This window comes from Streptomyces sp. OZ13, assembly GCF_052068155.1.
In the GTDB taxonomy this organism is placed as follows: Bacteria; Actinomycetota; Actinomycetes; order Streptomycetales; family Streptomycetaceae; genus Streptomyces.
This window is the reverse complement of the sequence record NZ_JBQHCZ010000019.1, coordinates 55,546-109,416: the sequence shown is the minus strand read 5'-3', so window position 1 is coordinate 109,416 and position 53,871 is coordinate 55,546. Positions and strand designations below refer to the sequence as shown.

Genomic DNA, 53,871 nt, shown 5'->3' with positions numbered 1-53,871 from the left:
GGGACCCGCGGTCATGAGACCGTACGGCTTGCCGAGGGCGGCACGGTCGAGGTGCTCCCGCCGTTCGCAGGAGGGTGAACCGCACAGCATGAGCAGCGACCAGCAGTATCCGTACGGGCAGCAGCCGCATCCGTCCTACGGGGACGCGTACGGGCAGCAGCAGCCGGCGGGGTACGACGACGCCTACCGACAGCAGCAGCCGGCGGGGTACGACGACCCGTACCGGCAGCAGCCGTACCGGGACCCGGGCGAGACGCAGACCTGGCAGGGCGAGACCTGGGACACCCAGTACCAGCCGGTCGTGCAGCCCGGCGCGTACCCGCCCGCCGGGGCCGACGGTGCCTGGGCCGGGCCCCGGCCCGAGCCGCAGCCGCAGCAGCATGCGTCCGCTCCGGGGGCGGCCGACACGGCGTACCTGCCGCCGGTGCCCGCCGCCGCGGGTCTGCCGCTGCCGCCCGAGGTGCCCGTTCCGCACGCTCCCGCCCACGCTTCGGCCGCGTACCCGAGCGCGCCCGCCCCCGTGGCGGAGCCGGCGCCCGAGGCCCCGGCCGGATACAGCTCGCCCACGGTCGGCGGCAATGCCCGGATCACGGACGCCCAGCGCGCCCGCGCCGAGGGGCGTTCGCCGATCATCGCGCCGGGCATGCAGCCCGCCGGCCTGACCGCAGTGCTCGCGCTGCTGCTCGCCGGCGGCGCGGCCGTCGGCCCGTACGCGCTGCTCGTGCCGCTGGTGCTGCTCCAGGCCGTCACCGCGGCCGGCTGGTTCCGCCTGAACGGCATGTGGCCGGCCAGGCAGGGCATCGCACTCGCGTTCCTCGGCGGCCTCGCGGCCGACGCCGCGCTCCTCGCCTCCGGCGACGGGAACGCGCCCGCCGCGATCATCGGCACCCTCGGTGTGTGGGTACTGCTGACGCTCGTGCTGCAACTGCGCAGTCATGCCGGGGCCGACGAGAGGATGTACGGCCTCATGGCGACGGTCGCCTCCGCGGCGTTCGCCGTCCTGGCCGCCGGGCATCTCGCCGCCGACGGCGACGCGGTGGTGGTCGGCGCGATCTCGGTCGCCGTCGCCACGACGGTCCGTGCGCTGCCGCTGGGCGGAGTGGTCTCCGTCGTGCTGTCGCTCGCGGCGGCGGCGGGCGCCGGCATCGCGGGCGGCGGCCTCACCGGCATGGGCTCCGGGGGCGTGCTGCTCGGTCTGGCCGCGGGCGGATGCGCCCTGATCGGTCTGCGGGTGGCGAGCTACGACTACCCCTCCCGCTTCGTCCACATGACCGCCGGTGTGGCGCTTCCGCTGACCGCGGCCGCCCCCGCCGTCTACCTGATCGGCCGCGCGCTCGCATAGCCGCCCGCACGGGGGGCAGGTTCGGAACCATCGGCGGCCGCCGGACGTCGATCACTGCGCAGGCGTCGTCCCGACCGGCTCGGGCGGGGCCGGCGTCCGTGGCCGGACAGGGGTGGGGGACACCGAACACATGCGTGCACTGCGAATACTGATCGTCATCGCCGTCGTCCTCGGCGGCCTGTTCGTCGCCGCGGACCGGATCGCGCTCAACATGGCCGAGTCGGAGGCGGCGGAGAGGATCAGGCTCCAGGAGGGGACGGCCGACTCGACTGCCGTGTCCATCAAGGGATTCCCCTTCCTGACGCAGGCGATGGACAGCGAGTTCGACGAGGTCGAGATCAAGCTCGACGGGATCCGGACCAGCGCGGCGGGCCGTCCGGTGCGGATCGAGGAGATGACCGCCGACCTGTTCGACGTCCGGGTCGCCGAGGGGTATTCGAGCGCCACGGCCGCCCGTGCCGAGGGCACCGCCCGCATCAGCTACGAGGACCTCACGGAGGCCGCCGACGACGGTGTCACCGTCGCGTACGGCGAGAACGGCAAGGTGAAGGTCACCGGCTCGGTGACGCTGCCGCTGTTCGGGAAGATCACGCGCAGCGTCGTGTCCACGGTGAGCATCGTCGACGGGGACACGATCAGGGTGCGCGCCGACAAGGTCCCGGGTGAGGGCATCCCCGGGCTCGAGGGCGAGATCCGCGAGAAGACGGACTTCGACCGGAAGCTGGGCGGGCTGCCGGCGGGGCTGAAGCTCCAGAAGGTCGAGGCAGGGCCGGACGGTGTCGTGATCACGGTCGCCGGCAAGGACGTCCGGCTCGCGGGCTGAGCCGGAAGGCCTGAGCCGAGGGGCCTGAGCCGAGTGGGCCGAGCCGGGAGGGCGCCGGACCCGGCCGCGCCTGGCCGGGGCGCGGCGGGCGTGGTCGCGCCGGACCGGGGGCGTGGCCGGACAAGGGTCGCATCGAATGGTGAGACGGCTGTGTCCGCTGTGCAGATGCCCGCGGGACGCTGCTCGCCTCCCGGACGCCCCCGACCGCCCGGAGCGCGGCACGCATACCAGATAGTGGACGATCGCGTCTCAACATACGACACACCGGTGACATGGCCACCGACTCGTCCCTACGATCGGTCCCATGAAGCAGCGACAGGCGGATCTCACGAAGCGGCGGGCAGTAGACCTGTGCCGCGTCGCCGCCATGCTCTGTCGCACTGTCTGAGCGGGAGCACTGCCCCGTATCCCCGGGCCCTTCGACCTCCATGTCAGGGCCGCCCCGTGCCGATCGACGCTCTTTCGCGTACCCGCACACCTCTCGCGCACAACCCCTCGCGCACCACCGCCGCACACTGCCCCGGAGGAGAACAACCATGAGCCGCAGCGACGTCCTTGTAGACGCCGACTGGGTCGAGGCCCACCTCGACGACCCGAAGGTCGTCATCGTCGAGGTCGACGAGGACACCTCGGCCTACGACAAGAACCACATCAGGAACGCGATCCGGATCGACTGGACCAAGGACCTCCAGGACCCGGTCCGCCGCGACTTCATCGACCAGGAGGGCTTCGAGAAGCTCCTGTCGGCGAAGGGCATCGCGAACGACTCCACCGTCGTGCTCTACGGCGGCAACAACAACTGGTTCGCCTCCTACGCCTTCTGGTACTTCAAGCTCTACGGCCACGGCGACGTCCGTCTGCTCGACGGCGGCCGCAAGAAGTGGGAGCTCGACTCCCGCGACCTGGTCGCCGAGGTCCCCGCGCGTCCGGCGACCGAGTACAAGGCCAAGGCCCAGGACACCTCCATCCGCGCCTTCCGCGACGACGTCGTGGCCGCGATCGGCAACCAGAACCTGGTCGACGTGCGTTCGCCCGACGAGTTCAGCGGCAAGCTGCTCGCCCCGGCGCACCTCCCGCAGGAGCAGTCGCAGCGTCCCGGCCACGTGCCCAGCGCCCGCAACATCCCCTGGTCGAAGAACGCCAACGACGACGGCACCTTCAAGTCCGACGAGGAGCTCAAGGCCCTCTACGAGGACGAGCAGGTCGACCTGTCGAAGGACACCATCGCGTACTGCCGCATCGGCGAGCGCTCCGCGCTGACCTGGTTCGTGCTGCACGAGCTGCTCGGTCAGGAGAACGTCAAGAACTACGACGGCTCGTGGACCGAGTACGGCTCCCTCGTCGGCGTGCCGATCGAGCTCGGCGCCAACAAGTAATCCGCCCCGACCTTTTCTGGAGAACAGCATGTGTGGAGCGCAGGCCGGCGGCCCCGACGCCTCGACGATCAAGCCCGGTGAGACCACGATCCAGGGTCAGGTGACCCGCGACGGCGAGCCGGTGACGGGCTACGTCCGTCTCCTGGACTCGACCGGCGAGTTCACCGCCGAGGTCCCGACCTCGGCGACCGGACAGTTCCGCTTCTACGCGGCCGAGGGCACGTGGACCGTGCGCGCGCTCGTGCCCGGCGGCACGGCGGACCGTACGGTCGTCGCCCAGACGGGTGGCCTCTCCGAGGTCGCCATCGCCGTCTGAGTCATTGACAGGCCGAAGGGCCGCACCTCCTGGGGGTTGGACGCTACCGGGACCGAGGTGCGGCCCTTCGGTCGTACGCTGGGGGTATGTACGCCAGGCGTCGGCACGTCTACTTCCTGCTGATGGGCGGCTGCCTGTTCCTCTTCGTCGCCGCCTGGGCCGTGGTGCGGCTGTGGTCCGTGCCCGCGGCGGTGGCCATGTGCGTCGTCGCCATGGTCATCCCGCCGGTCGCCGCCGTGATCGCCAACCGGCGCGGCCCCGAAGACCGCTGGTGGGACGACCCGTCGGGCGACCCGAAGTCCGACGAGTGGTGGGACGAGCTCGACGGCAGGCGCCGGCCGCACCAGTAGGCGGGGCCGGCGGGAAGCGGGGCGCGGTCAGTAGACCAGGGCCTGCACGCCCTCCGGCATGATCTCGCTGACGAACACCTGCGCGCCCGCGATCCGCACGCCCTCGAGCGTGTCCTTCTCCGTGATGTCCCGCCGTGCCGCGCACTGGGTGCACAGCGTGATCTTCCCGTTCGCCTGGATGGACCCGATCAGCTCGGGCAGCGGCGCGGCATGCGGCAGCTCGAACTCGGCCGCCCGCCCCGGCAGCGCGAACCAGGAGGACTCCCCGGTCAGCCAGAGCGAGACCTCCACCCCGCTGGCCGCGGCCACGGCCGCGACCGTGAAGGCCTGGGAGCAGCGCTCGGGTGCGTCGGCACCTGCGGTCACCTTGATCACGAGCTTGTTCGCCATATGCCGAACTGTAATGCGCGGCCGTACAACCCGGATCACCCGATGAGGGTCAGCTGTGTGCGCGGATACGGAATCCGTGCCTCAGGCCTCGTGGGGGGAGCCTCTTGGATACGCAGGGCGACAGGGTGCCGCAAGAGCCGGCGCCTGACACACCACCGGCGCAGGATCCGGCCGTTGAGCCGCGTCCGGTTGCGGTGCCGGCGGGTGCGGGAGAGCCGGCCCCGCCGGCACCGCCCGTCCGCCGACGCGGCCGGACCGCGTCGCTGATCGCGGCCGCCGCGGTGCTCGGCGTGGTGACGGGAGCGGCCACCGGCTACACCGTTCAGTACCACCGCGAGCCCACACCGCTGCCGGTGCTCTCGCAGCCGGAGATCAGAACCCCGAAACCTGTCCGGGCGGGCAGCGACACCACCGCGAGGTCGGTGTCCGTGAACCGCTGGGTGAAGACCGACGGCGATCTCCGTCAGCTGCTGCTCCCGCGGCCCAAGGGTGCGAAGAAGGAGCAGGAGGCCCAGCTGGAGGACCTCTTCTCCTTCGCGACCTGGTTCGAGGACGAGGACCACATGTTCGAGGACCTGGCGGAGCACGACTTCCGCCGGGCCGCGACGGTCAGCTGGTCGCAGGGCGGGAAGGTCTACGTCGACATCAGTCTGGTGCAGTTCCGGGAGATCACGGAGATCAACGCCGAGCGGTTCGGCGAGGGTCAGCAGGCGTACATGAGCGACGACGACTGGGCGGGCAACGAGGGAGAGCCCGTGCCCGGCAGCAGCAACGCCCGTACGTACGTCTTCGACGAACCCCTGCGCGAGGCGGGATACGAACCTCTGTACCAGGGCCGGGCGGTGGCCTGGCGCGGTGATGTCGTGATGATCATCGAGTACGCGAACAACTCGGGACCGGTCGACGAGAAGGACCTGAAGTCGCTCGCCAAGCGTCAGTTGGAGCGACTGTGACCGAGCAGACCGAGCAGACCGAGCAGACCGAGCACGCAGAGCCGCAGCAGCCCGAGTCCGAGCGGACCGCCCCCGGCAGCCCCCGCCGCCGACCGCCGGTGGCACTCGTCGCCACGGCCGTGAGCCTGGCCCTTCTCGCCGGCGCGGGCGCCTGGGGCTGGTCGGCCCTGAAGCGCGCCGACCGCAGTGCGCCCACCGTCATCTGGGCGGAGCCCGCCGAGCATCCGGAGCTGGACTTCCCGGCGGCGGAGCCCACCGGACTGGCCGCCCAGCTGCTGCCCCTGTCGGTCCGGTACGTGGCGGGTCCGGACATCGACGAGTACGGCAACGACAGTTCGCTCGGCGCCGAGCGCGCCGTCGCACTGCTCAAGCAAGGATCGCGCGGCCTGCCGAGCGCGCAGCGCAAACGGCACGACAAGGCCGTCGAGAGGCTCCGCGTCAAGGGCCTCGCCGCACGCAGCTACCGCGACATCGACGGAACGTACATCGTGGAGACCCGGCTGGCGCAGATGGAGAACAGCAAGGCGGTCCGGGACATGGCGGACATCCGGAAGGAGATGGCCGACGCGCTCGGGGTGTTCCGGAAGGGCCCGAAGGTCAAGGGGCATCCGAAGGCCGTGTGCCATCTGCTGCCGGAGAACGACGACCTGGAGCTGGACGCCATGGTCTGCACCGCCCACGTGGGCGAGATCCTGGTGACCACCTACGCGTACGGCTCCGAGTCGCTGCCCACGGGGACCATCGCGGAGATGTTCCGCGACCAGCTCGACCACATCGCTTCGCCCGGGGAGTCCGTGTGACCGACCAGACCGCCGTTACGACGGCACCCGAGCCCGCGTCCGCGCCCGAGTCCGAAGCGGTGCTCCCGGCGCCCGCCGTGTCCCCCGCCCCGCGGAACCGGCGGAAGGTACGGGCTGTGCTGCGCTGGACGGCCGCCGTGCTCGTCTTCGCCGCGGCCGGAACCGGCACGGCCTTCGGTATCGCCTCCCAGGAGCGCACCGAGGTGCCAGGCCTGTCCACGCTGGGCGACGGACGCTGGGACTACCCGAAGCTCACCAAGCCGGTGCTGCCGCCCGGCGCCCCGCTCCCCTTCGTCCAGGAGAACCCGGGCGAGATCCACTACGCGGACCTGGAGCAGCTGCTGCTTCCGGCGCCGACGGGCGCCACGGCGGATCCGACCCTGCGGGGCGAGCGCGGCAGGGTGCCGGTCGAGCGGTATCTGCAGGAGTACGCCGAGGACGGCAGGGAAGACCTGCGCGAGCACCTCACCGAGGGCGGCCTGCGCCACATCGCGGCGCGCGGCTGGTCGATGCCCGACGGCACATCGGTGCGGATCTTCCTGCTTCGCTTCCACACCTCGGCACTCGCCGGGAACTACTTCCGCGCTCAGCTCGGCGGTGCGCCGGACACGATGGTCCGACTCGTGGACGTCGAGGAGATGGCCTCGTACGACCAGGGGTACGGCAACGACGCCAAGGTGGCCTCCACGGAGCGCTACGTATACGACGAGGCCACGCCCCGCGGGCCCGTCCACGTCAGGCACGCGGACATGACAGCCGGCGACATCGTCGCACTGGTCGTGGTCTCCCGTAAGGGTGAGGCCCCGCTCGTGCCCTTCCACCAGACCGTCGTCCTGCAGAACCAGCTGCTCGGCTGACGCGGACCTCACAGAACGGGCGGGGCCCCCGCCCACTAAGCTGGGGCCCGGCCCGCTTTCGCCTCCACGCTCATTCGAGGAGCACCCCGTGATCGTTTTCTTCGAAGCTCTGCTGGTTCTGGTCTGCGTCGGCGTCCTCGCCTTCGCCGGTCTGACCGTGAAGAAGCTGTACCAGGGCCAGCGGTAGTCACCCGTACCCTCGGGACCCGTACCACTCGACACCCTAGAGATCGACAGAGCTGCTCATGATCGAGATCCCGTCCGACCTGAACCCGGACCTCGTCCCCCTCGCGTTCCTGCTGGGCACGTGGGAGGGCGCGGGCGTCGCCGACTTCCCCGGCGCCGAGAAGTGCAACTTCGGACAGTCAGTGACCTTCAGCCACGACGGCCGGGACTTCATCGAGTACGTCTCGCACTCCTGGGTCCTCGACACCGAGGGCAACAAGGTCAAGCCGCTGGAGAGCGAGTCCGGCTACTGGCGCATCGACAAGGAGCGCAAGGTCGAGGTCGTCATGGTCCGCGACCAGGGCATCGTGGAGATCTGGTACGGCGAGCTCGCCCACCAGAAGCCGCAGATCGACCTGGCGACGGACGCCGTCGCCCGCACCGCGGCCTCCGGCCCGTACAGCGGCGGCAAGCGGCTGTACGGCTACGTGAAGAGCGACCTGATGTGGGTGGGCGAGAAGGCCACCCCCGAGGTGTCGCTGCGCCCGTACATGTCGGCGCACCTGAAGAAGGTCGTCACCCCCGAGCAGGTCGAGTCGTGGGCGAAGGACCTCGGTGACCTGCCCGACGACGGCATCGCCTTCTTCAAGTAGGGCTCTTTCTCGGACACGGCACTCCGCCGGCAGGACGTCCTCTTCGCACCGGACGGCCGCCGGACGGTGCGCGCTGCCTACACTGGGGGCGTGGTGAGCACCGACTGGAAGAGCGATCTGCGGCAGCGCGGCTACCGGCTGACTCCGCAGCGCCAGCTTGTCCTCGAGGCCGTCGACTCCCTTGAGCACGCCACGCCGGACGAGATCCTCGGCGAGGTGCGCAAGACCGCGTCCGGAGTGAACATCTCCACGGTGTACCGGACGCTGGAGCTGCTCGAGGAACTGGGCCTCGTCTCGCACGCCCATCTCGGGCACGGCGCGCCCACCTACCATCTCGCCGACCGGCACCACCACCTCCATCTGGTGTGCCGGGACTGTACGGAGGTGATCGAGGCGGACGTCTCGGTCGCCGCGGAGTTCACCGCCAAGCTGCGTGAGACGTTCGGCTTCGAGACGGACATGAAGCACTTCGCCATCTTCGGGCGCTGCAAGGACTGCACGGCGAAGGCCGCGGGAGCCGAGTCGTAGGCTGGGGTCATGTCATCGACCAGCCCACTGTTGTCCCTGCCCGGCGCGGTCCCCGCCGAAGGGCGCGACGAAGGGGTCGCCGCGCACTACGGCGACCTGTTCCGTGAGCAGCGTTCCCTCGCCGACGGCAAGGGTTTCGTCGACCTGTCGCACCGCGGGGTCGTCACCGTCACCGGCGAGGAACGGCTGAGCTGGCTGCATCTGCTGCTCACCCAGCACGTGAGCGAGCTGTCCCCCGGGCAGGCCACGGAGGCGCTGATCCTCTCCGCGCACGGACACATCGAGCACGCCCTGTATCTCGTCGACGACGGCGAGACGGTCTGGGCGCACGTCGAACCGGGCACGCGCGAGGCGCTCATCGCCTACCTGGAGTCGATGAAGTTCTTCTACAAGGCCGAAGTCGCCGACCGCACCGACGAATTCGCGGTCGTCCACCTGCCGGCGGGGTCCATCGCCGAGGTGCCAGAAGGCGTCGTCGTACGGGAGACGGCACACGGCCGCGACCTGTTCCTGCCGCGCGCCGGCCTCGAGGCGTTCGCCGGGGAGGCAGGACCGGCCGTGGGGATCCTCGCGTACGAGGCGCTGCGGGTGGAGAGCCACCGTCCGCGTCTCGGGTTCGAGACCGACCACCGCACGATCCCGCACGAGCTGGGCTGGATCGGCAGCGCCGTGCACCTCCAGAAGGGCTGCTACCGCGGGCAGGAGACCGTCGCACGTGTCCACAACCTGGGGAAGCCGCCGCGCCGCCTGGTCTTCCTCCACCTGGACGGCAGCGAGGTGCACCTGCCCCCGCCCGGTACCCCCGTCCGCCTCGCCTCCGACGGGGCCGAGGGCCGCCAGGTCGGCTTCGTGACGACGTCCGCCCGCCACTACGAGCTGGGGCCGATCGCGCTCGCGCTGGTGAAGCGGAACGTGCCGGTGGACGCCGAGCTGCTGGCCGGCGACACGGCGGCCGCGCAGGAGACGGTCGTCGAGCCGTAGCGCCGACGACCGCCGCCAGGGCCGGTCCGAACGAGAGCCCTAGACCTCGATCAGCACGGTGAACGGGCCGTCGTTGGTGAGCGAGACCCGCATCTTCGCTCCGAACCGGCCCGTTTCCACGTGCGCGCCGAGCGCCCGCAGCTGCGCCACCACCTCGTCGACGAGCGGCTCGGCCACCGGGCCCGGGGCCGCCGCGTTCCATGTGGGGCGGCGACCCTTGCGGGCGTCCCCGTAGAGGGTGAACTGCGAGATCACCAGCAGGGGGGCGCCCACGTCCGAGCAGGACTTCTCGTCCTCGAGCATACGAACCGACCATAGCTTTCTGGCCAGTTGCGCCGCCTTCTCCTCGGTGTCCGTGTGCGTGACCCCCACCAGCACACACAGCCCTTCGCCGGTGATCTCACCGACGGTCTCCGGTCCCGACTCGCCGGGCACCACGACGCTCGCGCCGTCGACCCTCTGTACCACTGCTCGCATACGGAGCAACCTATCGGGGCCGTCCGGGCCGCCATTCAGGGCCGAACGGGTGCGATGCGCCTGCAAGGGGACGTATCGGAGTGGCACCATGCACGAAGGCGGTGCAACCCCTCGGCCCTCCGGGCCCGGGAAGGACCATGCACCGGTCGAGGGGACGGACACACGCACATGAGCACTTCTGGCGCCGGGCAGTCGCTCGGTCCCGTACCGATCCGGCCGCACTCCGCTTCCGCGGTCCGCCCGCCGCGGCAGCGCAGTGGCGCCGAACTGCCCGCGCACCCGGTGCACGACCTCACCGCGCTGCGCCTGCCCGAGCTGCGCACCCTGCGCCGGGACTCGCAGCGCGACGAGGCCGACCTCAGCTATGTGCGGCGGCTGGTCCAGGGCCGTATCGACATCCTCCGGGCCGAGCTGGCCCGCCGTAAGGACCCGGGCACGGCCGGCGACGCACCCGGGGCACAGGTGGTGGACCGACTGGTCGTGGACCGGCTGTCGGAGATCCTCGCCGACCCGCCGTCCACACGCGGGTCCTCCGCCCGCCATGTGACGCTCTCCACACCGCGCGGCGAGGAGTACCGGCGGCTCGCCTCCGAGATGCTCGACGAGGTCCAGCTCTCCGACCTCGACGCCCGCACGGACGAGGAGTTGCACACGGCGATGGGCCGGCTGCTGGGCTACGAGCAGCAGGTCTCGCACCGCCGCCGGCTGCTCCAGCGGACGGCCGACGATTGCAGCGCCGAGATCGCCCGCAGGTACCGTGAAGGCGAAGCACAAGTAGACGACCTGCTCACGTGAAGCGATCCTTCCGGTGGGCGGATCCCCTGCCCCGGAAGGCCGCCGATGTCCTCCTCGTCCTCCTCCAGCCACGCCGCCGCCATAGCTCCGGTCCTCGCCGAGGTGGTGCGTTCCGGCTTCGTGGAGGGCCGGCACAGGGGATCGCTCGTCGTCCTGGCCGCGGACGGCAGCGTGGAACTGGCGCTCGGTGACCCGTCGCTGCCCGTCTTCCCCCGCTCGTCCAACAAGCCGATGCAGGCCGCGGCCGTGCTGCGGGCCGGGCTGGACATCGACGGGGAGCGCCTGGCGCTCGCCGCGGCCAGCCACTCGGGCGAGGCCTTCCACCTCGAGCTCGTACGCAAGATGCTCGCCGGCCACGGGCTGACCGCCGACGAGCTGCTGACCCCGGCGGACCTGCCGCTCGACCCGGTGGAGGCCGAGGCGTACCTCGCGTCGGGGCAGGTGCGCGACAAGGTCGCCATGAACTGCTCCGGCAAGCACGCCGCCATGCTCGCGGTCTGCGCCGTGAACGGCTGGGACCGCAAGGGCTACCTGGACGCCGCCCACCCCCTTCAGCGGCTGGTCCGCACGGTGGTCGAGGACGCGGCGGGCGAACCGGTGGGCGCCGTCGGCACGGACGGCTGCGGCGCACCGCTGATGGCCGTCTCCCTGACGGGCCTGGCCCGCGCCTTCCGGCACTTCGTGCTCGCCGCGCCCGGTACGGCAGAGCGCCGCGTCGCGGACGCGATGCGCGCCCACCCGGAGTACGTCGCCGGTACCCGCCGGCCCGACACCTGGCTGATGCGCGAGGTTCCCGGCACGCTCTCCAAGATGGGTGCGGAGGCGGTGCAGGCGGTGGCGCTGGCGGACGGCCGGGCACTGGCGTTCAAGATCGACGACGGTTCCACCCGGGCGCTGGGGCCGGTGCTGGCGCGGACGCTCACGCTGATGGGCGTGGATTCGCCCGTGGTGGCCCGGATCGGGCACCTGCCGCTGCTCGGCGGGGGCGTCGAGGTCGGGTCGGTGCGGGCGGCGTTCTGATGCCCGGTGCGGCGGAAATCCGGATGCGGCGGCTTCGTCCGCCCGCCTAGCGTGGCGTGCATGACTGTCGAGACGCGCCTGATCGCCGAGTCCGAGTACCCCGACTGGCTCAGGGCGCTGGCCACGGGCTTCCTGCGGCCGCCGGTGGTCACCGACGAGGAAGTGGCCGACCGCCGGGCGGCCACGGATCTCGGCCGGGTCAGGGGCGCGTTCGACGGCGGCCGGTGCGTGGCGACGTACCGTTCCTTCGCCCAGCGGCTCACCACGGTCGGCGGCGCGCGGATCGCGGCGAGCGCGGTCTCCAATGTCACGGTCTCCCCGACGCACCGCCGCCGGGGCCTGCTCAGCCGGATGATCGACGCCGATCTCGCCGAGGCCAAGGAGCGCGGCGACAGCGTCTCGACGCTGATCGCCGCCGAGTACCCGATCTACGGCCGGTACGGCTACGGCCCGGCCACCACCACTGCCGAGTGGTCCGTGGACGTGCCCCGCGCCGGCCTCGACCCGCGGGCCGCGGGCCCGGACGACGGCGGCCGAATCGACCTGGTCGACGGTGACGACGTACGCAAGCTCGGCCCGGAACTCCATCAGCGGCTGGCGGCCACGCAGCACGGCGTCGTCGACCGCGACGAGCGCTGGTGGCGGGTGAACACCGGCCTGGCGCAGCTTCCCGCGCATCCGTGGACGGAGCCGTTCTACGCCGTGTACCGCTCGCCGGACGGCACGGTCGAGGGGCTGCTGACGTACTCGGCGGACGACAAGTGGGGCGACGGCAAGCAGCCGCTCAACACGGCCGCCGTGCGCGACATGATCGCGTTGAGCCCGGCCGCGGAGCGCGCCCTGTGGCGCTTCGTCTGCTCGGTCGACTGGATCACCACGGTCCGCTCCGGCCGCCGTGCCCCGGACGACCTGTTGCCCCACCTGCTGCCCGACCCGCGTGCGGCGCGGATCGTCACGCAGGCGGACTTCCTGTGGCTGCGGCTCCTGGACGTCCCGGCCGTGCTGACCGCGCGGACGTACCAGGGCTCGGAAGCCTTGGTGCTCGACGTGCGGGACGACTCGGCGCTGGCGTCCGGCCGCTTCCGACTGGACGCGTCGCCGTCGGGCGCGTCCTGCACGCCCTCTTCGCAGTCGCCGGACCTGACCCTGGACGTAAGGGAATTGGCCACGCTCTGCCTGGGGGACGAGTCCGCGACCCGCCTCGCGGCCCTGGGCCGCATCGACGAGCACACCGTGGGTGCGGTCGCGCGGGCGGACCTGCTGTTCCGTACGGGACGCCGGCCCTGGTGCCCCGACGTGTTCTGAGGTCGGGGCGGGCGGTGGCCTGCGCCCTCGCGGTCAGGCCCCGGCGGTCGGCGCGGGGCCAGGAGCGGGAAGCCGCCGATGGTGGCGCAGGTCGTGCTCTCCGACCAGGGACCGACCTTCAACAAGGCGGGACCGGCCGCCGACGTCGTGTCCGACGGCTGATCAGCCCTCGGACACGAGCGCCGTCAGGGCCCAGTGCTGACCGCCGGAGCGATCAGCAGGAAGCTGCCGATACCGGCGCAGGCCGCGTTCTCCGCCTTGATGCCGACCGCGAGCAGGGCGAGCCCCAGGGCGGCGACGAAGCCGTACCGCAGCTGCACGTACTGCTCGGCGAGGAGGGTGATGAGAGGCATGGGGATCACTCCTTCGAGGGAGAGGCGCCGGGCTCGCACTCCGTTGTGCTGCGGGGCTGACAACTGGACCGGACTCTAGGTCAACTGCCGTACAAATTCGTCTGGTTGACCTGTGTGAGTGATGCCCCCTGGGGGCATGGTCGCAAACTTGTCTGGTTGCTTGTTTCTTGTCGGGTCGCTGCGAGGCATCTCTCCATGGCTGTACGTCAGTTGTAAGGTTGCGGCGTGACGAGTCATGGATCTGTCCCGCGAGACCACACGCACAGGTACCTGTCGGTCGCCGATGCCCTGCGCAGGGAGATCAACGACGGGACGCGCCGACCGGGCGACCGTCTGCCCACCCAGAGCGAGCTGGTCTCCCGGTTCGGTGTGTCCCGGGCGACGGTGAACCGGGCCATCGAAGTCCTCAGGGAGCAGGGGCTCATCGAGTCACGGCAGGGCAGCGGGACGTTCGTGAGCCGGAGCGAGCGCAGCATCCCGGCGCAGACCGGCGCGGGTGACGGCGAGGACGTGTGGGCGGTCGTCTCCGAGCGCGTGCCGCCGGTGGTGCTCGCGCCCTACCTGGAAGAGGCGTTCGAGGCCACGGAGGTCACCCTCGATGTCTTCTCGATGACCACGGAGACCCTCGCGGCCAGGGTGTCCGCCCAGAAGACCCGCATCATGGACGGCGAGATCCGCCCGCCACGCAGCATCAGCGCCCGGCTGATGCTCCCGGACACCGACTCTCCCGTCCTGGCGATCCCACGGCTGAAGGACGGGCGGGACGATCCCCGCGTACGGCGCCGGTTGCGAGGCATTCTCCAGGCGCACGCGTCCATGCTCAGCCAGTCTCTGTACGAGCTGCGCGACCGCGGACTGGTCTCCGAGGTCTCGGTCGAGGTCCGGCTGGTCCCGTTCGCGCCGCAGCTCAAGCTGTACATCCTCAACCGCCGGCTGGCGCTCCAGGGTTTCTACCCGCCGGAGCTGGGGACGATCACCGTCCCTCCGGACGGTGAGGAGGTGACGATCCTGGACGCGTACGGTACCGGGGCGACCCTGTTCCCCTTCCGTGCGGCCGCCGACTCCACACCCGAGCAGGTCGGCATCGTGCGGGCGTTCCAGTACCTCTTCGATTCGATGTGGAAGCACCAGGCCAAAGAGGCGGATTTCTGACCGTGCCATCTGTCACCACATCCGTGGCGGTCCCGGACGCGATGCGGGAGATGCTCTCCCGGGCCCGGTGCATCGTGTTCGACCTGGACGGCCCGATCGCGCGGGTCTTCGCCAAAGAGCCCGCGGCCGTCATCGCCCACGAGCTGTGGGAGATCGCCGAACGCGACGGCTGCCTGGTCGAGGAACTGCGCGGCTGCTCCGACCCGATCGCCCTCCTGTACGGGCACACCGCGGAGATGCGCAGGAACAACGGCGACGGCGGCTGGGCGGAGACCGTCGCCAAGATGCACGACCAACTCGACGCCTACGAGCGCAAGGCCGCCGAGTCGGCGACGCCCACACCCGGCGCCGCCGCCTTCATCGAGGCGTGCCACGCGTCCGGAAGGACCCTCTCCATCGCGACGAACAACCACGTGGACGCCGCGACACGGATCCTGGCGCGCATGTCCGTGCGCCACTGCTTCGAGGGCCCGGTGGTCGGCCGGGGCCGGAACGCGCTGCTGATGAAACCCCATCCGGCGCCTCTCAGGGAGGCCATGCTGCGCGGAGTCGCCGTGGACCGGCACCTGATGATCGGCGACACAGGTACGGACTTCCGGGCCGCCCGGGAAGTGGGAATGCCGTTCTACGGGTACCACCGGTCCGAGCGGGGAAGGCGACGGCTGCGGGAGGCCGGTGTGCCGCTGATCGCTTCCGGGATGGCGGAGTTCCTTCCGTTCGTCTGAGGCGGTCGCGGCCGAAGACCCACGGCGGCGCGGCAGTTGTACCGTGCTTGTGGAGGAGGACCGCACCACCCAGGGGAGGTCCGTGAACGAGGAGGCGGCCGCATTCACACGGGGGCAGCGAGCATGACGGCCGAGCCTTCGGCGAGGGTGTGGCAGCAGGCCGTGCGGCTCAGCGCCGGCGAGGCGCTGATCGAAGGGCCGCTCAAGGGGTACCACCACGAGACCTACGCCTTCCCGCTGCCCCATCCGGCGGGCGGCGCCGGGACGGTCCGCTGGAAGTGCCGGGAGCCCCGCGAGGGGATCCTCCGCTTCGACCGGCGCTCCTTCCCCTCGGAAGGGGCGCTGGTCCGCGCTCTGGCCGGTCATGTCTCCAGCGTCCCGGAAATCATCGTGGTCGACGACATCGGCCTCCAGCGGTTCATCGAGGGGTCGACGCTCGCCCTGCACGGGCGTCCGGGCACCGCTGTCCAGGAGGCTCATGTCGCCCAGATCGAGCGGCTGTTCCGCGAGCTCGCGGCCGTTCCCACGGCCGCGCTGCCGCCGGAGGAACCGGCCCACGCGGCGGGAGGCGCCGCCGACGGGGACTGCGGCGCGTTCGCCGAAGGGCTGATCCGCTTCACGGAGGAGCGCGTCCACCAGGCGCACCGGCCCGTGTACGGGCGGCTGTTCCAGGAGCTCGGCGTGCCCGAGGAAGGACTGCTGCGGCTCGTGGAGCGGACGCGCTCCTTCAGCAGACGCCCCTTCTGTCTCCTGCACGGGGACCTGCACCGGGAGAACTTCATCGTCGACGGCGACGGCCGGCTGTGGACGATCGACTGGGAACTGGCCATGTTCGGCGACCCGCTGTACGACCTCGCCACCCATCTGCACCTGATGGGATATCCGGCGGAGCAGGAGGCGGCGGTGGCGCGCCGCTGGCGGGACGCGGTCGAGGAGGCGCGGCCGGGCAGCTCGCGCGGATGGCGCAAGGACCTGCCGCATCTGCTGCGCTACAAGCGGGCCCAGTCCGTCTACACCGACGTCATCCGCGCCGCCCTCGGGGTGGCCCGGAGGGACATCGACTGGCGTGCCCTTCAGGCGACTTCGCACAAGCTGCGGACGGTCCTCGCCCGGGGGCGTTCCGCGCTGGGCTCGGGGCCGCCGCCCGACGTGCCCCGCATCATGACCGCCCTGGTGTCGTTCAGCGTGTCCGCGCCCTGAACAGCACCCCCGACAGTGCGACCGCCACCGCCAGGATCACCCCGCACCAGGCCAGCGCCGTCCACGGTGCCGTGCCGACCGGCTCGTCGTGCAGGAGGCCGCGGAGGGACTCGATCAGCGGCGTGACCGGCTGGTGGTCGGCGAAGCCGTGGAGCCAGGACGGCATGGTCTCCACGGGGACGAACGCGCTGCTCGGATAGGGCAGGAACATCATGAAGAAGGTGAAGCCGGATGCCGCTTCCGGTGTCCTCGCCATGAGGCCGACCGCCGCGGACAGCCAGGAGACCGCCACCAGGAAGGCCAGCAGGATGCCGGCCGCGGCGAACCAGCCGGCCGCGGAGGCCGACGGGCGGAAACCGATGGCGAGGCCGACGGAGAGGACGAGTGCGGTCGAGAAGACGTTGCGCACGGTGCTCGCCACGACATGACCGGCCAGGATCGACGTGCCGCCGACGTCCAGGGACCGGAAGCGGTCGATGATGCCGCCCTTCATGTCCTCGCTCACCCGGACCGCCGTGCCGGACGAGCCGAAGGCGGAGCAGAGCACGAGGATGCCCGGGACGACGTAGTTGACGTACTCCGTACCGGTGTTGATGGCTCCGCCGAAGAAGTAGACGAAGACGAGCATCAGCATGACGGGCAGCATCATCGAGGTGATGACGGCGTCGACGTCGCGGCGGCTGAGGCGGACGCAGCGGCCGGTCATGGTCAGGGCGGGGGTCAGCAGGCGCCCGGCGGCCGACGTCTCAGACATGGGTGGGCTCCTGCCGGGTGGCGGTGCCGGTCCGGGTGAGGGACAGGAACACGTCGTCGAGGGTCGTCGTGTGCAGCGAGAAGCGGGAGACGTCCCGCCGCTCCGGGTCGATGTCGTCGAGCAGCGCCCGTACCTCGAGGGCGGTGCCGTCGGTCGGCAGGCCGAGCGTGAGCGACTCGGGGGAGCGGTGCACGGCGCGTTGCTCGTGCCGTGCGTAGGCGGCCCGGTCGGTGAACACGATGTCCAGGCGGTGGCCGCCGACCTCCGCCTTGAGCTGCGCGGCGGTGCCTTCCGCCACCATGCGGCCCGTGTCCATGACGGCGACGCGGTCGGCGAGCCGGTCGGCCTCCTCCAGGTACTGGGTGGTCAGGAAGACCGTGGTGCCGCGACGGGAGAGGTCGCGGACCACCTGCCAGAGCTCCCGGCGGCTGCGCGGGTCGAGGCCGGTCGTCGGCTCGTCCAGGAACACGACCTCCGGGTCGCCGACGAGCCCGGCGGCGAGATCGAGGCGGCGGCGCATGCCGCCGGAGTACGTCATGGCGAGGCGGCGCCCGGCGGCGGCGAGGTCGAAGCGTTCCAGCAGCTCGGCCGCGCGGCGGCGTGACGCCGCGCGGGACAGGCCGCTGAGGCGGGCCATCATGCGGAGGTTCTCCTCGCCGGTCTGCTTCTCGTCGACCGCGGCGAACTGGCCGGTGAGGCTGATGGCCCGGCGTACCCGGCGTCGGTCGGCCGTCACGTCGTGTCCCGCCACACGGGCACGTCCCGCGTCGGCGGCGGTGAGTGTGGCGAGGATCCGCACGGTCGTCGTCTTGCCCGCCCCGTTCGGCCCGAGCAGCGAGAAGACGCTGCCCCTTTCGACCCGGAGGTCGACGCCGTCGAGCACCGTCACTTTCCCGTAGGCCTTGCGCAGGCAGTGCGCCTCGATCGCCGGCCCTGAGGCGGGCGTGGCGTGCGGCGGCCGTCGGGTGGCCGTCGGTCGTGCGGTGCTCATCATGGCGAGCCCCTTTCTGCGTATGGCATACGCGTTACTGTGTAATGGTTACGCATTACTAGGATGGGCGTCAAGCGTGAGAGGGCCGCGGCAGCGGGCGACAGCAGAAGGCGGCGGAGTCGATGGCGGGCAGTGAACGCGGGCGCGCGCCGGACGGTGCGAAGACCGGAACCGGGCTGCCCGCGAGCATCGAGGCGGCGTGGGGCCTGCGGAAACGTCCTGGGAAAGGCCCCAAGCCGGGGATCGGCATCGAGCGGATCGTCACGGCCGCCGTGGCCGTGGCGTCGTCCGAGGGGCTGCCGGCGGTCTCCATGGGGAGGGTCGCCAAGGAGCTCGGCGTCTCCACGATGTCGCTGTACCGGTACGTCGCCGCGAAGGACGAGCTCTACATCCTGATGCTGGAGGAGGCCGTCGGCCTGCCGCCCGAACCTCCGGCACCCGGGACCGGCTGGCGCGAGGCGCTGGAAGCCTGGGCGTGGGCACAGCGCGAGGTCTTCCACCGCAGTCCGTGGATGTTGCGCATCCCCGTCTCCGGGCCGCCCGCCACCCCCAACTCGGTCGCCTGGTGGGACCGCGGCCTCGCCGCCCTGGCGGACACCGGTCTGGACGAGGGCGAGAAGATCTCGGTGGTCCTGCTGGTCGGCGGTTTCGTGCGCAACGAGGCACTGCTCATGGCCGACCTCGGAGCGGCGATCGCGGCGAGCGGAGAGTCCCCCGACGTGGTCATGCGCCGCTACGCCGACACGCTGGAGCGGTTCGCCGACGCGGAGCGTTATCCGGCGCTCGCCCGCCTGCTGGAGTCGCGGGTGATGTACGAACCGGACAGCCAGGACTTCGAGTTCGTCTTCGGTCTCGAGCGACTGCTGGACGGGGTGGGCGTCCTGGTCGAGAAGCGCCTCGCGGGCGGGGCACCGTGCGAGGGAGGACCGGAGACGTGAGCGGCGCGGGCGGCGGAACGGGGCTGCGCGAGCGCAAGAAGCGCCTCACCTACCGGGCGATCTCCGACGCAGCCGTCGCGCTCTTCCTCGAGCGGGGCTTCGACGCGGTCTCCGTCGCCGAGGTGGCGGCCGCGGCGGACGTCTCGAAGCCGACGCTGTTCCGGTACTTCCCCACGAAGGAGGACCTGGCGCTGCACCGGTTCGCCGAGCACGAGGACGAGGCCGCGCGTGTGGTCGCCGCCCGGCCGGCCGGTGTCCCGCCGCTCGAGGCGCTGCACCGCCACGTCCTCGACGGCCTGGCGCGTCGCGACCCGCTCACCGGGCTGAACGACGAGGAGGGCGTGCTCGCCTTCCACCGGCTGCTGTACGGGACGCCGAGCCTGGTGGCGCGGCTCCACGCCTACCAGGTCAGGTCGGAACGGGCGCTCGCGGAGGCGCTGTGCGCCGCGGGTGCGCAGGGCATCGGCGCCCGGCTGGCGGCGGGCCAGATCGTCGCCGTGCTGCGCATCCTCGCGGAGGAGAACTGGCGGCGGATCGAGGCGGGGGAACGGGCCGACGACGTCGCGCCGGACGCCGTGGCGGCGGCCGATCACGCCTTCGCGCAGCTCAGGTCCGGCCTGGGGTGAATCCCGGGGCGAGAGGCTTCCGCCGGCCGCTGCGCTGCCGCGTCCGCCGCTCGTTCCCGCGCCGGGCCGCCGGCGCGCGTGTCAGACTTCCGGGATGACCACAGAGACGATCACCGCCTCCGCCGCGGGGAGTTGGCAGTTGGGTGACCTGACGGTCAACCGGATCGGGTTCGGCGCGATGAGGCTGACGGCGGACGCGGACGGCGCGCCCCTGGACAGGGACAGGGCGGTCGCGGTGCTGCGGCGGGCCGTGGAGCTCGGCGTGAACCACATCGACACCGCCGCGTTCTACTTCTCGGCCACCCGGTCCGCCAACGAGCTGATCAACCGGGCCCTGTACCCGTACCCGTCCGACCTCGTGATCACCACCAAGGTGTGGCCGGGCCGCGACCCGTCCGGGAACTGGTGGTGGGCCTCGCCGGAGCAGTTGCGGGGACAGGTCGAGGAGAACCTGCGGCAGCTCGGCCGCGACCACCTGGACGTGGTGAACCTCCGTGTCCCGCGGAGCGGTGAAACCGGCTCGCTGGCAGCCCACTTCGAGGTCCTCGCCGGACTGCGGGACGCCGGCCTGATCCGCCAGCTCGGCATCTCCAACGTCAGGCCGCACCATCTCGAGGAGGCCCGCGCCATCGCGCCGGTCGTGTGTGTGCAGAACCCGTACGGGGTGGGCGCGTCGCCGGAGCACAACGCGTTCCTGGACTCCTGCGGCGAACAGGGCGTGGCGTTCGTGCCGTTCTTCGCGATCGCGGGCGACGGCCGGGAGGCCGGCGCGAGCGGCGCCGACAGCGAGGAGGTCCGCGCCGTCGCCCGGGCGCACGACGCGACCCCGGCGCAGGTCAGGATCGCCTGGACGCTGCAGCGCGGCCCGCACGTGCTCGCGATCCCGGGCACCGGCAACCCGGACCACCTGGCCGACAACGTGGCCGCCGGCTCCCTGCGGCTCTCGGACGACGAGATGGCACTGCTGGACGGAACCGGGCGGGAACCTCAGCCGTAGCGGCGCAGCAGCGCTTCGAGGTAGTCCTCCAGACGCCGCGCGACCCGCCGCGCCGTCAGGTCGGTGCGGCCGAGCTCCCGCCACGGGACGGCGACCTTCTCGGCGTCCGGCGCGAAGGCCAGCGCGTCGAGCATCCGCCAGTAGAGGTGGTCGGCCGGATCCTCGGCGAGCCGCCCCCCGGCGGCGGCGTAGCGGTCCGCGAAGCGCAGGCCCTCGTCGGGCCCGTGCAGCAGGGCGAGCGTCGTGGAGCAGTGGGCGACGTCCAGGTCGGCCGGGCCCCAGGAGGTCTCCACCCAGTCGACGACACCGCTGACGCGCAGGTCCTCCGCCTCCCCGGTGAAGAGCACGTTCCCGGGATGGAAGTCGCGGTGGAGGAAGCAGGCCCGGTGGGCGGGCGGGTCCCGGCGTATGACGTCGACCGCGCGCCGCCACACGTCGGGCCGGTCCGTCGCCCCGGGCAGCCGGACGCGTTCGGGAGCGGTCCACGCCTGGTAGGCGCGTGGCCGCTCCCCTTCGGGCACGTCCAGCCGGTGGATGCGTACCAACTGCTCCGCGAGCAGGGCGGCCCGGCGGCCGGCGCGGTCCTCCTCCAGCCGGACGCGCCCGGGGAGCAGGCTCATCAGGAGCGAGGGATGGTCGCAGTGTTCGGCGTCCGGGTCGACGGCCAGGAGCTCGGCCACCGGCACCGCGCCGACCGGGGCGAGCAGGCGCAGCATGCGGGCCTCGCGGGTGAGGAGTCCCGCCGCGTGCCGGAGGTAGAACGGTTCGACGAACGACCGGAGCACCAGCGTGCGTTCCGCCCCCGCGAGCCCGGTGACGCGCAGGCGTCGCATCGTTGACGTCCATCCGCCGAGAAGCCGCTCGGCGCCCTCGAGCCGTTCCCCGTCCGCGAGTTGCCCGCGCACCCAGGCGCGCGTCGCCGCCCAGTCCTCGCCGTGCTCCTGGCCGTGCCCGTGATCCGTGTCCCCGCCCATGGAGGGAACCCTACGGCCGGACGGCACGGGCCGGCTCGATGTCGCCCAGCTCGAACGGCAGTTGCGGGGACGGCGAGCTCAGCGGCGCACTTTCCTCGGCGGCTGCTGGACCGCGTGGGCCACTCGACGCGCCGCCGTGCTTCCCGAGCCGGTGAATCCGCTCAACGCGTCCCGGCGTCGGCGAGGATCGCCTGAAGCCGTGCCCGGCATTCGGCGACGAAGGCGGGATAGGTGTGCCAGTAGTAGGAGATCCCGCTGACGCCCACCGCGATCGCCCAGGCGCGGGCGCGGGCCCAGGTCACGTCGTCGAGGCTCAACGTGTCCCAGTAGGCCTGCCGGGCCTGGGGCGGCAGGTCCCAGACGGTGGAGTGCTCGGCGTCGGGAAAGCCGACCGACAGCGCTCCGAAATCTATGACCGCGTGGAGCTTTCCTTCCCGGACCAGGAGGTTGGTCGGCTTGAGGTCGCCGTGGAGCCACACATGAGGTGCGGACGGCTCGGGCAGCGCGAGCGCTTCCCGCCACAGCTGTTCCAGAGCGTCGACGTCGAGTTCGGAGCCCACGGTGGTCCGGCAGTCGTCGAGACTTCTGCCGATCCACTCGTCGCACGGTCCCAGGCCGCCCCCGCGGTACCAGCTGAGGCCGTCAGCGCGCGTCGCTCCCATGAGGTCGATGCCGTGGAGCTCGCCGACCACCGCCGCCAGGTCGGCCCCGAAGGCGGACCAGTCCCCGACGGTGTCCGGGCCGGCCTGGTCCCCGTCGATCCAGCGGTAGACCGACCAGACCGGGGGGAAGGCGTCGGTGGGTGTCCCGGCGTGGACGGGCTCGGGCACCGGACAGGACAGGAGGGGCGCCAGGCGGGGAAGCCACTCCTGCTCCTTCCGCAGGGAAGCTCCCTTGTCGGCGGTCCGGGGAAGGCGCACGAGCAGGTCGTCGCCCAGCCGGTACATGGTGTTCTCCGTGCCCGCGCCGGCCGGCGACAGCGGCAGGCCGGCCCACTCCGGTCGCTGCGCCGTCAGCAGCGACCGGACCAGCATCTCGTCGACGGGGATCTCGTTCTCGTGAAGCGTCACGCCGGAAGTCTCGCCGCGGACGGAGCGGGAAGCCAGTGACTTTCCGTCAGCCCCGGTGCCGCGCCGGAGAAGCGGACGCGGCGGGACCGGCGTTTGGTCCGTCCGGGTGTTGCTTGCGACACTATTGCAAGCAGTTGCTTGCAATAGTTAGCAATGGTGCGGCACCATCGGTACATGGCATCGCTCAACGTCGGCAATCTCGGTGAGTACCTCCGCGAACAGCGGCGCAACGCGCAGCTGTCCCTGCGGCAGCTCGCCGACGCCGCCGGCGTGTCCAATCCGTATCTGAGCCAGATCGAGCGCGGGCTGCGCAAGCCGAGCGCCGAGGTCCTTCAGCAGGTCGCCAAGGCCCTGCGGATCTCGGCCGAGACGCTGTACGTGCGGGCCGGGATCCTGGACGAGCAGGAGCGGGACGAGTTGGAGACGCGCGCCGTCATCCTGGCCGACCCGTCCATCAACGAGCGGCAGAAGCAGGTGCTTCTCCAGATCTACGAGTCCTTCCGCAAGGAGAACGGGCTCGAGACCGCCGCTGCCTCGGAAGCCCACGAGGACACCGCCGCTGACGGCCCCCGCACGGCCGGCACGGGCGATGCCGAACCGAAGACGAACTGATCTGCGTTCCGGGAGGACCACAGTCATGGCCATCACCGATGACCTGCGCAAGACCCTCACCGACCCGACTCCCCTCTACTTCGCCGCCGGCACCGCCGACCTCGCCGTCCAGCAGGCCAGGAAGGTGCCCGCGCTGATCGAGCAGCTGGCCGCCGAGGCGCCGGGCCGTATCGACGCCGTGCGCAACACCGATCCCAAGGCCGTGCAGGAGAAGGTGACCGCGCAGGCCAAGGAGGCGCAGGCCACCGTGCAGGCGAAGGTCGCCGAGGTGATCGGGAACTTCGACACCGACCTGAAGAAGCTGGGCGAGAGCGCCCAGGACATCGCCCTGCGCAGTGTCGGCGTCGCCGCCGAGTACGCGGTCAAGGCCCGTGAGACGTACGAGAAGGTCGCCGAGCACGGCGAGCAGACCGTGCGGGCGTGGCGTGGCGAAGCGGCGGAGGAGATCACCGAGATCGCCGTCGCCGTGGAGCCCGAGCCGGCGAAGAGCAAGCACAGCGACGCCGGGCCGAAGCCCGCGGCCGCCGCCGTGGAGCCGCAGAGCGCCGAGGCCAAGCCGGCCGCGCGCAAGACCACCGTGCGCAAGCCGGCCCCCAAGAAGAGCACGCCGCCGGCCGCGAAGTGAGCGATGCGCGGGCGCCGCTGGAAGCGGCGCCCGGCACGTTCATCGCGCTGCGGGCATCCTCGGAGGTACCTTGGCGGCGAGGCAGGCGACACCAACCACTGAGTAGGCGGTGCTGAGGATGCTGGCTGACAGTTTCGACTTCGGGCTCTGGATGATCGTCAACCTGGTCTTCCTGGTGACGTCCGTGGCCGCTCTCGTCATGGCCGCCATGGCCCGTGAGGACGCCTACCGGGCCGCCGACAAGAAGACCAAGCCGTTCTGGCTGGTCATCCTCGGTGTCGCGGTCGCCGTGAACCTCTTCGTCCCGATGCTGTTCCTGTCGATCGCCGGCCTGATCGCCTCGATCGTCTTCTTCGTCGACGTGCGCCCCGCCCTCCAGCAGGTCTCCGGAGGCGGCAGGCGGCGTGGCGGCTCCAGCAGCGACGGCCCGTACGGCCCCTACAACGGCGGCCGGTGACCGTCCAGGACGACCGAAAGCCCGGCTCACGGACTCGCCGGTGTGCCTGTTCTCGACGTCCGGCGCTCGTCGCCGATCACGAGTCTCGGCCGGTACCTGTGGTGCCCTGCCCACGATCGCTGCACATGACCGCGGTAAGCGACCGCTGACGCGATGCCGGACCGATGACGCAATGCGCGACAGCCGGCGTGATGCCGGACCGGTGACGCGAGAGGACTACCGGTGACCGCGATCCCGGACCGATGACGCGATGCGCGACAGCCGGCGTGATGCCGGACCGGTGACTCGAGGGGCCCACCGTGCCCGCGACGGGCGACCGTCGCTCAGCGGCGGGTCCCGTCGCGGCTCAGCAGCAGTACCGCCACGTCGTCGGTGAGGTCGCCGCCGTTGAGCTCGCGCACCTCGCCGACGGCGGCCTCGAGGAGCGTCTCGCCGTCCAGCCCGGCCGACAGCTGGCGGTTGATCATCGCGAGCATGCCGTCCTGGCCCAGCCGCTGCTTGGTGTCCGGGCCCTTGCGGCCCTCTATGAGTCCGTCCGTGTACATCATCAGGCTCCAGGAGCCGCCCAGTTCGACCTGGCGGCGCGGCCAGCGGGCACGCGGCAGCAGGCCGAGCGCCGGGCCGCCGTCGTCGTAGGGGAGCAGCTGTGCCGCCCGGCCGTACCGGGCGATCAGCGGGGAGGGGTGGCCCGCCAGGCAGAGTCCGGCCCGCCGCCCGTCGGCGGAGATGTCGACGGTGCAGAGCGTCGCGAAGATCTCGTCGCTCTCGCGCTCGTGCTCCAGCACCTGCTGGAGCGTGGAGAGCAGGTCGTCGCCGCACAGCCCGGCGAACGTGAGGGCCCGCCAGGCGATGCGCAGTTCCACGCCGAGTGCCGCCTCGTCCGGGCCGTGGCCGCAGACGTCGCCGATCATCGCGTGGACCGTGCCGTCCGGGGTGCGGACGGTGTCGTAGAAGTCGCCGCCGAGCAGGGCGCGGGAGCGCCCCGGGCGGTAGCGCGCCGCGAAGCGCAGGTCGGAGCCCTCGAGCAGGGGGGTGGGCAGCAGCCCGCGCTCGAGCCGGGCGTTCTCCTGGGCGCGCAGCCGGGACTCGGCGAGCTTCACCTGGGCGGTGTCGGCCCGCTTGCGCTCCACCGCGTATCGCACGGCGCGGGTCAGCAGGCGTCCGTCGAGCTCCTCGCGGACGAGGTGGTCCTGAGCGCCCAGCCGTACCGCCTCCGCCGCCAGCTCCGTGTCGCCGGACGCGGTCAGCGCCAGCACGGCGTGCCGGGGCGCGAGGCGCAGGACGTGCTTGAGCGCGCCGAGGGCGTCGTCCTGCGGGCGTCCGGGGAGTGCGAGGTCGACGAGGACGCAGTGGACGTCGTCCGTGAGCAGCCGCTCGGCCTCGGTGAGGTTCCGGGCGGTACGGATGCGGACGCGCGCACCTGCGGCGTCCAGCAGACCGGGAACGCTGAAGGTGCCCGCAGGGTCGTCCTCGATCACGAGGAGTATGAGGTCGCCGCCGCCGGCTCCGCCGGGGGCGGTCTCCGCGACGGGGACGTTCCTCTGTCGCGGTACGGGTACGGGCATCGGTGTTGTTCCTTCCCTCCCCCCGAGGGCGCGGCAGGACGACGATCGACGACCCGCCAGACGGGGACCATAGCGGTATGCGGTGGCCGAACGGAATGGCGATCAGCGAAGAGCCGGTGGCATATGCCGCGCATAGGGGCGTAGTTGCCGGGCGGCCCATGACGAACATCACCCCTGGCGCCCGTTTCGCCCCTTCCTTCGCGTGGCGTGCGTCACTTGCGAAGTGGGGTCCGCGTCCTGCCGCCGTGGTCCCGGGTGTCCGGCGTCACTTGTCGGGGCGGACGACGCCGAGGATGGACATCGAGCCGGCGCCGGCCACGGTCACGTTTCTGCCCGGCCGCGGCGCGTGGATGATCGCGCCGTCGCCGATGTACATGCCGACATGGCTGGCGTCCGAGTGGTAGATGATCAGGTCGCCGGGACGCATGTCCTGGATGCGGATCCGGGGCAGCAGCCGCCACTGTTCCTGCGAGGTGCGGGGGATGGTGCGGCCGGCGGCGGCCCACGCCTGTGAGGTGAGCCCCGAGCAGTCGTACGAGTCCGGTCCCTCCGCGCCCCACACGTACGGCTTGCCGAGCTGCTGCGTCGCGAACCGGAGTGCCTCGCGGCCCTGTTCGCTCGCCGTGCCGCCCACGCCCTTCAGGGCGCCGGAGTCGAGCCAGGCGGCCTGTGCGTCGTACTGCGCCCGCTGCTCCAGCTGCAGGAGGGTCGCCAGCTCCTCCTTCTCGAGTTCGTCCTCGAGCCTCTTGGCGGCGGCGATCCGCTCCTTTATCTCCTTCTGTGCCTTCTCCTTCTTGACCCGGTTGGCCTCGAGCCTCTCCCACTGGGCGCTGGCGTCCTTGGTGTATGTGGCCAAGTCCGCCTGAGTGCGGGTCAGTTCGGTGATCAGGTCTTTGGTGGCCTTCTGGCCCTGCTGGATGCGGCCGACGCCGTCGAGGAAGAGCTGGGGGTCGTCGACGAGCGCCAGTTGCGCCTCCGGCGGGAGCCCGCCCGCGCGGTACTGGGCGCGGGCCGCCGCGCCCGCGCGGTTCTTCAGCTCTTCGATCCTGGCCTGGCCCTTGGCCATCTCCTGCGCGAGCTTCACGATTTCGGCCGACTGCTTCTGGGTCTGTTCCTCCGCGAGGTTGTACGCGTCCGTCGCGGACGCGGCCTTGCGGTAGAGGGCGTCAATCTCGAGGCGCACTGCCTCGAGTGACCGGTCCGGCGCGGCGGGCGGGGGCGGCGGGAGCGCGCCGGGCCGGGTGACGGACGCCGGTGTCGTGGGGGCCGGCTCGGGGGCCGCGAAGGCCGTGCCGGGGGACGCCAGCAGCGTCAGAGCGCAGACCAGTGTGATCGCGGCAGTGGCACAGTGGCGTCGGTTCACGACTCCCCCTTCGGGCGAACGCCTGGCATCCGGCTGCTTGCGGCGCAGCAGAATGTGATTAACCGTCAGTAACTTGGGCGTGACGTCGTGATGGTGTCATGACGTACACGAAAGTGACAGGGTCGAACGGCACTTCGGCGCGCAGATCACCCCCACAGATCACCCACCCCTGATCGCGCCCGCCGATTCCTCCCACTCCACTGACGAGCAAGGCCCCCGGTGCGTTCCCGTGTTCGGGTCGTTCACTCGATCGTGGTGCCGTTCATCCCGAATCGGGAGCGAGTGCCGCCCACTTCACGGTCACCTCTCCCTGCCGCCACCGTCTCCGGTCGTCCGCCAGCGGCCAGGTGCCCGCGAGGTCCGTCACGGCCTTGATCCAGCGCTGCCGGGCGCCCAGGGACGCGTAGGGGGCCGCCGCCGCCCAGGCCCGGTCGAAGTCCCGGAGGAAGGCGTGCACCGGCTCGCCCGGCACGTTGCGGTGGATGAGCGCCTTGGGCAGCCGCTCCGCTAGGTCGGAGGGGCGTTCGAGCGAGCCGAGCCGGGTCGCGAACGTCACCGTCCGGGGCCCCTCCGGGCCGAGCGCCACCCACACGTGCCGCCGCCCGATCTCGTCGCAGGTGCCCTCCACCAGCAGGCCGCCGGGCGCGAGGCGGCCGCACAGCCGCGCCCACACGGCGGCCACCTCCGCCTCGTCGTACTGGCGCAGCACATTGGCGGCCCTGATGAGCGCGGGCCGGTCCGTGGTCGGGACCTCGAAGCCGCCGTGGCGGAAGGCGAGCCCCGTCCGCTCGTACGGCTTCGCGGCGCTGACCCGTGCGGGGTCGATCTCGATGCCGACGACCTCGCACCGGGGATCGGCGGTGCGCAGCCGCTGAAGCAGCTCCACCGCGGTCCACGGGGCCGCCCCGTACCCGAGGTCGACGGCCACGGGTGCCGTGCCGGCGCGGCGCAGGGCGGGGCCGTGCGCATGCGCGATCCAGCGGTCCATGCGGCGCAGCCGATTGGGGTTGGTCGTCCCGCGGGTCGCGGTGCCGACGGGGCGGTTCATGCAGAAGAGGGTATGCGGTCGGACCGGCGCACAATGGACGTGGTCGGCGGCCCCCGGCGCAAGGGGAGCGGCGGCCGTGAAGGGTAATGATTCGGCAAAGTGGCCCCCGAAGGAAATGGAAGGAGTCGCTCCGCTGTTGTGAGCCTGTGCGGGACCCGCTTGCCCCGCGCCTTGCCGTGCCCGCAGCGAGAGGACCGTCGACGTGAGCCAGTACGTGTCCCGCCTCGGCAGCAGCCGGATGGCACCGCGTATCCGGTTCCCCGGCGGCAACCGCAAGCCCCGCCGGGTCGCCATGCTCAGCGTCCACACGTCCCCGCTGCACCAGCCGGGGACGGGCGACGCGGGCGGCATGAACGTCTACATCGTCGAGCTGGCCAAGCGCCTCGCCGCCATCAACGTCGAGGTCGAGATATTCACCCGGGCGTCCGCCGGCGGTCTGCCGCCGGCCGTGGAGCTGGCCCCCGGCGTCCTCGTGCGGCACGTCGACGCCGGCCCCTACGAGGGCCTGGCCAAGGAGGACCTGCCTCCTCAGTTGTGCGCCTTCACCCATGGGGTGATGCAGGCGTGGGCGGCCCGCCGCCCCGGCCACTACGATCTCGTCCACTCGCACTACTGGCTCTCCGGCCACGTCGGCTGGCTGGCGGCGGAGCGGTGGGGCGTCCCGCTCGTGCACGCCATGCACACCATGGCCAAGGTGAAGAACGCCGCACTGGCCGAGGGCGACACCCCGGAGCCGGCCACCCGCGTGATCGGCGAGACGCAGATCGTGAACGCCGCCGACCGGCTCATCGCCAACACCGCGGGGGAGGCCGACGAGCTCGCCCGCTTCTACGACGCCGACCCCGCGAAGATCGCCGTCGTCCACCCGGGCGTGAACCTGGATCTCTTCCGCCCCGCGGACGGGCGGGCTGCCGCCCGGGCACGCCTCGGGCTGCCCCAGGAGGCGTTCATCCCGCTGTTCGCGGGCCGGATACAGCCCCTCAAGGCCCCCGACATCCTGCTGCGCGCCGTCGCGACCCTGCTGGAACGCGACCCGTCCCTGCGGCGCCGTATCCACGTCCCCGTCGTCGGCGGCCCCAGCGGCAGCGGGCTCGCCAAGCCGGAAGGGCTCCAGAAGCTGGCCGCCAGGCTGGGCATCGCGGACGTCGTGCACTTCCGCCCGCCCGTCGGCCAGGAGCAGCTCGCGGACTGGTTCCGCGCCGCCTCCGTACTCGTCATGCCTTCCTACAGTGAATCCTTCGGCCTCGTCGCCATAGAGGCGCAGGCCGCCGGCACGCCGGTGGTCGCCGCTTCCGTCGGCGGTCTCCCGGTCGCCGTCCGCGACGAGCGCACCGGCTTCCTGGTGCCGGGGCACGATCCCGCGCACTACGCGGACGTCCTGGAGGGCTTCGTCCGCGACCCTTCCCGGACCGAGCGGATGGGGGAGGCGGCGGCCCGGCACGCGCAGTCGTTCGGCTGGGACGCGGCGGCGTCGGCGACCGCCGACGTCTATCAGGCGGCCATGTACGAACACCGCCGCCGTACGCGTGCCGCGCACCACTGACGGGCGCCCCGCTCGAGCCCGCCGGCGGGGGCGCGGCGCGGTCCGCGCGGCTGTGACGGCCGTCGCACGCGGGCCGTGTACCACTGACGTACGCTCGCCCCATGGCTGACGTACAGCAGGCGACGCGGGTCATCGAGCAGGCCTTCAAGGACGCCGAACTCGAATGGGAGAGGCCCGACACGGGCTCCTACGTCGTCAAACTCCCGGGCACCCGCAAGCTTTCCACGACGTGCTCGTTCCTCGTCGGCAAGCACTCGCTCTCGGTCAACGCCTTCGTCGTCCGCCACCCCGACGAGAACGACGCCGCCGTCCACCGCTGGCTGCTGGAGCGCAACCTCAAGCTGTACGGGGTGAGTTACGCGATCGACCGGCTCGGCGACATCTACCTCGTGGGCAGACTCCCGCTGTCCGTGGTCACGCCCGAGGAGATCGACCGGCTGCTGGGCTCGATCCTGGAGGCGGCGGACGGCTCCTTCAACACGCTGCTGGAGCTGGGTTTCGCGAGGGCCATCCGCCGCGAGTACGAGTGGCGCGTGTCGCGCGGCGAATCGACGCGCAACCTCGACGCGTTCACTCACCTGACCAAGCGACCCGCCGACTGACGCCCTGACTTTCCTGTTGGCCGGTGCATGACTCTTTCGGTGCGCCGGGTCCCCGTGGCATGCTCGCCGCCGACGTAGACATGAACGGCGTTCACATCCATGGAAGGTGGCGTCATGGGGACCGATCAACGAGCCATCAGCAGACGCGCACTGCTCGGCAGTGCGACGGCCGTCGCGGCAATCGCCGCGACCGGCGGCCTCGCGGCGGCTCCCGCGACGGCGCGGACCCGTACCACCCCTGAACTGTGGCGGGAGTTCCGCCGCGCGCCCTGCACACACCCGCAGATCCCGTACATCGGCAGTGCCGGCCGGGCCGCCGGGGCGCGCCACCTCCCGCGGCGTCCCGTCAGGGCCGACGTGCGCGACTACGGGGCCAAGGGCGACGGCTCCGTCGACTGCGCACCCGCCATCAACCGTGCCGTCGCCGCTGTCGGCGAACGCGGCGGCGGCACGGTCGTCGTCCCGCCGGGCACGTACCGCATCGACGACGTCATCCGCATCGGGCACAGCGACGTCGTCCTGCGCGGCGCCGGGAGCGGCCGCACCACCCTCCTCGCCACCAGGAACCTCACCGAACTCATCGGTCCCTACGGCTCCCGCTACGGCGGTGACAAATCCTCCTGGTCCTGGGCCGGCGGCCTCATCTGGCTCTGCCCGAAGGACCGTTACGCCTCCCTCACCGACGCCATCAGGGCCAGGGCATGGCCCTTCGAGGGCTGGACCGGCAACCGGCGCGACGAGTGGACCACCCTCGCCACCGTCGCCCCCGCCCGCCGCGGCGACCGGTCCGTCACCGTCTCTGACACCTCCGGGCTGCGCCGCGGACAACTCGTCATGCTCCGCCTCGCCGACGACGCCGGCCACACCCTGCTGCGGCACATGGCCGGCGACGGGGAGGGGACCAAGACGTATGTCTGGGACGACAAGACCAAGTTGACGTCCTACGTCCCCTACGAGTGGCCCGTTCGCATCACTTCGGTCGACCGCGGCCGGGTCACCCTCGAGCGCCCGCTTCCCCTCGACGTACGCCCCGAGTGGGACCCTCGCCTCACCACCCTCGTCACACCGCTCACCGGATCCGGCGTGGAGGGCCTGACCCTCGCGGCCGTCGAGACGCCGCAGTCCCCGCACCTGCTCGACAAGGGCTACAACGGCGTCACCTTCCAGTGCGCGTACGACTGCTGGGCCGACGACGTCACCGTGCGCCACGTCGACAACGGATTCGGCCTCGTCGCGGCTTCGGCCTGCACCCTGCGGCGCACCCGGGTCGAGGGCCGCGGCTCGCACCACCCCTACTTCTGCCGCGAGGGCTCGCACGACAACCTCGTCGAGGACTTCACCGTCGCGCGCCGCACCGTCCCGGCGCCCGCCGGGACCCAGTTGCACGGCATCAACGTCGAGGGCCTGTCCAGCTACAACGTCTGGTCGCGCGGTGTGATGGAGATGGGCACCTTCGACACCCACCGAGGCATGCCGTTCGCCAACGTCCGCACCGAGATCACGGTGGAGAACAACGGCCGCCACGGCGGCGACGCGAGCGCCGGCCCCCTCTACGGCGCCCGCTTCACCCATTGGAACGTCACGGTCACCAACGGCCGCGCGGGCCTCGTCCGGATCGACGGGATCGCCCCGTACAGCGCCACCGTCGCCATCAGCGAGGTCCGCGAGTTCGACCAGACCGACGTGCCGGACTTCACCGGCGCGCTCAACTCCCGGCTGGAGGCGTACGGAGCCCCGGGCGCCGTCCACCCCGCCAATCTCTACGAGGCACAACGCCGACTGGGCCGCTGAACGGTGGCATGTCCGTAGGCCACACGTCGCGCTCGCCCTTGCCTTCCTGTGCGCGCTCCGTCACACGGGGACCCGCGTGACGGAGGAGCCGGCGCCTGGACGCCGGTGACCCTGTCCCGTCAGCCCCCGACCGGGGCCGCGCCCTGCTCGGTCTCCTTGTCGTCCACGTCCGTCATCTCTGCCGCCTTCGCGACCGCCACGGCCTTGGTCACCGAAGGCTCCACCGGACCGCCCGTCTCCGCCAGCGCCCGCCGCAGCAGCAGCGAGTAACCCACTGCCGCGACCGCGCCGACCACCGCGCAGCCCATCCACAGAACGTCCGGGCCCGGGCCGTCCACGACCCAGCCCGCCAGGATCGGCGCGACGAAACCGGCGACGGCCCAGGACATGCCCATCACGCCCTGGTAGCGGCCCCGGGCGTGCTCGGGGGCCAGCCGGGCGGTGGCGGCGGCGTTCGTCGGGACGTGCACCATCTCGCCGAGCGTCCACACAACCACGGTCGCCGCGAACACCAGCGGGGTTCCGGCCAGGGCCGTCGCCCCGGTGCCGACGGCGAAGAGCAGCGACGAGACGGTGAGCAGCGCGGCAGGCGAGCGTTTGTCCGTGATCCTGTTGACGAGCAACTGCAGGGCGACGATCACCACACCGTTGACGGCGATGACCATGCCGTACGAATCGGCCGACAGCCCCTCACCGGCCATGGTCAGCGGCAGGCCCACCCACGGGGCGGTGAAGATCAGGCAGACCAGCAGGTTCAGCAGGACCAGGGTGCGGAACGGTGCGTCCTTCAGTACGTCGAGGACGGTCACCCGCTGCTCCTCGACCCGCTCACCGGCACTGTCGACGCGGGCCGCGGGCCGGGTCTCGCCCAGCCGCATGAAGACGATCACCGCGCACAGGGCCGTCGCCACGGCGTCGGCCACGAACAGGGTCCGGTAGCCGAGGAAGATCGCGGCACCGCCGCCGAGCGCGGCGACGGCGAAGCCCAGGTTGAGGGCCCAGTAGTTGAGCGCGTAGGCCCGGCGCAGCTCGGACTCCGGGACCATGTCCGCGATCATCGCGCTGATCGCAGGCCGCACGGCCTGCATCGCCACGCCCATGAGGAGCACCACGACCGCGATGCCCCAGGCGCTGCTGACCACGGCGAGGGCGGCGGCGCAGGCCGCGCCCGCCAGGTGCATCGAGATCATCGTGGGGCGCCGGCCCCACCGGTCGGTGAGCATCCCGCCGAGCGGGGACCCGGCCACGCCGCCGAGCCCGTGCAGGGCGATGACGAGACCGGCGTACCAGGCGGAGTAGCCCAGTTCCTGGGTGAGGTAGAGCGACAGGAAGGTGAGCACGAACGCGCCGGTCCGGTTCACCAGCGTCGAGGTCCACAGCCACCAGAAGCCGGGAGGCAGCCCCGAGACGGTCGTGCGCGCTGCGCGTCCGAGCGAAGCGATGGACATACGGGAGCCCCCCACGGCTGTAATGGTCTTCTGAAGCATCCGCAACTTACTTAGCGGGAGGCTCAGGCCGCCACTCAATTGACGGCGATCGTCAACGGTCCGCTCCTCGGGCAGCCGCGCGGCGCCGGCGGCGCGTCGATTAGGCTCGGGCGCATGGCCGACGCACCGTACAAGCTGATCCTCCTCCGCCACGGCGAGAGCGAATGGAACGCGAAGAACCTGTTCACCGGCTGGGTGGACGTCAACCTCACGGAGAAGGGCGAGAAGGAGGCAGTCCGCGGCGGTGAGCTGCTCAAGGACGCCGGTCTGCTCCCCGACGTCCTCCACACCTCGCTCCAGAAGCGCGCCATCCGCACGGCGCAGCTCGCCCTGGAGTCCGCCGACCGCCACTGGATCCCGGTCCACCGGACCTGGCGGCTGAACGAGCGCCACTACGGCGCCCTTCAGGGCAAGGACAAGGCCCAGACGCTGGCCGAGTTCGGCGAGGAGCAGTTCATGCTCTGGCGCCGCTCGTACGACACGCCTCCGCCGGTCCTCGCCGACGACAACGAGTTCTCGCAGGCGAACGACGCCCGCTACCAGACCATCCCGAGCGAGCTGCGTCCCCGCACCGAGTGCCTCAAGGACGTCGTCGAGCGCATGCTGCCGTACTGGTACGACGGCATCGTCCCCGACCTGCTCGCCGGCCGCACGGTCCTGATCGCCGCCCACGGCAACAGCCTGCGCGCGCTGGTCAAGCACCTGGACGGCATCTCCGACGCGGACATCGCCGGCCTGAACATCCCCACCGGCATCCCCCTCGTCTACGAGCTCGACGCCGACTTCAACCCGGTCAAGCCGGGCGGCACCTACCTCGACCCGGACGCGGCGGCGGCGGCGATCGAGGCGGTCAAGAACCAGGGCAAGAAGAAGTAGCACCACCTGCATAAGCCCCCTACCTGCGGTTTCTCCGCCGGGAGGGGGCTTATTGCTGCCGTTGGGCCGTCGCTGGGCCGTCAGGTGCTTGATCGGGCCGTCTCGAAGACGGTGGCGACAGCCTTGCGGGTGCGCTCCTGGCTGGACGGCATCAGGTGGGCGTAGACGCGGAGAGTCAGGCCGGGGTCGGAGTGGCCGAGGTACTCGGCGAGGGCCTTGATGTTCTCCCCAGCGTCCAGGAGGACCGAGGCGTAGAAGTGGCGCAGGGCGTGCATGCCGTTCTCGCGGGACTAGGCGAAAGGCCGGCCGCGCGGGGACCGGGATGACCCCGGCCGCGGCGAGGGCAGGCTTCCACGCTTCCTCGTGACTCCCCCGCGCGCAGCTCGGCAGCGGCCTGGCGCATCCGGTGCCGGCGAAGCGGCCCGGTGCACATCGCCGGCATCGGTACAGCCCGACGACGGCGGCCCTTGGGGTCGTCGTTACAGAGGACGCCACGCCGGCGCCGAGTCTGCCGGCGGAGGTAAAGCACGCGCTTGTCCAGGCCGACGTCGACCCGGCGGAGACCGACGATCTCACCCCGCCGGGGCCCATGGTGAGTGGCTCGCTCCGCTCGCCGCGCGGCGAGACCGATCCTCCGCACATGACCCATGCGGATGAACGGATGATCTGGCCGGGCGACGATCCGTGGGGTGCTGGATCTGTGCGGGGGTGGCCAACGGGGCGGGATAACGGGAGTTCGACTCTCAGCGGCGCCGGAAAAGTTAATATCGCCTGAGCCGCGGCGGGGGAGGGCATTGTGGCAGGCGCATCCGATGATCATTCCACTGCCAAGTTATTGGCGCTCATCGGCGGAATCGCATCCGTGCTGTCGATCCTGACCTGGCTGGGCGTGAGCAACGCGACCGAGCTGAAGGACCTGGTGGCCGACTCGCCCCCATCCAGTTCCAGCCCAGCCCCGTCCACGTCTTCGCCGACCGTCGACATCCCCGATGACCCTGGCACCGGTGAGGATGACCCCGGCATCAGTGAGGGGGACGCTGAGGAGGTCGACCCCGAGCCGTCGACACCCACTCCGGATCCCACCGAAGAGGCGTTCAAAGCCATCTCGGCCGGCGACTGCCTTGCGGTCTACGACACGGGCCGCGGGGGCACCACCAGCATCGACTGGAGCGTCGATGTTCCGCCGGACCCCGTGTCCTGCGCCGACACACAGGCGCAGGTCCAGGTGACCGCCACCGACACGGCCTGCCCCACCAGCCATGGGAAGTCGTACTGGAGCTACCGGTCCGCCACCACCGGCAACACCACGAAGCTCTGCCTCACCCGCATCTACCACGTCGCCTACTGCATGCTCGGCCAGCAGTCCGGCTACTCGATCTCCCTCGGCATGATGACGGCCGTGGCCTGCCGACGCGAGCCGGTGCCCGCCCCGTACAACCAGATCATGCACATCACAGGCGTCTACCGCGCCCCGGCGGGCGCCGACGCGAACAACTGCCGCCGGGCGGCAGGCGACCAGACGCGCTACTGGGCCTACCTGGTGGACGACGGCGCCACGCTGCTGTGCACCACGATCTACCAGGGCGGCTGACCGACAACTCGGCTTCGGCAACCCGCCTCGAAGATCGCCCTGGAGACGGCCGACGTACCCCTGTGCGGCCCCCGCCCACGGTTGGACGGGGGCCGCACAGTGTGCGCGTGATGTCAGCGCACCAGCCGCCACGCGTCCTGGACGTAGCCCCGTACGGTTAGCCCCCTGACCCCGGGTGTCTCGCGGTGATGACGCCGGAGCGAACCTCGTCGTGTCCGTGGAGGGCGGCGACGCGCCGACACTGGAGGCGATGAATCTCGTGCGGTCCTCCATGAGGACCAGGCCCGCCTGACGCCCGGGACGAGGGCCCCGTCCGCGACCGGACGGGGCCCTCGTCGCGCTGGAGCGAGGCCGCCCCCGCACCGCGCGCCTGATCCCGGCGGGCGTGATGCACTGGAGTGAGAGGAGGTGCGTCGTGTCCGGTCGTATCGGAAAGCCCCGCAACATCCTTCTCGTGTGGCTGGTCTGGCCGCTGATCACGCTGGGTGTCTACCACTTCGTCTGGTACTACAAGGTCAACCGCGAGGCCCGTGACTTCGACCGCCGGATCGAGGTCAACCCGGCATACGCGGTGCTGGCCGTGCTCGTCGGCTGGCTGGTGATCGTTCCGCCCTTCGTTTCGGTCTACAACACCGGTCAGCGCATCGCCGACATGCAGAAGGCGGCCGGGATGCGGCCCAGTTGCAACCCCTGGATCGGGCTGATCCTCATGATCGTCGCCGGCCTGCACGCGCTCTACTACCAGCACGAGCTCAACCAGATCTGGACCCACTACGGGAACCCGGTGGAGGGCGAGCAGGTGCTGCTCGCGGCCTGACGTCCGACGGAACCGGAACAAGACCGTCGGGCGGCACGCGTGATCCGCGCGGCAACGACGCCGCACAGCGAGGGCCCCGTCCGCGACCGGACGGGGCCCTCGTCGTGCGGGTGCGTGTCAGCCGCAGCAGCCGCCGCACTGGCAAGGAGCGCCGGACTGGCAACCGCAGCCGCAGCCGGAGCCGCAGCCGCAGGCGCCGATGACGGGCAGGTGGACCGCTTCGCGCGGGGCTTCCTGCCGGGGGTCGGTGGTGGGGGATTCGGCCATGGGTCCCTCCTCAGGGCGTACGGGAATGCCGCCACCCCCATTGCAGTCCCGCCGGGCCGGGCGCATCAACGGCGCATGTGCGCGCAAGCGCCCCCCGTACGCCCCCTCAGCGCCGCTACGCGCCCTCCACCGTCGTCTGCTGCTGGATCTCGTCGGCGTGCTCACCCGTCACCAGGTACACCACGCGCTTCGCCACCGACACCGCGTGGTCGGCGAACCGCTCGTAGTAGCGGCCGAGCAGCGTCACGTCGACCGCCGTCTCGATGCCGTGCTTCCAGCGGTCGTCCATCAGGTGCTGGAAGAGCGTGCGGTGCAGCAGGTCCATCTCGTCGTCGTCCTGCTCGAGCTGGAGCGCCAGGTCGACGTCCTTGGTGATGATGACCTCCGCCGCCTTCGCCATCAGGCGCTGGGCCAGCTGTCCCATCTGGAGGATCGTGGCGTGCAGGTCGTTCGGCACGGCACGGTCCGGGAAGCGCAGCCGGGCCAGCTTGGCCACGTGCTGGGCCAGGTCGCCGGAGCGCTCCAGGTCGGCGCTCATCCGCAGCGAGGTGACCACGATCCGCAGATCCGTGGCGACCGGCTGCTGCCGCGCAAGCAGGGCGATCGCCCGTGCCTCCAGGTCGTGCTGCAGATCGTCGACCTTCTGGTCGCCGGCGATCACGTTCTCTGCGAGCTTGAGGTCGGCGTCGAGCATGGCCGTGGTGGCGCGCCCGATCGCCGACCCGACCAGCCGGGCCATTTCGACCAGGCCCTCGCCGATCGAGTCCAGTTCCTCGTGGTACGCGTCCCGCATGGTGTCCCTCTCTTGATACGACCGGGGTCCGGGTGGGGCTCGAACCCCCACGCTCCCACGTTCCGGTGGGCAGAAGTCCGCCGGCTCCATCCCAAATGAACCAGCACTATCCCCTTGGTGAACTCTGAGCGACGACTGTTCGAGGTGCCACCCGTTTGGCTGGGAGAGTCCCCCGCGACCCGCATAACCTGAATGCATGGACGTGAACGCGGCGGTTGCCGCAGCAGCAGCGATCGCCGGTCTTTGTACCGGTGTCATCGCCGTGCTGGCGTTCCGCTGGAGCGAGCGCGAACAGAAGCGGCCCACCCGGACGTCGCTCCACACCGATGCCGTGCTCCCGCCCGGCGTCGACACGGTCCTGTCGGTGCTCCGCAGCTCCGCGGTCGTCCTCGACGAGTCCGACTCCGTCGTCAAGGCCAGCTCCGCGGCGTACGCCCTCGGCCTGGTCCGCGGCGGCAAGCTCGCCGTGGAACCGATGCTGCACATGGCCCGCGACACCCGGCGTGACGGGGAGATACGGCAGGTGGAGCTGGACCTGCCGCGCCGCGGCACCGGTCGCGGCGAGGCGCTGGCCGTCTCCGCCCGCGTCGCGCCGCTGGGCTCACGACTCGTCCTGCTGCTGGTCGAGGACCTGACGGAGGCCCGCCGCATAGAGGCCGTACGGCGCGACTTCGTCGCCAACGTCAGCCATGAGCTCAAGACCCCTGTCGGGGCGCTCTCCCTGCTCTCCGAGGCTGTCATGGACGCCTCCGACGACCCCGAGGCGGTCACCCGCTTCGCCGGCCGGATGCAGATCGAGGCGACCCGGCTCACCAACCTCGTACAGGAGCTCATCGACCTCTCCCGGGTGCAGAACGACGACCCGCTGGAGGATTCCGAGCCCGTACGGGTCGAGGAACTGGTCGCCGAGGCCATCGACCGCTCCCGGCAGACCGCGTCCGCCAAGCAGATCACCATGGCCGCGGGAGCCGCCGCCGACCTGCGGATCTGGGGGAACCGTGGCAAGCTCGCAGCCGCGCTCGGCAATCTCGTCGAGAACGCCGTCAACTACTCCCCGGCCCGTACCCGCGTCGGCATCTCCGCCCGCCGTGTCTCGGCGCCCGGCGGGGACCTGATCGAGATCGCCGTGACCGACCAGGGCATCGGCATCTCCGAGAAGGACCGCGAGCGGATCTTCGAGCGGTTCTACCGGGTCGACCCCGCCCGTTCCCGCGCCACCGGGGGCACCGGCCTGGGGCTGGCCATCGTCAAGCACGTGGCCGCCTCGCACGGCGGGGAGGTCACGGTATGGAGCTCCGAGGGACAGGGCTCCACCTTCACGCTGCGGCTGCCAGAAGCAGGCGCGGCGAAAGAACGCGCAACCAGCGGCCAGGATCGCGTCGAAGAGGACGACGACCGGCCTTACGACACCGATCCGAACACCGAAATTCCTGCCCCGGAGGTCCTTCCGTGACCCGAGTGCTCGTCGTCGAGGATGAGGAATCCTTCAGCGACGCCCTGTCCTACATGCTCCGCAAGGAGGGCTTCGAGGTCGCTGTGGCGACCACGGGCCCCGACGGACTCGACGAGTTCGAACGCAACGGAGCCGACCTGGTGCTCCTCGACCTGATGCTGCCCGGACTGCCCGGCACCGAGGTGTGCCGCCAGCTGCGGGGCCGCTCGAACGTGCCCGTGATCATGGTGACCGCCAAGGACAGCGAGATCGACAAGGTCGTCGGGCTGGAGATAGGAGCCGACGACTACGTCACCAAGCCCTTCTCCTCCCGGGAGCTGGTCGCCCGTATCCGCGCGGTGCTCCGCCGCCGCGGCGAGCCGGAGGAGGTCACGCCGGCGGCCCTGGAGGCCGGGCCGGTGCGCATGGACGTGGACCGTCACGTGGTGACCGTCTCCGGCGGCAAGGTGGACCTGCCGCTCAAGGAGTTCGACCTGCTCGAGATGCTGCTGCGCAACGCGGGCCGCGTGCTGACCCGTATGCAGCTGATCGACCGGGTGTGGGGCGCGGACTACGTGGGTGACACCAAGACCCTCGACGTCCATGTGAAGCGGCTGCGCGCCAAGATCGAGCCGGACCCGGGCGCGCCGCGCTATCTGGTGACGGTCCGCGGCCTGGGCTACAAGTTCGAGCCGTAGGAACCCGGCGGACCGGCTGTCCGCCGTGACCACAGCGAAGGGGCGCCCGCCGGATTCCGGCGGGCGCCCCTTCGGCGTTCGTGCGTGGGGTCAGTGGCCCGCGCTGTGCGACGCGGACGCCGAGTCGGTCGGCTGCTCGGGCTCGCTGCCGGCGGCCTCCGTGTCGCCGGCCGGCGCCTCGGGGGACGCGGGGGTGCCGGTGGGAGTGCCCGTCGGGCTGCCCGAGGGGGACTTCGTCGGCTCGGACGGCGACGGCTTCGGCACCTCGGTCGGTCCGAAGTCCTTGAAGTAGTTCGTCGCCGGGACGACCAGCGCCCGCAGCTTGACGTCGCCCGTCTCGCTGAACCGGAAGACGACCTCGCGGTTGGAGCCGTTGTTCATCTCCTGGTTGCCGTTCTCGATCACGGCGGACGCGTTGTCCCTGCCGCCGATGATGAGGCGGCCCTGCGCGGGGACGGTGAGCGCCTTCGAGCCCTTGGCGGGGGTCAGCTTCACCTTGGCGTCGGAGCCGGGCAGCGTGATCGACTCGAGGGTCTGAGGCTTCACGCCGTCGTTGAAGATCGTCAGGGCCACCACCGCGGGGCCCTTCACGTCCGGCTTCGGCTGCGTGATGACGTTCACGTTCTGCAGCTTCAGGTTGTCGACGGCGGTGGCCGCGTTGTCCGGCCTGACACCGAGGGTCTGCGCGTCGTTGCCCGCACCGCAGGCGGAGAGCGAGGCGATCGAGAAGACGATGGCAGCGCCGGCGAGGGCACCGCGTCGAAGGCTGCTGCTCACGGCGGCGCTTCTCCTTCTACGTACGGACGGGGTGGTGGCGGCTGTCACCGGCTACGTGCGTGTCAGCTCGCGCTCAGGTTACCGAGCCGTCGATCACGTCCCGCACCCGACCCGCCCTTTACCGGCGGCGGACGAGAAGGACCGTCGGACCGGCTCACCGGCGGATGCCGCCGCGCCCCCAGCCGAGGTGTCCGGAAGAAGCGCCCCGATCATGTGTTCCGATCAACGGCCCACCCGCCCGTTCACATAACCGTGGTGATCGATTTCCCCGGTCGTCGCACATTCCTTGCGAATAGTCGTGGTGATCAATTCCGGATTCTGCGGAGCGTCGGTCCGTACGGGTGAGCGGCGGCCGAACGGAGTACGGGAAGTTCACCGCCGAGAATCCGACAAATCGGGACGTTCGGCCTCTCTGGAGGGGGGTACGCGCTCTGTGACGCGCGTGTTTCCGTCCGCCCGCACAGCCGCTCCGACCTGCGAATACCGCACTCCGGAAGCCGTCCGCAGCACGTTCCTGTCTCGGTTGTCAAGCCCCGAGATATGCCCTGACCTGCGAAAACGCCATTCAGAAGAAGCCGTATCCGTGTTACCCTGGATAGCCACGGAAGGGGTACCTGTCACATGACGTTCAAGGTTGGCGACACCGTGGTCTATCCCCATCACGGGGCCGCGCTGATCGAGGCCATCGAAACTCGCCAGATCAAAGGCGTGGACAAGACCTACTTGGTGCTCAAGGTCGCCCAGGGTGACCTGACGGTTCGCGTGCCAGCGGACAATGCGGAGTTCGTCGGCGTTCGCGATGTGGTCGGCCAGGACGGACTGGACCGGGTCTTCGAGGTGCTTCGTGCACCGTACGCCGAAGAGCCGACGAACTGGTCCCGTCGCTACAAGGCAAATCTCGAGAAGCTCGCCTCCGGCGATGTCATCAAGGTCGCCGAAGTGGTGCGTGACCTGTGGCGTCGCGAGCGCGAGCGCGGGCTTTCCGCAGGTGAGAAGCGGATGCTCGCAAAGGCGCGCCAGATTTTGGTGAGCGAGCTCGCCCTCGCGGAGAACACCAATGAGGACAAGGCCGAGGCTCTGCTCGACGAGGTCCTCGCGTCCTGACGCACGATAATGCCGCGGTGCCCGCTGGCACGCTGTGAAATCACCCTCCGTGAAATCCAGCCTGCCGCCGGGCGCTGCGGCATGTGTATGAAAGGTCGCAGCTGAAGGGGCGCAAGGGTCGCAACTTTCTGACGGTCGCGACCGTCGTCGTCCGGCACCGTGGCGTGCCGGGCCTCGGCGGCTGGCGCAGACCAGTGGTCACGGAAGGGCCCGTCAAGGCGTCGCGCCCGGCACGCTGTGGCCATACCCATGTCGGCTGAGGAAACAAACCTGCCGGAGTGCAACCGATGTCAGACGTATCGCGCCACCACCGCACCGCGGCCGTCATCCCGGCCGCCGGCCGGGGTGTGCGGCTCGGCCCCGGCGCCCCGAAGGCGCTCCGCACGCTGAACGGCACGCCCATGCTCGTCCACGCCGTGCGCGCCATGGCCGCCTCCCGGGCCGTCTCACTGGTCGTGGTGGTCGCGCCGCCCGACGGGGCCCCCGAGGTGAAGCGGCTCCTCGACACGCATTCCCTGCCCGAGAGGACGGACTACCTCGTCGTCCCCGGCGGTGACACCCGGCAGGAGTCCGTACGCCTCGGTCTCGACGCGCTCCCCGACGACATCGGGACCGTCCTCGTGCACGACGCGGCCCGCCCGCTGGTGCCCGTGGAGACCGTCGACTCGGTCATCGAGGCCGTACGCGACGGCGCTCCCGCCGTCGTGCCCGCGCTGCCCCTCGCCGACACCGTCAAGATGGTCGAACCGGCCGGCAAGGACGAGCCGGAGCCCGTCGTCGCCACTCCCGACCGGGCCGCTCTGCGTGCCGTGCAGACTCCGCAGGGCTTCGACCGCGAAACCCTCGTGCGCGCGCACGCCACGGTCACCGACAACGTCACCGACGACGCGAGCATGGTCGAGCAGCTGGGCCTGCGGGTCGTCGTCGTCCCCGGGCACGAGGAAGCCTTCAAAGTGACCCGGCCGCTCGATCTCGTACTGGCCGAGGCCGTACTCGCCAGGAGGAGGGCCACCGATGGCTTCTGAGGATCTCCGGCTGCCGCAGGTCGGCATCGGCACCGACGTGCACGCCTTCGAGAAGGGGCGCGAGCTGTGGTGCGCCGGCCTGCTCTGGGAAGGCCCGGAGAGCGACGGCTACGGCCTCGCGGGGCACTCCGACGGTGACGTCGCCGCGCACGCCGCCTGCGACGCCCTCTTCTCCGCCGCCGGCGTCGGTGACCTCGGGGCGCACTTCGGCACGTCGCGGCCCGAGTGGTCCGGCGCCTCCGGTGTCGCCCTGCTCTCGGAGGCGGCGCGGATCGTGCGCGCCGCCGGGTTCGAGATCGGCAATGTCTCCGTTCAGGTGATCGGCGTACGCCCCAAGATCGGCAAGCGCCGCGAGGAGGCGCAGAAGGCGCTGTCCGCCGCGGCGGGCGCGCCGGTCGCCGTCTCGGGGACCACCACCGACGGTCTCGGCCTGACCGGACGGGCGGAAGGGCTCGCCGCCATAGCGACCGCGCTCGTGTTCCGCACGGGGTGAGGTGACGGCACGGGTGTGGCTCGTGTCACCTTGATGTCACGTCCTGGCAGGAAACGGTCGCGAGGCACTACCACGCGCCCACTACCCTTGTTGCGTGACCATTCGCCTGTACGACACCAGCGCCCGGCAGATCCGTGACTTCGCCCCTCTCGTGCCGGGTTGTGTCTCGATCTACCTGTGCGGTGCCACTGTGCAGGCCGCCCCGCACATCGGGCACATCCGGTCGGGACTGAACTTCGACATCATGCGCCGCTGGTTCGAGTACCGCGGCTTCGACGTCACGTTCATCCGGAACGTGACCGACATCGACGACAAGATCATCGCCAAGTCGACGGACCAGGGCCGCCCCTGGTGGTCCATCGGCTACGAGAACGAGCGGGCCTTCAACGACGGCTACGAGGCCCTCGGCTGCCTCCCGCCCACCTACGAACCGCGCGCCACCGGGCACATCACCGAGATGGTCGAGATGATGCGCGGCCTGATCGAGCGTGGGCACGCCTACGAGGCCGACGGCAGCGTCTACTTCGACGTGCGGTCCTTCCCCGACTACCTGGCGCTTTCCAACCAGGACATCGACGACCTGCGCCAGCCCGCGGAAGAGGGCATCACCGGCAAGCGCGACCCGCGCGACTTCGCCATGTGGAAGGCGACCAAGCCGGGCGAGCCCTCCTGGGAGACCCCGTGGGGTCGCGGCCGGCCGGGCTGGCACCTGGAGTGCTCGGCGATGGCGCACAAGTACCTCGGTGAGGCCTTCGACATCCACGGCGGCGGTCTCGACCTGATCTTCCCCCACCACGAGAACGAGATCGCCCAGGCCAAGGCCTACGGCGACGCCTTCGCCTCGTACTGGGTGCACAACGCCTGGGTCACCATGAGCGGCGAGAAGATGTCGAAGTCCCTCGGCAACTCGGTGCTCGTCTCCGAGATGGTGAAGAACTGGCGCCCGATCGTCCTGCGCTACTACCTCGGCACCCCGCACTACCGCTCGATGATCGAGTACAGCGAGGAGGCCCTGCGCGAGGCCGAGTCGGCGTTCGCGCGGATCGAGGGCTTCGTCCAGCGGGTCGTCGAGAAGGCGGGACCGGTCGCGCCGGCCGCCGAGGTGCCGCTCGCGTTCGCCGAGGCCATGGACGACGACCTGGGCGTGCCGCAGGCCCTCGCGATCATCCACACCACGGTCCGGCAGGGGAACAGCGCGCTGGCCGCCGACGACAAGGAAGCCGCCGTGGCACGCCTCGCCGAGGTCCGTGCCATGCTGGGAGTCCTCGGCCTGGACCCGCTCGACCCGCACTGGGCGGGCGAGGCCGACCGCGGCGAAGACCTGCACGGGGTCGTCGACACGCTCGTCAGGCTCGTGCTCCAGCAGCGCGAGTCGGCCAGGTCCCGCAAGGACTGGGCGACGGCGGACGCCATCCGCGACCAGCTGAACCAGTCCGGACTCGTCATCGAGGACGGTCCCGACGGACCGCGCTGGACACTCGGACCGCGCTGAGCACCGGGCGCATGTGCCGCCCGGTGTTCCGGGCGGCACACTTTCACTTAACGACGCGATCCAGAGGAACGAAAAGTCATGGCCGGGAACAGCCAGCGCAGGAACCGCCGTACGTCCAACAAGAAGGGCGCGCAGGTCGGCAGCGGTGGCCAGCGTCGCCGCGGTCTCGAGGGCAAGGGCCCGACGCCGCCCGCCTCCGCCCGTAAGGGACACAAGAAGAACCGGGTCGCCAACGCACAGGCGAGAAAGGCCGCCGGCCGCCGGCCCGTCGCCCGCCGCGGCGGCAAGGGCACGTCCGAGATGGTCGTCGGCCGCAACCCGGTCTTCGAGGCGCTGCGCGACGGCGTGCCGGCCTCCACGCTCTACGTCCAGCAGTTCATCGACAACGACGAGCGGGTGCGCGAGGCGCTCCAGCTCGCCACCGGACGCGGCAACATCAACATCATGGAGGCGCCGCGCCCCGAGCTCGACCGGCTGACGAACGGGCTCAACCACCAGGGCCTGGTGCTCCAGGTCCCGCCGTACGAGTACGCGCACCCGGAGGACCTGGCAGCCGCCGCGTTCGACGACGGTGAGGACCCGCTGATCGTCGCCCTCGACGGTGTCACCGACCCTCGTAACCTGGGCGCCGTCGTCCGCTCCGTGTCGGCCTTCGGCGGCCACGGCGTGGTCGTCCCCGAGCGCCGCGCCGCGGGGATGACCGCGGGCGCCTGGAAGACCTCCGCCGGCACCGCCGCCCGTACGCCGGTCGCGCGGGCGACCAACCTGACGCGCGCCCTGGAGTCGTACCAGAAGGCCGGTCTGACCGTCGTCGGCCTGGCCGCCGACGGCGAGAGCGAGGTCGGCGACCTCGAGGCTCTCGGCGGGCCGCTGGTCATCGTGGTGGGCAGCGAGGGCAAGGGTCTGTCCCGTCTCGTCGGCGAGACCTGCGACTACCTGGTCCGCATCCCGATGCCGGGCGGCGCGGAGTCCCTCAACGCCGGTGTCGCGGCCGGTGTCGTCCTGTACGAGGCGGCCAAGCGGCGCGCCTGAGGACCGTATTGGGCCGTTTTCGGACGGCCGTGGGTGTAAACCGGTCGATAAGGAACGCTTGACGGGTCTCGGACAGATCGGGCCCGTCACGGCCGTGCCCTAAACACGCATCACTCGGTTAGATGAGTGTGGACACCAGAACGCCCCGGTCCGGGTTCGATGATCAGCCTGCGTTGAGCATGGTGAAGGTGGACTGCGATCCCGCGCAGGTCATCGTCAGCCACGCCAGTTTCCGGGTGCAGCTCGCCCGGAGCCCGCGCCCCGTACGTTCCCTGGCGGACACCGTGCGCCTCGCCCCGCTCGCCGGAGCCGGTGCGGCGGCGCGGCCGCGCAGGGCGCCCGTCGTATGGAGCGGCAGGTCGGCTCCCGGGGACTCCGGGGCGACCGGGCTGCTCCAGGCCGTACGCAACTCCACCCTCGAGCACGATCCCTACAGCGCGGGCGCCACCCAGGTCATGCCCCGCGTCGACCTCGACGAGACCGTGGCGGCCCCCACGGTCCCCGCCCCCGGCGGCCCCGGCCGGGACAGGCCGCTGCTGCCGCCGATGCGGCAGGCCGTCGGCGCCTACGACTCCTACGACACCGGCCCGTCCCACGAGCAGCAGCCGTACGACGCGGGGACCTACGAGGTCGAGGCGTACGACGACGAGGGCTTCGAGCGGGAACATGCCCGGCGTCGCTCTCCGCAGCGCCACGGCGCGGACTCCGTGCGGCACGCCTACTACCCGGGCCGCCGGATGAACCTCGGAGTGGTGCTGCTGCCGCTGCGGGTGCTCCTCGGCCTCATCTCCGTCTACGCCGGCATGGGCAAGCTCTGCGACCCCGTCTACTTCGACGGCGGCGACCGCGGCTCCATGGTCAAGTGGCTCAACGCCCTGAACCCGTGGGCCCTCGGCGAGCCGATGCGTGACTTCGCGCTCGCCCACCCGGTCGGCGCCGGGCTCACCGTCGCCTTCCTCCAGGTCATCGTCGGCGTCCTCACCGTCCTCGGGCTGTGGCAGCGCGTCGCGGCGGTCGTCGGCGCGCTGCTCTCCGCGGCGCTGATCATGACCGTGAGCTGGCGGTCGGTCCCCGTCTACGAGACGCCGGACCTCATCTACCTGGCGGCGTGGTCGCCGCTGATCATCGCCGGCGCCCCCGTCTACTCGATCGACGGCCGTCTCGCCGGCGAGGCCTGGCGCACCCTCGGGCCCCGCTCCGAACTCTGGGACCTGCGCCGGCGCGTCCTGCGCCGCGGCGGCCTCGTCGCCGCGGTCGTCGTGGGGCTCACGATGCTCGTGGGCTCGATCCTCGGCGGCGCCGTCCGCTCGAACGACATGGTCACCGTGCCCGGCCCGAACCAGAACCCGACCAACTACCTGCCCGGAGCCCCGCTGCCCAAGGAGTCGGGAACCGGCGCGGGCTCACCCCGCCCGCGCAAGGAGAAGCCCTCCCCGTCTGCCAGCAGGCCCACCGAGAAGCCCAGGGAAGCGGCGTCCACGCCCACGCGGGAGACCGTCCAGGAGAGCGGCCAGGTCGCCGGTACGCCCAGCGAGACGCAGGGCAGCGGCACGCAGTCGCCCAGCGGCTCCCGGCCCGCCCCTCCGCCTTCCTCCGGCACCACGGGGCCGACCTCGACCGGCGGCAGCAGCTCGGGCGGCCCGACCGGCGACGGCTCTGGCGGCAGCACCGGCGGTTCCGACGAGGGCGGCGGCGTGATCGGCGGCCTGCTCGGCTGAACCCCCGCCCGTCCGCGGCATAACAGACGGGGCGGCCACCGGAATCTTCCGGTGGCCGCCCCTTCGCCCGTTCGGCCGGAGGCACGGGACGTCAACGCACTTGCGGGAACGTCAACGCACCTGCGTGGAAAGCTCCTTGGCCGCCTCCGTCAGATCCTTCGCCGTGTCGATCGCCCGCCAGTAGGCCCCGTTGGGCAACGGGAAGCCGGCCAGCCGGCGTTCGCGCGCCAGCCGCGGGAACGTCGTCCGCTCATGGTCACCCACATCGGGCAGCAGCCCCGTGAACTCCGCGGAGAAGACGTACACGCCCGCGTTGATCAGATACGGCGACGGCGGCGACTCGATGAAGTCCGTGATGTGCCCGAAGGCGTCCGTCTCCACGGCACCCCAGGGGATGCGCGGACGCGCGAGCGCGAGGGTCGCCGCGGCGTCGCGTTCGGCGTGGAAGGCGGCCATCTCGCGCAGCGAGAAGCGGGTCCAGATGTCGCCGTTGGTCGCGTACCAGGGCTGATCGGGATGCGGCAGGGCGGCCGCGGCGTACTTGAGGCCGCCGCCACGGCCCAAGGGCTCCGTCTCGACAACGGTCTTGACGCGCAGGGGAAGCACCGCGCTGTCCAGCCACTCCTGGAGGACCTCCGCGAGATGGCCGCAGGACACCACGGCGTCGGTCACGCCCTCCTCGGCCAGCCAGGCAAGCTGGTGGCCGATGATCGGGGTGCCGGTCCCCGGGATCTCGACCATCGGCTTGGGGCGGTCGTCGGTGTACGGGCGCAGCCGAGAGCCCTGGCCGCCCGCCAGGACAACGGCCTGCGTCGGAAACGTAGGCGTTTGCATGGCCTGAACGATATGCGGCGGGCCGGCCTGCCCTGGGCCCGGGAGGGCGTCAGTGGCCGTGCGGGTCGGCGTCAGTGGCCGTGCAGGGCGGCGTCAGTGACTGTGTGCGGCGTGGAGGCGGCCCATGGGGTGCAGGACCGCCCCGGAGGCGGTCAGGGCCCGGCGGCGTGTCCCCGGGCCCTCGTTGTCCGTGACGGCCGTCAGGAGCCCTGCGCCTGCTGCGCGACGCCCGTGGCGAAAGACGTGTCGCAGACGGGCCGGGAGAACGACTGGGCGCGGGTCGGACCGTAGAGGTCCACCGCGGCGCGGCCGAGGGCGCGCGCGAGGGACATGCAGTGCTCGGCGAGCGACGGGCGCGCCTCGATCTCCCGCTGGAGGTGGGTGAGCGCGACACCCGGGTCCTTGGTCTGCAGCTCCATGAGCAGCCGGTCGCGCAGAACGTCCTGCGGGGCACGGGACTTGGCGCGTACGGACACGTTCTCCGAGGAGGCGGTGAGCATCTGCGACTGGGTGGCCTGCCCTGCCCACGGGACGGCGGTGACCGCGAGGGTTCCGGAGAGCACCAGGACGACAGGCAGAACGAGGGCGAGAGTGCGGCCGATTCGGCGGGCTGTGTGGGTCACGGTCGCGAGCGTAGCGGCCAGTGATGATTTGGCGACATTTAGTCACTCACGCGAGGGATGGTTCGACCGCGCCTTTCGATTACCGTGTTGACGCCGGTCGGGGAAATGGGCCGAACATCCGCTTCTGGTGGCTTATTTGCCCAATTACCCGAAAAGCCGGGCCTCGCACCGAAGTGCGGGGCCCGGCCTTTCGTCGCTGCTGTGCTTCGCGGCCCGGCCGCTCGGCGGGTCAGCCGCTGAGGCGCTCGCCCGTCGACGTCGAGAAGACGTGGATCTCGCCGGAGCGCGGCACGACGTGGAGCTCGCTGCCCTTGGCCGGGACGGCGCGGCCGCCGACGCGGACGACGAGGTCCTTGTGCTCGCCGCCGACCTGGGCGGAGCCGTACACGTAGCCGTCGGCGCCGAGCTCCTCCACGACGTTCACGGACACGGCGAGGCCGGCCGGGGCGTCCTTGGAGAGGGTCTTGGTGTCACCGGCGCCGTGCTCGACGACGTCGAAGTGCTCGGGGCGGACGCCGACCGTGACGGTCGTGTCGCCCTTGTCGGCGGCGGCGGACAGGGCCTCACGGGAGACCGGGACGACGCTGTTGCCGAACTTCACGCCACCGTCGGTGATCGGGACCTCGACGAGGTTCATCGCCGGGGAGCCGATGAAGCCGGCGACGAAGAGGTTGGCGGGACGGTCGTACATGTTGCGCGGCGAGTCGACCTGCTGGAGCAGGCCGTCCTTCAGCACGGCCACCCGGTCGCCCATGGTCATGGCCTCGACCTGGTCGTGCGTGACGTACACGGTGGTGATGCCGAGGCGGCGCTGCAGGCTCGCGATCTGCGTACGGGTGGAGACACGGAGCTTGGCGTCCAGGTTCGACAGCGGCTCGTCCATGAGGAAGACCTGCGGCTCACGCACGATGGCGCGGCCCATCGCGACACGCTGGCGCTGACCACCGGAGAGGGCCTTCGGCTTGCGGTCCAGGTAGTCGCTGAGGTCGAGGATCTTCGCGGCCTCTTCGACCTTCTTGCGGATCTCGCTCTTGTTGACGCCGGCGATCTTGAGCGCGAAGCCCATGTTGTCGGCGACGGTCATGTGCGGGTAGAGCGCGTAGTTCTGGAACACCATGGCGATGTCCCGGTCCTTCGGCGGCAGGTGCGTGACGTCGCGGTTGCCGATCCGGATGGATCCGCCGTTGACGTCCTCGAGACCCGCGAGCATCCGCAGGGAGGTCGACTTGCCGCAGCCGGACGGCCCGACGAGGACGAGGAACTCGCCGTCCTCGGTCTCGATCTCGAGCTGGTCGACGGCGGGCTTCTCGGAGCCCGGGTAGATCCGGGTCGCCTTGTCGAACGTGACAGTAGCCATGCTGATGTGTCTCCTTCACCGGCAGGAACGTGCCGGACGATCCGAGTAAGGGAGTGGTCTGGTCCAACGGTGTGAACCTGCCGTGACGCTACCTGGCGATCGGGGATCTGTCAGTAGCCGGTGGCGGGAGAAATCCCGCCGGGGCGGCGCGGGCGTTGGTTACACTTCTCTCGCTGCCTCCTTAGCTCAGTTGGCTAGAGCGCTTGACTTGTAATCTTGAGGTCGTCGGTTCGACTCCGACAGGAGGCTCCAGCACGCGAAGGGCCCCCGGACAGACCGTCCGGGGGCCCTTCGCCGTGTCCGGTCAGTGGCGGCCGGAGATCTTGTCCGCCAGGGTCGCGAGGCGGGCCGTCGTCGGGGTGTGGGTGGTGGCCTCGTACCGGTCGGCCCTGCGGTACGCGGAGTAGAGGGTGTGGACGCCCAGCCAGCGCAGGGGTTCCGGTTCCCACTTGCGGACCTTGTGGTTGACCCAGGGGAGCGCGGTCAGGTCGGTGGGGCCCGACTGGCCCGAGTCCTGCTGGATCAGGTCGCGCAGGGTGCGGGCGGCCAGGTTGGAGGTGGCCACGCCGGAGCCGACGTAACCGCCGGCCCAGCCGAGGCCGGTGGAGCGGTCGAGGGTGGCGGTCGCGCACCAGTCGCGGGGGACGCCGAGGACGCCCGACCAGGCGTGGGCGATCCGGGCGCCGGCGAGCCGGGGGAAGAAGCGGATCAGGATCTCGCGCAGCGCCTCGACGGTGGCGGGGCCGGTGCGTCCGTCGTTGTCGGTCCGCGAGCCGTAGCGGTAGGGGGCGCCGCGCCCGCCGATCGCGATGCGGTTGTCGGCGGTGCGCTGGGCGTACATGTAGGCGTGGGCCATGTCGCCGAGGGTCTCGCGGCCGGACCAGCCGATCTCGTCCCACGCGTCGTCCGGGAGCGGCTCCGTGACGATCATGGAGGAGTTCATGGGGAGCCAGGTGCGGTGCTGGCCCTTGAGGGACGCGGTGAACCCCTCGGTGCAGCGCAGGATGTAGGGAGCGCGGACGGTGCCGTACGGGGTGACGGCGTGCTTGGGCCTGATCTCCGTGACGGGCGTCGACTCGTGGACGGTGACGCCGAGCGCCTCCACGGCGGCGGCCAGGCCCTTGACCAGTTTCACCGGGTGCAGGCGGGCGCCGTGCGGGGTCCAGCTGCCGGCGACGGCGCCGCTGACGTGGACGCGTTCCGCGGTCTCACGGGCGCCGAGCAGGACACGGTCCTTCTCGCCGAAGGCGATCTCGACGGAGTGGAAGTCCTTCAGGCGCTGGAGCTGGGCGGGCGTGCGGGCGACCTCGAGCACGCCGCCCTTGTGGATGTCGGCGTCGATCTTCTCCTCGCCGGCGACGCGGACGACTTCGTCGACGGTGTCGTTCATGGCCTGCTGGAGGCGTACGGCCGCGTCGTGGCCGTGGAGCCGGGCGTAGCGGTCGCGTCCGGCGATGCCGTTGTAGAGCCAGCCGCCGTTGCGTCCCGAGGCGCCGTACCCGCAGAACGTGGCTTCCAGGACGGTGATGTTGAGGAACGGGACGGCCTTCTTGAGGTAGTACGCGGTCCACAGGCCGGTGTATCCGCCGCCGACGATGCAGACGTCGGCGCTGCTGTCGCCGGGGAGGGGTTCGCGGGGGACGGGGACGCCGTCCTGCGCGTACCAGAACGATATGCCGCCGTTGACGGTGTTCATGTGGGTCGCTGCTTTCCCTGCCGTTGGGTGGGCCGTGTGGCGGGAATGTACTGCTCCGGGGCGCTTTCCGCGACGTAGGGCGGCGGCATGGGCGGCGGCCGGGCGGGCGGTGGTCCGCTCCGTGGAATCTTCTGGCGCGACGAGCGGTCGTAAGGGCAGGCTGGGCGCATGATTCGTACTGCCGCACCCGCCGATGTGCCCGTGATCCACGAGATGGTCCGGGAGCTCGCCGAATACGAGAAGGCCTTGCACGAGGCGAACGCGACCGAGGAGCAGCTGCGTGAGGCGCTGTTCGGTGAGTGGCCCGCGGCGTTCGCGCACATCGCGGAGACGGAGGACGGCGAGGTCGCCGGTTTCGCGCTGTGGTTCCTGAACTTCTCGACGTGGCGCGGTGTGCACGGGATCTACCTGGAGGACCTGTACGTGCGGCCGGGGCTTCGGGGCGGCGGCCACGGGAAGGCGCTGCTCACGGAGTTGGCGCGGATCTGCGTGGAGCGCGGCTACGAGCGTCTGGAGTGGTCGGTGCTGAACTGGAACACCCCGTCGATCGACTTCTACAGGTCGCTGGGGGCACGGCCGCAGGACGAGTGGACGGTCTACCGGCTGACCGACGGGGCGCTCAAGAGCCTCGGAGCCTGATCCTCCCTTTGATGGGTCCGGGGACCACGGGTCCTGGACACCGGGGGCCGGGACGTCACCACGGGACCAGGACGTGACGGGGCGGGGTCTTACGGGACGAGGACGACCTTGCCGACGGTGCCGCGTGTCTCGAGGGCGCGGTGCGCGTCGGCGGCGTCCGCCAGGGCGTAGCGCTGGACGGCGGGGCGGAGCCGGCCGGCGGCGGCCTCGGCGAGGGCGCGGCTCTCGAGGGCGCGCAGACCGCCGGCCTTCTCGAGCATGGCGGGGCCGAGGACGCCCTGTGAGGTGATGCCGCGTTCTGCGAGTTCCTCCGCGGTGAGGGTCAGCGGGCTGTCGGAGAGGATGCCCTGGCTGGACCAGCCGAAGACGATGTGCTTGCCGCCCTTGCCGAGGAGGTCCACGGCGGCGCGGCCGGCCTCGCCGCCGACGGAGTCGTAGACGACACCGGCACGCCGGTCGCCGAGGTGGCCGCGTACGGTGTCGGGCCAGTCCGGGCGGGTGTAGTCGACGGCCAGGTCGGCGCCGTTGTCGCGTACGCGGTCGGTCTTGGCGGGGCCGCCGGCCAGGCCGACGACGGTGGCGCCGGCGTTCTTGGCGTACTGG

General features: G+C 71.2%; 60 protein-coding genes and 1 tRNA gene (2 of these 61 cut by a window edge). 41 read left to right on the top strand and 20 right to left on the bottom strand.

What is annotated here, in order from left to right; genetic code table 11:
• The 7 genes from ACTMTU_RS31395 to ACTMTU_RS31365 form a co-directional block, all read left to right on the top strand.
• Window positions 1–78, top strand: the final stretch of a protein-coding gene (locus ACTMTU_RS31395; RefSeq protein ID WP_441266810.1) for a MoaD/ThiS family protein. It extends 177 nt beyond the left edge of the window; 78 of the gene's 255 nt are visible here — the last part of the coding sequence; its start codon lies beyond the left edge, outside the window; the stop codon is at window positions 76–78.
• Between the two features lie 10 nt (window positions 79–88).
• Entirely contained in the window at window positions 89–1,342 is a 1,254-nt protein-coding gene (locus tag ACTMTU_RS31390) for a hypothetical protein (protein WP_441266809.1), read from the top strand.
• A 130-nt stretch (window positions 1,343–1,472) separates the two neighbouring features.
• On the top strand, window positions 1,473–2,165 hold the full coding sequence (locus ACTMTU_RS31385) for an LmeA family phospholipid-binding protein (protein WP_441266808.1): 693 nt from the start codon (window positions 1,473–1,475) through the stop codon (window positions 2,163–2,165).
• Window positions 2,166–2,469: 304 nt separating this feature from the next.
• On the top strand, window positions 2,470–2,553 hold the full coding sequence (locus ACTMTU_RS31380; protein WP_355648638.1) for a putative leader peptide: 84 nt from the start codon (window positions 2,470–2,472) through the stop codon (window positions 2,551–2,553).
• Window positions 2,554–2,701: 148 nt separating this feature from the next.
• Window positions 2,702–3,541 (top strand): sulfurtransferase, encoded by an 840-nt coding sequence (locus tag ACTMTU_RS31375; RefSeq protein WP_441266807.1) that lies wholly within the window; start codon window positions 2,702–2,704, stop codon window positions 3,539–3,541.
• A gap of 28 nt (window positions 3,542–3,569) precedes the next feature.
• Window positions 3,570–3,857 carry a DUF1416 domain-containing protein gene (locus ACTMTU_RS31370; RefSeq protein WP_005315529.1) on the top strand — a complete coding sequence of 96 codons (288 nt, stop codon included), beginning with the start codon at window positions 3,570–3,572 and terminating at the stop codon, window positions 3,855–3,857.
• Between the two features lie 86 nt (window positions 3,858–3,943).
• Complete coding sequence (locus ACTMTU_RS31365; RefSeq protein ID WP_441266806.1) at window positions 3,944–4,207, top strand: DUF3099 domain-containing protein; 264 nt, start codon at window positions 3,944–3,946, stop codon at window positions 4,205–4,207.
• Window positions 4,208–4,234: 27 nt separating this feature from the next.
• On the opposite strand, the gene ACTMTU_RS31360 is transcribed toward ACTMTU_RS31365, so the two are convergent.
• On the bottom strand, window positions 4,235–4,597 hold the full coding sequence (locus tag ACTMTU_RS31360) for a DsrE family protein (protein ID WP_441266805.1): 363 nt from the start codon (window positions 4,595–4,597) through the stop codon (window positions 4,235–4,237).
• Window positions 4,598–4,887: 290 nt separating this feature from the next.
• Here ACTMTU_RS31360 and ACTMTU_RS31355 point away from each other — a divergent pair, with 290 nt between their 5' ends.
• The 6 genes from ACTMTU_RS31355 to ygfZ all read left to right on the top strand — a co-directional run bounded on the left by ACTMTU_RS31355 (window position 4,888) and on the right by ygfZ (window position 9,534).
• Entirely contained in the window at window positions 4,888–5,550 is a 663-nt protein-coding gene (locus ACTMTU_RS31355) for a hypothetical protein (RefSeq protein WP_441266804.1), read from the top strand.
• Entirely contained in the window at window positions 5,547–6,350 is an 804-nt protein-coding gene (locus ACTMTU_RS31350; protein WP_441266803.1) for a hypothetical protein, read from the top strand. Before ACTMTU_RS31355 ends, ACTMTU_RS31350 begins: the two co-directional genes overlap by 4 nt.
• Complete coding sequence (locus tag ACTMTU_RS31345) at window positions 6,347–7,207, top strand: hypothetical protein (RefSeq protein WP_441266802.1); 861 nt, start codon at window positions 6,347–6,349, stop codon at window positions 7,205–7,207. The genes ACTMTU_RS31350 and ACTMTU_RS31345 overlap by 4 nt, the downstream gene beginning before the upstream one ends.
• Before the next feature lie 245 nt (window positions 7,208–7,452).
• A complete protein-coding gene (locus tag ACTMTU_RS31340) occupies window positions 7,453–8,025 on the top strand; it encodes an FABP family protein (RefSeq protein WP_441266801.1) in 573 nt (190 codons plus the stop codon).
• Between the two features lie 90 nt (window positions 8,026–8,115).
• Window positions 8,116–8,553 carry a Fur family transcriptional regulator gene (locus ACTMTU_RS31335; RefSeq protein WP_441266800.1) on the top strand — a complete coding sequence of 146 codons (438 nt, stop codon included), beginning with the start codon at window positions 8,116–8,118 and terminating at the stop codon, window positions 8,551–8,553.
• Between the two features lie 9 nt (window positions 8,554–8,562).
• Window positions 8,563–9,534, top strand: coding sequence for a CAF17-like 4Fe-4S cluster assembly/insertion protein YgfZ (gene ygfZ, locus ACTMTU_RS31330; RefSeq protein WP_441266799.1), 972 nt, complete (start codon window positions 8,563–8,565; stop codon window positions 9,532–9,534).
• Between the two features lie 39 nt (window positions 9,535–9,573).
• On the opposite strand, the gene dtd is transcribed toward ygfZ, so the two are convergent.
• Entirely contained in the window at window positions 9,574–10,011 is a 438-nt protein-coding gene (gene dtd / locus ACTMTU_RS31325) for a D-aminoacyl-tRNA deacylase (RefSeq protein ID WP_441266798.1), read from the bottom strand.
• Window positions 10,012–10,179: 168 nt separating this feature from the next.
• Between dtd and ACTMTU_RS31320 the strand changes: the two genes are divergently transcribed.
• Genes ACTMTU_RS31320 through ACTMTU_RS31310 form a run of 3 tightly spaced genes read left to right on the top strand, consistent with a single transcriptional unit; the run spans window position 10,180 to window position 13,131 of the window.
• Entirely contained in the window at window positions 10,180–10,806 is a 627-nt protein-coding gene (locus ACTMTU_RS31320) for an RsiG family protein (protein WP_441266797.1), read from the top strand.
• Window positions 10,807–10,851: 45 nt separating this feature from the next.
• Window positions 10,852–11,826, top strand: a complete 975-nt coding sequence (locus ACTMTU_RS31315; protein ID WP_441266796.1) for an asparaginase — start codon at window positions 10,852–10,854, stop codon at window positions 11,824–11,826.
• A gap of 60 nt (window positions 11,827–11,886) precedes the next feature.
• A complete protein-coding gene (locus ACTMTU_RS31310; RefSeq protein WP_441266795.1) occupies window positions 11,887–13,131 on the top strand; it encodes a GNAT family N-acetyltransferase in 1,245 nt (414 codons plus the stop codon).
• 185 nt (window positions 13,132–13,316) lie between these two features.
• On the opposite strand, the gene ACTMTU_RS31305 is transcribed toward ACTMTU_RS31310, so the two are convergent.
• Entirely contained in the window at window positions 13,317–13,484 is a 168-nt protein-coding gene (locus tag ACTMTU_RS31305; protein ID WP_167306843.1) for a hypothetical protein, read from the bottom strand.
• A gap of 225 nt (window positions 13,485–13,709) precedes the next feature.
• Between ACTMTU_RS31305 and ACTMTU_RS31300 the strand changes: the two genes are divergently transcribed.
• The 3 genes from ACTMTU_RS31300 to ACTMTU_RS31290 all read left to right on the top strand — a co-directional run bounded on the left by ACTMTU_RS31300 (window position 13,710) and on the right by ACTMTU_RS31290 (window position 16,561).
• Entirely contained in the window at window positions 13,710–14,636 is a 927-nt protein-coding gene (locus ACTMTU_RS31300; RefSeq protein ID WP_159690384.1) for a GntR family transcriptional regulator, read from the top strand.
• Between the two features lie 2 nt (window positions 14,637–14,638).
• Window positions 14,639–15,361 carry an HAD family hydrolase gene (locus ACTMTU_RS31295; protein WP_441266794.1) on the top strand — a complete coding sequence of 241 codons (723 nt, stop codon included), beginning with the start codon at window positions 14,639–14,641 and terminating at the stop codon, window positions 15,359–15,361.
• A 123-nt stretch (window positions 15,362–15,484) separates the two neighbouring features.
• A complete protein-coding gene (locus tag ACTMTU_RS31290; RefSeq protein WP_441266793.1) occupies window positions 15,485–16,561 on the top strand; it encodes a phosphotransferase in 1,077 nt (358 codons plus the stop codon).
• On the opposite strand, the gene ACTMTU_RS31285 is transcribed toward ACTMTU_RS31290, so the two are convergent.
• Together ACTMTU_RS31285 and ACTMTU_RS31280 are read right to left on the bottom strand one after the other, a co-directional pair.
• Window positions 16,542–17,315, bottom strand: a complete 774-nt coding sequence (locus ACTMTU_RS31285) for an ABC transporter permease (RefSeq protein ID WP_441266792.1) — start codon at window positions 17,313–17,315, stop codon at window positions 16,542–16,544. The genes ACTMTU_RS31290 and ACTMTU_RS31285 overlap by 20 nt on opposite strands.
• The gene (locus ACTMTU_RS31280) at window positions 17,308–18,306 is read right to left on the bottom strand and encodes an ATP-binding cassette domain-containing protein (RefSeq protein ID WP_441266791.1); all 999 of its coding nucleotides are present in this window, start codon (window positions 18,304–18,306) and stop codon (window positions 17,308–17,310) included. Before ACTMTU_RS31280 ends, ACTMTU_RS31285 begins: the two co-directional genes overlap by 8 nt.
• Before the next feature lie 122 nt (window positions 18,307–18,428).
• On the opposite strand from ACTMTU_RS31280, the gene ACTMTU_RS31275 reads away from it, so the two are divergent.
• The 3 genes from ACTMTU_RS31275 to ACTMTU_RS31265 all read left to right on the top strand — a co-directional run bounded on the left by ACTMTU_RS31275 (window position 18,429) and on the right by ACTMTU_RS31265 (window position 20,867).
• On the top strand, window positions 18,429–19,244 hold the full coding sequence (locus tag ACTMTU_RS31275) for a TetR/AcrR family transcriptional regulator (protein WP_441266790.1): 816 nt from the start codon (window positions 18,429–18,431) through the stop codon (window positions 19,242–19,244).
• Window positions 19,241–19,870, top strand: coding sequence for a TetR/AcrR family transcriptional regulator (locus tag ACTMTU_RS31270; RefSeq protein ID WP_441266789.1), 630 nt, complete (start codon window positions 19,241–19,243; stop codon window positions 19,868–19,870). The genes ACTMTU_RS31275 and ACTMTU_RS31270 overlap by 4 nt, the downstream gene beginning before the upstream one ends.
• A gap of 94 nt (window positions 19,871–19,964) precedes the next feature.
• A complete protein-coding gene (locus ACTMTU_RS31265) occupies window positions 19,965–20,867 on the top strand; it encodes an aldo/keto reductase (protein ID WP_441266788.1) in 903 nt (300 codons plus the stop codon).
• On the opposite strand, the gene ACTMTU_RS31260 is transcribed toward ACTMTU_RS31265, so the two are convergent.
• Window positions 20,858–21,841: a phosphotransferase family protein gene (locus tag ACTMTU_RS31260; RefSeq protein WP_441266787.1), complete on the bottom strand. Its 984-nt coding sequence runs from the start codon at window positions 21,839–21,841 to the stop codon at window positions 20,858–20,860. The two genes, ACTMTU_RS31265 and ACTMTU_RS31260, sit on opposite strands and share 10 nt — an antisense overlap.
• Window positions 21,842–22,002: 161 nt before the next feature.
• Window positions 22,003–22,911 carry an aminoglycoside phosphotransferase family protein gene (locus tag ACTMTU_RS31255; RefSeq protein ID WP_441266786.1) on the bottom strand — a complete coding sequence of 303 codons (909 nt, stop codon included), beginning with the start codon at window positions 22,909–22,911 and terminating at the stop codon, window positions 22,003–22,005.
• A gap of 174 nt (window positions 22,912–23,085) precedes the next feature.
• Between ACTMTU_RS31255 and ACTMTU_RS31250 the strand changes: the two genes are divergently transcribed.
• The 3 genes from ACTMTU_RS31250 to ACTMTU_RS31240 all read left to right on the top strand — a co-directional run bounded on the left by ACTMTU_RS31250 (window position 23,086) and on the right by ACTMTU_RS31240 (window position 24,605).
• Complete coding sequence (locus ACTMTU_RS31250; protein WP_441266785.1) at window positions 23,086–23,523, top strand: helix-turn-helix domain-containing protein; 438 nt, start codon at window positions 23,086–23,088, stop codon at window positions 23,521–23,523.
• Between the two features lie 25 nt (window positions 23,524–23,548).
• Window positions 23,549–24,148, top strand: a complete 600-nt coding sequence (locus tag ACTMTU_RS31245; protein ID WP_441266784.1) for a hypothetical protein — start codon at window positions 23,549–23,551, stop codon at window positions 24,146–24,148.
• 118 nt (window positions 24,149–24,266) lie between these two features.
• Window positions 24,267–24,605 carry a DUF2516 family protein gene (locus ACTMTU_RS31240; RefSeq protein WP_441266783.1) on the top strand — a complete coding sequence of 113 codons (339 nt, stop codon included), beginning with the start codon at window positions 24,267–24,269 and terminating at the stop codon, window positions 24,603–24,605.
• 323 nt (window positions 24,606–24,928) lie between these two features.
• Here the strand turns inward: ACTMTU_RS31240 and ACTMTU_RS31235 are convergent, their stop codons facing one another.
• The 3 genes from ACTMTU_RS31235 to ACTMTU_RS31225 form a co-directional block, all read right to left on the bottom strand.
• Window positions 24,929–26,170: a PP2C family protein-serine/threonine phosphatase gene (locus tag ACTMTU_RS31235; protein WP_441266782.1), complete on the bottom strand. Its 1,242-nt coding sequence runs from the start codon at window positions 26,168–26,170 to the stop codon at window positions 24,929–24,931.
• A gap of 265 nt (window positions 26,171–26,435) precedes the next feature.
• Entirely contained in the window at window positions 26,436–27,533 is a 1,098-nt protein-coding gene (locus tag ACTMTU_RS31230) for an NlpC/P60 family protein (protein ID WP_441266781.1), read from the bottom strand.
• 262 nt (window positions 27,534–27,795) lie between these two features.
• A complete protein-coding gene (locus tag ACTMTU_RS31225) occupies window positions 27,796–28,581 on the bottom strand; it encodes a class I SAM-dependent methyltransferase (RefSeq protein ID WP_441266780.1) in 786 nt (261 codons plus the stop codon).
• A gap of 202 nt (window positions 28,582–28,783) precedes the next feature.
• On the opposite strand from ACTMTU_RS31225, the gene mshA reads away from it, so the two are divergent.
• The 3 genes from mshA (at window position 28,784) to ACTMTU_RS31210 (ending at window position 32,517) form a co-directional block, all read left to right on the top strand.
• Window positions 28,784–30,124: a D-inositol-3-phosphate glycosyltransferase gene (gene mshA / locus ACTMTU_RS31220; protein WP_441266779.1), complete on the top strand. Its 1,341-nt coding sequence runs from the start codon at window positions 28,784–28,786 to the stop codon at window positions 30,122–30,124.
• A gap of 101 nt (window positions 30,125–30,225) precedes the next feature.
• Window positions 30,226–30,726 (top strand): YbjN domain-containing protein, encoded by a 501-nt coding sequence (locus ACTMTU_RS31215; RefSeq protein ID WP_441266778.1) that lies wholly within the window; start codon window positions 30,226–30,228, stop codon window positions 30,724–30,726.
• 114 nt (window positions 30,727–30,840) lie between these two features.
• Entirely contained in the window at window positions 30,841–32,517 is a 1,677-nt protein-coding gene (locus ACTMTU_RS31210; protein WP_441266777.1) for a glycoside hydrolase family 55 protein, read from the top strand.
• 119 nt (window positions 32,518–32,636) lie between these two features.
• Here ACTMTU_RS31210 and ACTMTU_RS31205 read toward each other — a convergent pair whose 3' ends face one another.
• The gene (locus ACTMTU_RS31205; RefSeq protein ID WP_441266776.1) at window positions 32,637–33,965 is read right to left on the bottom strand and encodes an MDR family MFS transporter; all 1,329 of its coding nucleotides are present in this window, start codon (window positions 33,963–33,965) and stop codon (window positions 32,637–32,639) included.
• 153 nt (window positions 33,966–34,118) lie between these two features.
• On the opposite strand from ACTMTU_RS31205, the gene ACTMTU_RS31200 reads away from it, so the two are divergent.
• Window positions 34,119–34,880 (top strand): phosphoglyceromutase, encoded by a 762-nt coding sequence (locus ACTMTU_RS31200; RefSeq protein WP_441266775.1) that lies wholly within the window; start codon window positions 34,119–34,121, stop codon window positions 34,878–34,880.
• An 80-nt stretch (window positions 34,881–34,960) separates the two neighbouring features.
• Here the strand turns inward: ACTMTU_RS31200 and ACTMTU_RS31195 are convergent, their stop codons facing one another.
• Complete coding sequence (locus tag ACTMTU_RS31195; protein WP_441266774.1) at window positions 34,961–35,155, bottom strand: tyrosine-type recombinase/integrase; 195 nt, start codon at window positions 35,153–35,155, stop codon at window positions 34,961–34,963.
• A 587-nt stretch (window positions 35,156–35,742) separates the two neighbouring features.
• On the opposite strand from ACTMTU_RS31195, the gene ACTMTU_RS31190 reads away from it, so the two are divergent.
• Together ACTMTU_RS31190 and ACTMTU_RS31185 are read left to right on the top strand one after the other, a co-directional pair.
• Window positions 35,743–36,471: an LppU/SCO3897 family protein gene (locus tag ACTMTU_RS31190; protein ID WP_441266773.1), complete on the top strand. Its 729-nt coding sequence runs from the start codon at window positions 35,743–35,745 to the stop codon at window positions 36,469–36,471.
• A gap of 415 nt (window positions 36,472–36,886) precedes the next feature.
• Complete coding sequence (locus ACTMTU_RS31185; RefSeq protein WP_441266772.1) at window positions 36,887–37,288, top strand: DUF4234 domain-containing protein; 402 nt, start codon at window positions 36,887–36,889, stop codon at window positions 37,286–37,288.
• Between the two features lie 117 nt (window positions 37,289–37,405).
• On the opposite strand, the gene ACTMTU_RS31180 is transcribed toward ACTMTU_RS31185, so the two are convergent.
• Window positions 37,406–37,555, bottom strand: coding sequence for a hypothetical protein (locus ACTMTU_RS31180; protein WP_441266771.1), 150 nt, complete (start codon window positions 37,553–37,555; stop codon window positions 37,406–37,408).
• A 115-nt stretch (window positions 37,556–37,670) separates the two neighbouring features.
• Window positions 37,671–38,348, bottom strand: coding sequence for a phosphate signaling complex protein PhoU (phoU, locus tag ACTMTU_RS31175; protein ID WP_005315637.1), 678 nt, complete (start codon window positions 38,346–38,348; stop codon window positions 37,671–37,673).
• A 196-nt stretch (window positions 38,349–38,544) separates the two neighbouring features.
• On the opposite strand from phoU, the gene ACTMTU_RS31170 reads away from it, so the two are divergent.
• Entirely contained in the window at window positions 38,545–39,801 is a 1,257-nt protein-coding gene (locus ACTMTU_RS31170; protein ID WP_159690443.1) for a sensor histidine kinase, read from the top strand.
• Window positions 39,798–40,478: a response regulator transcription factor gene (locus ACTMTU_RS31165; protein WP_053557145.1), complete on the top strand. Its 681-nt coding sequence runs from the start codon at window positions 39,798–39,800 to the stop codon at window positions 40,476–40,478. Before ACTMTU_RS31170 ends, ACTMTU_RS31165 begins: the two co-directional genes overlap by 4 nt.
• A 90-nt stretch (window positions 40,479–40,568) precedes the next feature.
• Here ACTMTU_RS31165 and ACTMTU_RS31160 read toward each other — a convergent pair whose 3' ends face one another.
• Entirely contained in the window at window positions 40,569–41,255 is a 687-nt protein-coding gene (locus ACTMTU_RS31160; protein WP_441266770.1) for a DUF461 domain-containing protein, read from the bottom strand.
• A 621-nt stretch (window positions 41,256–41,876) separates the two neighbouring features.
• On the opposite strand from ACTMTU_RS31160, the gene ACTMTU_RS31155 reads away from it, so the two are divergent.
• The 6 genes from ACTMTU_RS31155 to ACTMTU_RS31130 all read left to right on the top strand — a co-directional run bounded on the left by ACTMTU_RS31155 (window position 41,877) and on the right by ACTMTU_RS31130 (window position 48,119).
• Complete coding sequence (locus ACTMTU_RS31155; protein WP_003953493.1) at window positions 41,877–42,359, top strand: CarD family transcriptional regulator; 483 nt, start codon at window positions 41,877–41,879, stop codon at window positions 42,357–42,359.
• A gap of 287 nt (window positions 42,360–42,646) precedes the next feature.
• On the top strand, window positions 42,647–43,384 hold the full coding sequence (gene ispD, locus ACTMTU_RS31150; RefSeq protein WP_441266769.1) for a 2-C-methyl-D-erythritol 4-phosphate cytidylyltransferase: 738 nt from the start codon (window positions 42,647–42,649) through the stop codon (window positions 43,382–43,384).
• Window positions 43,374–43,877 carry a 2-C-methyl-D-erythritol 2,4-cyclodiphosphate synthase gene (gene ispF, locus ACTMTU_RS31145; RefSeq protein ID WP_441266768.1) on the top strand — a complete coding sequence of 168 codons (504 nt, stop codon included), beginning with the start codon at window positions 43,374–43,376 and terminating at the stop codon, window positions 43,875–43,877. Before ispD ends, ispF begins: the two co-directional genes overlap by 11 nt.
• Before the next feature lie 94 nt (window positions 43,878–43,971).
• Complete coding sequence (gene cysS, locus ACTMTU_RS31140; RefSeq protein WP_441266767.1) at window positions 43,972–45,369, top strand: cysteine--tRNA ligase; 1,398 nt, start codon at window positions 43,972–43,974, stop codon at window positions 45,367–45,369.
• Between the two features lie 78 nt (window positions 45,370–45,447).
• Complete coding sequence (gene rlmB, locus ACTMTU_RS31135; protein WP_441266766.1) at window positions 45,448–46,401, top strand: 23S rRNA (guanosine(2251)-2'-O)-methyltransferase RlmB; 954 nt, start codon at window positions 45,448–45,450, stop codon at window positions 46,399–46,401.
• A gap of 179 nt (window positions 46,402–46,580) precedes the next feature.
• Complete coding sequence (locus ACTMTU_RS31130; RefSeq protein ID WP_441266765.1) at window positions 46,581–48,119, top strand: DoxX family membrane protein; 1,539 nt, start codon at window positions 46,581–46,583, stop codon at window positions 48,117–48,119.
• Between the two features lie 111 nt (window positions 48,120–48,230).
• On the opposite strand, the gene ACTMTU_RS31125 is transcribed toward ACTMTU_RS31130, so the two are convergent.
• The 3 genes from ACTMTU_RS31125 to ACTMTU_RS31115 all read right to left on the bottom strand — a co-directional run bounded on the left by ACTMTU_RS31125 (window position 48,231) and on the right by ACTMTU_RS31115 (window position 50,933).
• Window positions 48,231–48,953 (bottom strand): nucleotidyltransferase family protein, encoded by a 723-nt coding sequence (locus ACTMTU_RS31125; protein WP_441266764.1) that lies wholly within the window; start codon window positions 48,951–48,953, stop codon window positions 48,231–48,233.
• 200 nt (window positions 48,954–49,153) lie between these two features.
• On the bottom strand, window positions 49,154–49,576 hold the full coding sequence (locus ACTMTU_RS31120; RefSeq protein ID WP_364590461.1) for a hypothetical protein: 423 nt from the start codon (window positions 49,574–49,576) through the stop codon (window positions 49,154–49,156).
• Window positions 49,577–49,805: 229 nt separating this feature from the next.
• Window positions 49,806–50,933, bottom strand: a complete 1,128-nt coding sequence (locus ACTMTU_RS31115) for an ABC transporter ATP-binding protein (RefSeq protein WP_441266763.1) — start codon at window positions 50,931–50,933, stop codon at window positions 49,806–49,808.
• A 175-nt stretch (window positions 50,934–51,108) separates the two neighbouring features.
• On the opposite strand from ACTMTU_RS31115, the gene ACTMTU_RS31110 reads away from it, so the two are divergent.
• Window positions 51,109–51,185: transfer RNA gene (locus ACTMTU_RS31110), tRNA-Thr, on the top strand.
• 52 nt (window positions 51,186–51,237) lie between these two features.
• Here the strand turns inward: ACTMTU_RS31110 and ACTMTU_RS31105 are convergent.
• Window positions 51,238–52,629, bottom strand: coding sequence for an NAD(P)/FAD-dependent oxidoreductase (locus tag ACTMTU_RS31105; protein ID WP_441266762.1), 1,392 nt, complete (start codon window positions 52,627–52,629; stop codon window positions 51,238–51,240).
• Between the two features lie 168 nt (window positions 52,630–52,797).
• On the opposite strand from ACTMTU_RS31105, the gene ACTMTU_RS31100 reads away from it, so the two are divergent.
• Window positions 52,798–53,268 carry an N-acetyltransferase family protein gene (locus ACTMTU_RS31100; RefSeq protein WP_441266761.1) on the top strand — a complete coding sequence of 157 codons (471 nt, stop codon included), beginning with the start codon at window positions 52,798–52,800 and terminating at the stop codon, window positions 53,266–53,268.
• An 89-nt stretch (window positions 53,269–53,357) separates the two neighbouring features.
• On the opposite strand, the gene ACTMTU_RS31095 is transcribed toward ACTMTU_RS31100, so the two are convergent.
• On the bottom strand, window positions 53,358–53,871 hold the 3' portion of the coding sequence (locus ACTMTU_RS31095; protein ID WP_441266760.1) for a zinc-binding dehydrogenase. The gene runs 482 nt beyond the window's last position; the window shows 514 of its 996 coding nt (coding positions 483–996); its start codon lies off the right edge, out of view; the stop codon is at window positions 53,358–53,360.

Coding starts and splice junctions, on each gene's coding strand:
- ACTMTU_RS31390 (WP_441266809.1), top strand. CDS start 89: ATGAGCAGCGACCAGCAGTATCCGTACGGGCAGCAGCCGCATCCGTCC.
- ACTMTU_RS31385 (WP_441266808.1), top strand. CDS start 1,473: ATGCGTGCACTGCGAATACTGATCGTCATCGCCGTCGTCCTCGGCGGC.
- ACTMTU_RS31380 (WP_355648638.1), top strand. CDS start 2,470: ATGAAGCAGCGACAGGCGGATCTCACGAAGCGGCGGGCAGTAGACCTG.
- ACTMTU_RS31375 (WP_441266807.1), top strand. CDS start 2,702: ATGAGCCGCAGCGACGTCCTTGTAGACGCCGACTGGGTCGAGGCCCAC.
- ACTMTU_RS31370 (WP_005315529.1), top strand. CDS start 3,570: ATGTGTGGAGCGCAGGCCGGCGGCCCCGACGCCTCGACGATCAAGCCC.
- ACTMTU_RS31365 (WP_441266806.1), top strand. CDS start 3,944: ATGTACGCCAGGCGTCGGCACGTCTACTTCCTGCTGATGGGCGGCTGC.
- ACTMTU_RS31360 (WP_441266805.1), bottom strand. CDS start 4,597: ATGGCGAACAAGCTCGTGATCAAGGTGACCGCAGGTGCCGACGCACCC.
- ACTMTU_RS31340 (WP_441266801.1), top strand. CDS start 7,453: ATGATCGAGATCCCGTCCGACCTGAACCCGGACCTCGTCCCCCTCGCG.
- ygfZ (WP_441266799.1), top strand. CDS start 8,563: ATGTCATCGACCAGCCCACTGTTGTCCCTGCCCGGCGCGGTCCCCGCC.
- dtd (WP_441266798.1), bottom strand. CDS start 10,011: ATGCGAGCAGTGGTACAGAGGGTCGACGGCGCGAGCGTCGTGGTGCCC.
- ACTMTU_RS31320 (WP_441266797.1), top strand. CDS start 10,180: ATGAGCACTTCTGGCGCCGGGCAGTCGCTCGGTCCCGTACCGATCCGG.
- ACTMTU_RS31315 (WP_441266796.1), top strand. CDS start 10,852: ATGTCCTCCTCGTCCTCCTCCAGCCACGCCGCCGCCATAGCTCCGGTC.
- ACTMTU_RS31310 (WP_441266795.1), top strand. CDS start 11,887: ATGACTGTCGAGACGCGCCTGATCGCCGAGTCCGAGTACCCCGACTGG.
- ACTMTU_RS31305 (WP_167306843.1), bottom strand. CDS start 13,484: ATGCCTCTCATCACCCTCCTCGCCGAGCAGTACGTGCAGCTGCGGTAC.
- ACTMTU_RS31290 (WP_441266793.1), top strand. CDS start 15,485: ATGACGGCCGAGCCTTCGGCGAGGGTGTGGCAGCAGGCCGTGCGGCTC.
- ACTMTU_RS31285 (WP_441266792.1), bottom strand. CDS start 17,315: ATGTCTGAGACGTCGGCCGCCGGGCGCCTGCTGACCCCCGCCCTGACC.
- ACTMTU_RS31280 (WP_441266791.1), bottom strand. CDS start 18,306: ATGAGCACCGCACGACCGACGGCCACCCGACGGCCGCCGCACGCCACG.
- ACTMTU_RS31275 (WP_441266790.1), top strand. CDS start 18,429: ATGGCGGGCAGTGAACGCGGGCGCGCGCCGGACGGTGCGAAGACCGGA.
- ACTMTU_RS31265 (WP_441266788.1), top strand. CDS start 19,965: ATGACCACAGAGACGATCACCGCCTCCGCCGCGGGGAGTTGGCAGTTG.
- ACTMTU_RS31260 (WP_441266787.1), bottom strand. CDS start 21,841: ATGGGCGGGGACACGGATCACGGGCACGGCCAGGAGCACGGCGAGGAC.
- ACTMTU_RS31250 (WP_441266785.1), top strand. CDS start 23,086: ATGGCATCGCTCAACGTCGGCAATCTCGGTGAGTACCTCCGCGAACAG.
- ACTMTU_RS31245 (WP_441266784.1), top strand. CDS start 23,549: ATGGCCATCACCGATGACCTGCGCAAGACCCTCACCGACCCGACTCCC.
- ACTMTU_RS31240 (WP_441266783.1), top strand. CDS start 24,267: ATGCTGGCTGACAGTTTCGACTTCGGGCTCTGGATGATCGTCAACCTG.
- ACTMTU_RS31235 (WP_441266782.1), bottom strand. CDS start 26,170: ATGCCCGTACCCGTACCGCGACAGAGGAACGTCCCCGTCGCGGAGACC.
- ACTMTU_RS31225 (WP_441266780.1), bottom strand. CDS start 28,581: ATGAACCGCCCCGTCGGCACCGCGACCCGCGGGACGACCAACCCCAAT.
- ACTMTU_RS31215 (WP_441266778.1), top strand. CDS start 30,226: ATGGCTGACGTACAGCAGGCGACGCGGGTCATCGAGCAGGCCTTCAAG.
- ACTMTU_RS31210 (WP_441266777.1), top strand. CDS start 30,841: ATGGGGACCGATCAACGAGCCATCAGCAGACGCGCACTGCTCGGCAGT.
- ACTMTU_RS31205 (WP_441266776.1), bottom strand. CDS start 33,965: ATGTCCATCGCTTCGCTCGGACGCGCAGCGCGCACGACCGTCTCGGGG.
- ACTMTU_RS31200 (WP_441266775.1), top strand. CDS start 34,119: ATGGCCGACGCACCGTACAAGCTGATCCTCCTCCGCCACGGCGAGAGC.
- ACTMTU_RS31195 (WP_441266774.1), bottom strand. CDS start 35,155: ATGCACGCCCTGCGCCACTTCTACGCCTCGGTCCTCCTGGACGCTGGG.
- ACTMTU_RS31180 (WP_441266771.1), bottom strand. CDS start 37,555: ATGGCCGAATCCCCCACCACCGACCCCCGGCAGGAAGCCCCGCGCGAA.
- phoU (WP_005315637.1), bottom strand. CDS start 38,348: ATGCGGGACGCGTACCACGAGGAACTGGACTCGATCGGCGAGGGCCTG.
- ACTMTU_RS31170 (WP_159690443.1), top strand. CDS start 38,545: ATGGACGTGAACGCGGCGGTTGCCGCAGCAGCAGCGATCGCCGGTCTT.
- ACTMTU_RS31155 (WP_003953493.1), top strand. CDS start 41,877: ATGACGTTCAAGGTTGGCGACACCGTGGTCTATCCCCATCACGGGGCC.
- ispD (WP_441266769.1), top strand. CDS start 42,647: ATGTCAGACGTATCGCGCCACCACCGCACCGCGGCCGTCATCCCGGCC.
- ispF (WP_441266768.1), top strand. CDS start 43,374: ATGGCTTCTGAGGATCTCCGGCTGCCGCAGGTCGGCATCGGCACCGAC.
- rlmB (WP_441266766.1), top strand. CDS start 45,448: ATGGCCGGGAACAGCCAGCGCAGGAACCGCCGTACGTCCAACAAGAAG.
- ACTMTU_RS31130 (WP_441266765.1), top strand. CDS start 46,581: ATGGTGAAGGTGGACTGCGATCCCGCGCAGGTCATCGTCAGCCACGCC.
- ACTMTU_RS31125 (WP_441266764.1), bottom strand. CDS start 48,953: ATGCAAACGCCTACGTTTCCGACGCAGGCCGTTGTCCTGGCGGGCGGC.
- ACTMTU_RS31115 (WP_441266763.1), bottom strand. CDS start 50,933: ATGGCTACTGTCACGTTCGACAAGGCGACCCGGATCTACCCGGGCTCC.
- ACTMTU_RS31105 (WP_441266762.1), bottom strand. CDS start 52,629: ATGAACACCGTCAACGGCGGCATATCGTTCTGGTACGCGCAGGACGGC.
- ACTMTU_RS31100 (WP_441266761.1), top strand. CDS start 52,798: ATGATTCGTACTGCCGCACCCGCCGATGTGCCCGTGATCCACGAGATG.